The organism is Acidimicrobiia bacterium (assembly GCA_035948415.1).
Lineage (GTDB): Bacteria > Actinomycetota > Acidimicrobiia > IMCC26256 > PALSA-555 > PALSA-555.
Genome location: DASZJD010000086.1, coordinates 1 through 57,671, shown reverse-complemented (window position 1 = coordinate 57,671; position 57,671 = coordinate 1). Strand labels below are relative to the sequence as shown.

The following is a 57,671-nucleotide window of genomic DNA, read 5'->3' as shown; positions in this document are numbered from 1 at the left end:
CCAGGTGCGCGTGCGCCCGGACGGCACCGCGAACCCCGAGCTCGCCACCGGCGCCGTCGAGGTCGCGGCCGACGCCGTCGAGGTGCTGAACCGCGCCGACCCGCCGCCGATCCCGGTCGACGAGCGCGTCGAGGCCGACGAGGGGCTGCGGCTGAAGTACCGGTACCTCGACCTCCGCTCGGAGCGGCTCCAGCGGAACCTGCACCTGCGCGCGCGGGTGAACCACGCCCTCCGCGCCGCGCTCGACGGCTTCGGGTTCACCGAGATCGAGACGCCGATGCTCGTGGCGTCGACCCCGGAGGGGGCGCGCGACTTCGTCGTGCCGGCGCGACGGTCGCCGGGGTCCTTCTACGCCCTGCCCCAGAGCCCCCAGCTCCTGAAGCAGCTGCTGATGGTCGGCGGCCTCGACCGCTACTACCAGATCGCCCGCTGCCTCCGCGACGAGGACCCGCGGGCCGACCGGCAGCTCGAGTTCATGCAGCTCGACGCCGAGATGAGCTTCGCCGACGGCGCCGACGTCCGACGCGTGATCGAGTCGGCGGTGCGCGACGCGATCACCGCCGCCACCGGCGAGCCGGCGCCGACCGCGACCACGCTCACCTGGCACGAGGCCCGGGCCCGCTACGGCACCGACAAGCCCGACCTGCGCGTCGGGCTCGAGATCGTCGACCTCCGCGAGCCGCTGGCGGCCACGGAGTTCCGCGCCTTCCAGGCCGACGCGGTGCGAGGCCTCTGCGTCCCGGGCGGCGCCGAGCTGGGCCGGGGCCGCCGCGACGCCCTCGTCGAGCGGGCCCAGTCGCTCGGCGCCGCCGGGCTGGTGTGGATGGTCGTCGGCGACCACGGGGCGCTCGAGTCGCCGGTGCGGAAGTACCTCTCGGACGCCGAGGCGCTCGGCCTCGTCGACGTCTTCGGCGCCCGGCCGGGCGACCTGCTCCTCATCGTGGCCGGGCCCGAGCCGACGGTCGTGCGCGTCCTGGGGGCGCTCCGGGTCGAGGTGGCGCACCCCGTCGACGAGCGGGACCTCGTCCTGGTCTGGATCCTCGACTTCCCCCTCTTCGAGGGCCTCGACGACGCCGGCCGCCCCGTGCCCGCGCACCACCCGTTCACGGCCCCGCACCCCGACGACCGGCACCTGCTCGTGCCCGGCGCGGGGGAGCGGCTCCTCGCCGTGCGCTCGCTCTCCTACGACCTGGTGCTGAACGGCGTGGAGCTCGGGTCGGGCAGCGTCCGGATCCACGACCCGGAGCTCCAGGCCCTGGTCTTCACCGTCCTCGGCATCGACGAGGCGCGCGCCCGCGCCGGGTTCGGGTTCCTCCTCGACGCCTTCCGGTACGGGGCACCCCCGCACGCCGGGTTCGCGGTCGGCATCGACCGGCTCGTCGCCGTCCTCGCCGGCGAGGAGAACATCCGGGAGGTGATCGCGTTCCCGAAGACCCAGTCCGGCGCCGACCCGCTCATGGGGGCGCCGAGCCCGATCGACCCCGAGCAGCTGCGCGAGCTGGGCCTCAGCGTCACCCGGCGCCGCTGAGGCGCGGCACGGCCTCGACGCGGCGCCGCCGCGGCGGGTGGAACAATCGGTGGCCATGGAGCCGACGACGGCCGAGACGCGCCTCGTCGCCGCCCGAGCCGCGTTCGAGCGGCACGACTGGGAGGCGTCGTACGAGCTGCTGGCGGCCGAGGACGGGGAGCGCCCGCTCGACGCCGACGACCTGGTCCGCTTCGCCGACGCCGCGAAGTGGTCGGGCCGCGCCGGCGAGGTCGTGCCGCTGCTCGAGCGCGCCGTCGAGCGCTACGGCGCCAACGGGGACCGGCGCGGCGCCGCGCGCGTGACCCTGGACCTGGCGCGGGAGCACTGGCAGCGCGGCGACGGCGCCGTCGCCGTGGGCTGCGCCGCCCAGGCCGGCCGGCTGCTCGAGGACGTGCCCGAGTGCGCCGAGCACGGGCACCTGGCCGCGCTGGTCGCGCGCGGGGTCCTCGAGCTCGGCGACCTCGAGGAGGGCCTGGCGCAGGCCCAGGCCGCCGTCGACATCGGCCGGCGCACCGGGAGCCGGGACGTCGAGGCGATGGGGCGGCTCTGGCAGGGTCACGCCCTCCTCGCCTCCGGGCGCGTCGAGGAGGGTCGGGCCCGGGTCGACGAGGCGAACGCGGCCGCCGTCGGCGGCGAGCTCGGGCTCGTCGCCACCGGCACCATCTTCTGCGCCACGCTCTGGGCCTGCCGCAACCTCGGCGACTGGGGCCGCGCCGGCGAGTGGACCCAGGTGTCCCTGCGATGGTGCGAGCGCCAGCGCGTGAACGGCTTCCCCGGCCTCTGTCGCTTCCACCGGGCCGAGGTGATGCGCATCCACGGTGACTACGCCGACGCCGAGCTCGACGCCCGGACCGCGATCGACGAGCTGCTCGTCTCGGGGCCGCGGTACGCGGGCTGGGGGTTCATGGAGCTCGGCGAGATCCAGCGCCGGCGCGGGGACCTCGACGCCGCCGCCGAATCCTTCGGGCGGGCGCTCGAGCTCGGCACCGACCCCCAGCCGGGGCTGGCGCTCCTCGAGCTCGAGCGCGGCAACGTCGACGCGGCCCGGGCCTGCGTCCGCCGCGCCCTCGACCACCCGTCGGTGCTGGCCCAGGAGGAGCGCCCGACCGTGCTCCCGGCCGCGGTGACGATCGAGCTGGCGGCCGGCCACCTCGACGAGGCCCGCGAGGCGGCGGCCGAGCTCCGCGCCGTCGCCGAACGCTGCGCGACGCCGGCCACGACCGCGGCCGCCGTCCACGCCGACGGGGAGCTGGCCCTCGCCGCCGGTGACGTCGACGGCGGCCTGGCCCTCCTCGACCGCGCCTGCCGGCTCTGGTGCGAGGTGGACGCGCCGTACGAGGCGGCCCAGACCCGCACCCTGCTCGCCGAGGGCCACCGCCGCCGCGGCGACCAGGCCACCGCCACGCTCGAGCTCGACGCCGCCGCGCGCGCCTTCGAGCGCCTCGGCGCGCGGCGGGACGCCGAGCGGGTCCGCCGCCGGCTCGCCGCCGACGCGCCGGCGACCCGGACCGAGAAGGCCTTCATGTTCACCGACATCGTCGAGTCGACGCGGCTGCTCGAGGCGATGGGGGACGACGCCTGGCAGCGCCTCCTCGCCTGGCACGACCGCACCCTCCGGGCCTGCTTCGAGGTCCACGACGGCACCGAGGTCAAGCACGAGGGTGACGGCTTCTTCGTCGCCTTCGAGACGCCCGCCGCCGCGCTGGCGTGCGCGGTCGCGGTCCAGCGCCGGCTGGCCGAGCAGCGGCAGGAGCACGGCTTCGCGCCGCCGGTCCGCATCGGCGTCCACGCCGCCGAGGCCACCGAGCGGGACGGCGACTTCTTCGGCCGCGGCGTCCACGAGGCGGCCCGGGTGGCGGGGCTGGCGGCCGGCGACGAGATCCTGGCCTCGGCGGCGGCGCTGGCGACGGTCGGGGACCGCTTCGACGTGACCGAACCGCGCGCCCTGGCGGTGAAGGGGCTGGCCGACCCCGTGGCGGTCGCCACCGTCACCTGGCGGTAGGCCTCCCGGTCGCGCGCCCGCCCCGCCGTACGATCGGCGGGTGAGCGACCTCTTCAGCGCCTCGGTCGAGGAGCGCCTGGCCCGTCGGGCGCCGCTGGCCGCCCGGCTGCGGCCCCGCACCCTCGACGAGGTGGTCGGCCAGGGTCACCTCCTCGGGCCGGGGAAGCCGCTCCGCACCCTCATCGAGTCCGACCGGCTCTCGTCGGTGGTGCTGTGGGGGCCGCCCGGCACGGGCAAGACCACGATCGCCCGCACCGTCGCCGGCGCCACCCGGCAGGCCTTCGAGCCGCTGTCGGCGGTGAGCGCGGGCGTGAAGGAGGTCCGGGAGGTGGCGGCGAGGGCCCGCAGCCGCCTCGGCGAGCGGGGCCAGGGCACCATCCTCTTCCTCGACGAGGTGCACCGGTTCAGCCGCACCCAGCAGGACGCCCTGCTGCCCCACGTCGAGGAGGGCCTCCTCGTGCTGATCGGCGCCACCACCGAGAACCCCTACTTCTCGCTCACCGGCCCGCTGCTGTCCCGGTCGACGCTGTTCCGGCTCGAGCCGCTCGGGCCCGACGCCCTCCGCGAGCTCGTCGCGCGCGCCCTCCACGACCCGCGCGGCCTCGGCGACGCGGTCACGCTCGACGACGACGCCTTCGATCACCTCGTCGCGCGCGCCGACGGCGACGCCCGGCACGCGCTCACGTCCCTCGACGTCGCCGCGGCCCTCGCCGCCGAGGCGGGCCGGGACCGGGTCACCCTCGCCGACACCGAGGCGGCGATGGCGCTGCGGGCCCTCCGCTACGGCGACGACGAGCACTACGACGTGCTGTCGGCGTTCATCAAGAGCATCCGGGGCTCGGACCCCGACGCCGGCCTCTACTGGCTCGCGCACATGCTCGAGGCCGGGGAGGACGCCCGGCTCATCGCCCGCCGGCTCGTCATCCTCGCCTCCGAGGACGTCGGGCTCGCCGACCCCCGCGGGCTGCTCGTCGCCGACGCCGCCGCCCGCGCCGTCGAGTACGTCGGGCTGCCCGAGGCGCGCCTGAACCTGGCCCAGGCCGTCCTCTACCTGGCCCGGGCGCCGAAGTCGAACTCGGTGCTGACCGCGCTCGACGCCGCGACGCACGACATCCGGGACGGCGCCCCGGCGCGCGTGCCCGTGCACCTCCGCGACGCCTCCTACCCCGGCGCGGCGCGGCTCGGGCACGGCGACGGCTACCGGTACCCGCACCACGAGCCGTCGGGCTGGGTCGACCAGGACTACCGGCCGCCCGAGGCCGCCGACCACCGCTACTACCGCGCCAGCGGCCACGGCGAGGACGTCGACCCCGATCCCGGCGCCGCCGGCGCCCCGGCGCCCGAGCGCGACGGGCACCGCGGGGAGGCCGGGGCGTGAGCACGACGGCGTGGATCCTCGCCGGGCTCCTCGCCGCCGCGCTCGCCGCCGGCGCCGCGGGCGGGTGGCGCGCGGCGCGCCGCCTCCGCCGGTCCGAGGCCCGGGTGCACGCGCTCGAGCGGCGCCTCGCCGAGGTCGAGGAGTCCAGCGCGCGTGTGCTCGACGCCGCGCGTGACGCGGCGGCGCGCGCCCGACGAGCGGCGGGCGAGGAGCCGCCCCCACCCCGCGTGGTCCTCGAGCCGGTCACCGGACGGCTCGTGAAGGCGGTGGCGTTCGGCGCGGGGGCGCGGCGGGCCGTCGCCCGGCTGGCCCGCCCGCCGCGGGGCGCGCCCCGGTGATCCGCCGCTCGTTCTGGCTGACGGTCGGCTTCGGGCTCGGCGTCGCCGCCGCGAGGCAGGTCCGGCGGCACGCCACCACGGCGGCGGACGCGCCGGCGCGGCTCGCGGACCGGCTGCGGCGCGACGTCACCGGCGCGCTCCACGAGGGCCGCGACGAGATGCGCGCGCGCGAGACCCGCCTGCGCCGCGTGCTCGCGTCGTCGGCGAACCCCGGAGAGGCCGAGGACCCCGGGCAGTAGCCTGGCGACATGGCGCCCCGCACCGCTGGCGAGCTGCGCCTCGCGTTCCTCGACTTCTTCGCCGCCCGCGGGCACGTCATCGTCCCCTCGGCGGCGCTGATCCCGCACGACCCGACCGTGCTGTTCACGGTGGCGGGCATGGTGCCGTTCAAGCCCTACTTCGTCGGGGACGAGGCGCCGCCCTGGCCGCGGGCGGCGTCGATCCAGAAGTGCGTCCGGGCCGGCGGCAAGCACAACGACCTCGACGACATCGGGCGCACGAACCGGCACTTCAGCTTCTTCGAGATGCTCGGGAACTTCAGCTTCGGCGACTACTTCAAGGCCGAGACGATCCCGTGGGCCTGGGAGTTCCTCACCGAGGTCCTCGAGCTCGACCCCGAGCGGCTCTGGGTGACCGTCCACGTCTCCGACGACGACGCCGACGGCATCTGGCGGCGCGAGGTCGGGCTCCCGCCGGCGCGGATCCAGCGCCTCGACGAGGAGAACGTCTGGCGCATGGGCGACACCGGCCCCTGCGGGCTGTCGTCGGAGCTGTTCTGGGACCTCGGGGACGACTTCGGGCCCGGCGGCGGACCGGCGCAGTCGCCCGACCGCTACATCGAGCTCTGGAACCTGGTGTTCATGCAGTTCGACCAGCGCGTCGACGGCCAGGTCCCGCTGCCCCGACCGAGCATCGACACCGGCGCCGGGCTGGAGCGCAACCTCATGGCCCTCCAGGGCGTCGACTCGATCTTCGACATCGACGTCTTCGCCCCCCTCGTGCAGACCGCGGAGCGGGTCACGGGCGTCACGTACGGCCGCAAGCCCGACCTCGACGTGTCGCTCCGGATCCTCGCCGAGCACGCCCGGACCATGACCTTCCTCGTCGCCGACGGCGTGGTGCCCTCGAACGAGGAGCGCGGCTACGTGCTCCGGCGGATCATCCGGCGCGCGGTCCGGCACGCCTTCCTCCTCGGCGCCCAGCAGGTCGTGACCCCGACGCTGGCCGAGGCCACGATCGAGGTCATGGGCGACGCCTACCCGGAGATCGTCTCGCAGCGCGACCTGGTCACCCGCACGGTGGAGCGCGAGGAGGAGCGGTTCCGCCAGACCCTCGAGCGGGGCCTCGAGGTGCTCGATGACCTCCTCGCCAAGGGCGACGTCGGCGGCGGCGACGCCTTCTTCCTCCACGACACGCTCGGCTTCCCGATCGACCTGACCCGCGAGGTCGCCGGGGAGCGAGGCCGCACCGTCGACGGCGCCGGGTTCGAGGCCCGCATGGAGGAGCAGCGGTCACGGGCCGCGGCGGCGCGCAAGGCGACCGGGGGCGAGGTCGGCACCGCCGCCTACCGGGCGCTGCTCGAGGAGGTGGGCCCGACCGAGTTCACGGGCCGGGTCGAGTACGAGACACCCGACGCGGCGGTGCAGGCCCTCGTCGTGGGGGACCGGCGCGTCGACCGCGCCGCCGACGGCGAGGTCGACGTCGTGCTCGACCGGACCCCGTTCTACGCCGAGGCCGGCGGGCAGGTCGGCGACACCGGCGTCCTGCTCGGGCCGAACGGGCGGGTGCGCGTCGTCGACACCACGTACGCGCTGCCGGGCCTCGTCGCCCACCACGGCCGGCTCGAGGAGGGCGAGATCGCCGCCGGCGACCTCGTCACGGCCCGGATCGACGCCGACCGACGCGACCGCATCCGTCGGAACCACACTGCAACCCACATCCTGCACTGGGCCCTGCGCGAGGTGCTCGGCCCGCACGTCAAGCAGGCCGGCTCGCTCGTCGCCCCCGACCGGCTGCGCTTCGACTTCAGCCACGACCGCGCCGTGACCGTCGAGGAGCTCGACCGCGTCGAGGCGCTCGCCAACGCCGAGATCATCACCGACGCCCCCGTGCGGCACTACGAGACGACGAAGGAGCACGCCGAGGCGCTCGGCGCCATCGCCTTCTTCGGCGACAAGTACGGCGACCTCGTGCGCGTGCTCGAGGCCGGCGAGCACTCGCTCGAGCTGTGCGGCGGCACCCACGTGCACGCCCTCGGCTTCATCGGGCCGATCAAGATCGTGAGCGAGAGCTCGATCGGCGCCAACCTCCGACGGATCGAGGCCGTGACGGGCGCCGACGCGCTGGCCCGGATCCACGACGAGGAGCGGGCCCTGCGCGCCGCCGCCACCGCCCTGCGGGTGAAGCCCGAGGAGCTCCCGGGCCGGGTCGAGCGGCTCCGCGACGAGGTGCGGGCCCTCCAGGCCGAGCTCTCGGCCCAGCGGGCGCGCGGCGCGGTCGCGGAGGCGTCGGACCTCGCGGCGGCCGCCGTCGACGGCGTCGTCGTCGATCGGCGCGACGGGCGGGGCGCGGACGAGCTGCGGGCCCTGGCCGTGGCCGCGCGCGACGCGCTCGGCGGGGGCGTGGTCGGGCTCGTCGGCGCCGGCCCCGACGGCGCCAGCGCCACCGTCGTCGTGGCGGTGAGCGCGGACCTCGTCGGGCGCGGGGTCACGGCGAGCGAGATCGCCCGACCGGTCGCCGCCGTGCTCGGGGGCGGCACCGGCAAGGCGCCGGACGTCGCGGTGGGCGGCGGGCGCAACGTGGCCGCGCTCGACGAGGCGCGCGCCGTCCTCGAGCGCTCGGCCCGCGACGCCCGTGGGCCGGCCGACGCCTGAGCCGCGGCCGGGCCGGGTGCTCGGCGTCGACCTCGGGACGCGTCGCGTCGGCCTGGCCGTGTCGGACCCGAGCGGGACCCTCGCCACGCCGCACGGCGTGCTCGACCGGGGCGACGACCCGGACGCCGACCGCCGGGCGATCGTCGCCGCCGCGCGCGACCTCGGGGCCACCCGCATCGTGGTCGGCCTGCCCCGCTCCCTCTCCGGTCGCGAGGGGCCGGCCGCCCGGGCGGCCCGGGCCGAGGTGGCGGCCCTCCGCGCCGCCGCCGGCCCCGAGCTGCCCGTCGAGGTGCACGACGAGCGGTTCTCCACCGTCGTGGCCGAGCGGGCGCTGGCGGCCGGCGGCCGCCGACGGGCCCGGCGCCGGCCGGTCGACGCCGCCGCGGCCGCGGTGATCCTCCAGTCCTACCTAGAGTCACGTCGGTGACGGAGAAGGACGGGGGCTGGGTGCGCCCGAGCGCGCACCGGCCCGGGCAGGCACCCGACGGCGGCACCGACGGCGGCGAGTCGCCGCGGGAGCGACGCCCCGGTCGCGGCGGGGGCGGCCGCCCACGGGACCGGGCCGGCGGCGCCTCGACGGCGACCACGACGAGGCCGGCGGACGAGGCGCCCCCGTGGGCCGACGCGCCCACCGACCCGACCCCGGTCGTGAACGTCGGCGGCGGGACGGGCGGCGGCGGTGGGGGGACGGGCGGCGGTGGGGGCGGCGGCAACGGCGACGACCAGGCCGCCCGTCGCACGATGCTGGTGGCCATCACGATCGGGGTGCTCACCATCCCGCTGCTGCTCCTGGCCGTCATCACGATCGCGCCGAACATCTTCTCGAGCGGCGGCTCCTCGAAGCCGACGCCGAAGTCGGCGCCGTCCGGGCAGCTGCAGCTGCTGCTGCGCCCCGGGCTCACCGTGTCGCAGATCGGGGACGTGGTCGGCAACCTGCCCGGCCACGACAAGGCGTCCTTCACGTCGCTCGCGAGCTCCGGCACGATCCGCTCGAAGTACCTGCCGGCCTCCGTCAACTCCCTCGAGGGCGTGCTGTACCCGGACACGTACTTCGTGCTGCCGAACGAGGGCACGGCGTCGATCACGCGCCGCCTCGTGAGCCGGTTCGACCAGATCGGCGACCAGGTCGGGCTCGGCGCCGCCACCGCCGTCACCCCGTACCAGACCGTGATCGTGGCGTCGCTCGTGCAGCAAGAGGCGAAGCTCCCGAGCGACGCGCCGCTCGTCGCCAGCGTCATCTACAACCGCCTGAAGGCGAGGATGCCGCTCCAGATCGACGCCACGCTCTGCTACGCCAAGGGCGGCTGCCCGCCGGTGCCGACGGCCGCCGACAAGAAGCTGAGCTCCGCGTACAACACGTACCGGGTGGCGGGGCTGCCGCCGACGCCGATCGCCAGCGTCACCGCCACCGCCCTGCAGGCGGCGCTGCAGCCGCCGAACGTCCCGTACCTCTACTACGTCGTCGCCGACTCGAGCGGGAAGCTGGCGTTCGCGACGACCCTGCAGCAGCAGAACCACAACATCGCCGCGGCCCGCCAGAAGGGCATTTTGTGACGCTGGCCCCGAGCGGGCACACCACCGTCACCGGGATCATCGGCCTGCCGGTCGGCCACTCGCGGTCGCCCGCGATCCACAACGCCGCCTACCGGGCGCTCGGGCTCGACTGGGTGTACGTCGCCTTCCCGGTCGCGGTGGGCGCGGTGCGCGACGCCCTGGTCGGGCTGCGGGCCCTCGGCGCCGCCGGCTGCAACGTGACGATGCCCCACAAGGCGGAGGCGGCCCGGGCCTGCGACGAGCTCGACGCGACGGCCGGCGCGGTCGCGGTGGTGAACACGGTCGTCGTCCGCGACGGCGAGCTGCGCGGGGCCGTCACCGACGGCGACGGGTTCGTCGACGCGGCCCGGGAGGCCGGCGTCGAGCTCGACGGCGCCCGCGTGCTCCTGGTCGGTGCCGGCGGCTCCGCGCGCGCGGTCGCGCACGCGCTCGGCCGGGCCGGGGCCCGGGTCGCGGTGGCCGCCCGTCGGCCGGAGGCCGCGTGCGCGGTCGCGGCCCTCGCGCCGGGCGCCCGTCCGGTCCCGTGGGCCGACCTCGACGAGGCGGTCGGCGCCAGCGACGTGGTCGTGAACGCCACGCCGCTCGGCATGCGGCACGAAGCGCCCCCTTTCGACGCCGAGCGGCTCTCCGCCGAGCAGGTCGTCGTCGACACCGTGTACGAGCCCGAGGAGACGCCGCTCCTCGCGGCGGCGCGGGCCCGCGGGGCGCGGGCGCTGAACGGCCTCGGGATGCTCGTGCACCAGGCGGCCCGCTCGTTCACGCTCTTCACCGGGGAGCCGGCGCCGCTCGAGGTGATGCGGGCGGCGGCGCGCGGCGAGGCGTGAACGCGGCGCTCGTCGCCGGCTGCGGCGTGGCCGGCGCCGCCGCCGCGGTGTGGCTCCCGGTCGACGTGGTGGCGAGCGACGACGGCCGGACGGTCGCCGACGGCCCGCGGCCCATGCCCGGGACGGTGCTCCACCAATGGTGGGGGCGGGCGATGGTCGTCGGCACCGCCGCGCTCTGGGCCGGGCTGGCGGCGCGGGTGGGGACCTCCTGGGACCTCCCCCCGTACCTGGTCGTCGGCGCCGGCCTCGTGGCGCTCACGGTCGTGGACCTCCGCCAGCGGCTGCTGCCGCGCCGGATCGTGTGGCCGCTCGCGCTCGCCGCCCTGGCGCTGTTCGGGCTGGCGGCGGGCCTGAATCACGACGGTGACGCGCTCGTGCGCGCCGTGCTCTGCGCCGCCGGCGCGTACGCCGTCTTCTTCGTGCTGCGGCTCGTGAACCCGGCCGCGCTCGGGGGCGGCGACGTGACGCTGGCGGCGGTGCTCGGGCTGGCGCTCGGGTGGCGGTCGGTGGAGGCGGTCCTCAACGGGTTCGCGGTCGGGGTCCTCCTCGCGGCCGGCTTCGCGCTCGTCGCGCTCGCCGCTCGCCGCGTGCGGGCCGACACCGCGCTCTCCTACGGGCCCTTCCTCGCCGCCGGCGCCATGGTCGTCATCCTGGCCGCGCCGAGCGGCCGCCTGCTGGGCTGAACTGTCCCCGGGTCGGCCCGCTCCCGCCGGTATCCTGGGCTGACCGCTCGCCGCGAGCGCCGCGGTCGGCGCTCGTCCGAAGGAGTCCCGCGTGCTGCGCTTCCTGACCGCGGGGGAGTCCCACGGGCCTGCCCTCGTGGTCATCGTCGAGGGACTTCCCGCCGGTCTGCCGATCACGATCGAGGACGTCGCGGGCGAGCTGGCCCGCCGACGGCTGGGCTTCGGCCGGGGGCCCCGCATGCGGCTCGAGCGCGACGACGTCGAGTTCCTCGGCGGGGTCCGCCACGGCCGCACCCTCGGCTCCCCGGTCGCGGTCGTGATCCGCAACACCGAGTGGCCGAAGTGGGAGGACGAGATGTCGCCGGCGCCGGGCCGCACCGAGCGGCCCCTGCGCCAGCCCCGACCCGGCCACGCCGACCTGGTCGGCATGCAGAAGTACGGGTTCGACGACGCCCGGGACGTGCTCGAGCGGGCCAGCGCCCGGGAGACCGCGGCCCGCGTCGCCGCCGGCGCGCTGGCGAAGGCCCTGCTGGCGCGGCTCGGCACCCAGGTCCTGAGCCACGTGGTGGCGCTCGGCGGAGCGCGGGCGGCCGCCGAGCGGCGTCCGAAGCCGGCCGACCTCGAGGCGGTCGACGCCTCGCCGGTGCGGTGCTTCGACCCCGACGCCGAGGCGGCGATGGTCGCCGAGGTGGAGGCGGCCGCGGCGGCCGGCGATTCGGTCGGCGGGGTCGTCGAGGTGCTCGGCTACGGGGTGCCGGCCGGGCTCGGCTCGCACGTGCACTGGGACCGGCGGATCGACGGGCTGCTGGCGCAGGCGCTCATGAGCATCCAGGCCATGAAGGGCGTCGAGCTCGGGGACGGCTTCGCCACCGCGGCCCGCCGGGGCAGCGCCGCCCACGACGAGATCCTCTGGGACGAGGACGCCGCCGCCTACCAGCGGGGCTCGGCGCGCGCCGGCGGCACCGAGGGCGGCATGACGACCGGCGACCTGCTCGTCGCGCGCGTGGCGATGAAGCCGCTCGCCACCCTGAACCGGCCCGTGCTGCGCACCGTCGACGTCGAGACCAAGGAGCCCACGGTGTCGTTCAAGGAGCGCACGGACGTGACCGCGGTCCCGGCGTCCGGCGTGGTGGCGGAGACCATGGTCGCGCTCGTCCTGGCGGGGGAGGCGATCCGCAAGTTCGGCGGCGACTCGCTGCCCGAGCTGCTCCGCAACCACGAGGCGTTCGTCGCTGGGCTGCGGTGAGCGGCCTCGCCCGTCGCCACCTCGTCCTGGTCGGGCTCATGGGCGTCGGCAAGAGCACGGTCGGCGCCCGCTGCGGGATGCGGCTCGGGCGACCGTTCGTCGACACCGACGACCTCGTGGAGCTCCTCGCCGGCGCCCGAGTGGCCGAGCTCTTCGCCCGGGGCGAGGAGGAGTTCCGCGCCGTCGAGCGCGCCGCGGTCGCGGACGCGTGCGCGGCGCCGGCGTCGCTCGTGATCGCCTGCGGCGGCGGGGCCGTCCTCGACGCCGGCAACCGGGCCCTCCTCCACGCCTGCGGCTTCGTGGTGTGGCTGCGCGCCGAGCCGGCGGTCCTCGCCGAGCGGGTCGAGGCCGACGGCGTCGAGCGGCCGCTGCTGGCCGGCGACCACGCCCTCGCCGCGCTGACCGAGCTGGCGGCGCGCCGCGACGCCGTCTACCGCGCCGTCGCCGACGCCGCCGTGGCCACCGACCACCGGACGCCGGAGCAGGTCGCCGACGCCGTCCTGGAGGAGTTCGCCGGTTGCGCCGCGTGACGGTGGCGGTCGACCCGCCGTACGACGTCGTCGTCGGGGAGGGCGTGCTCGCTCGCCTCGGTGACGCGCTCGGCGGGCGGGACCGGGTCGCGCTCGTGAGCCAGGGCGTCGTGGCCGAGGCGCACGCGCCCGCGGCCGCCGAGGCGCTGCGGGACGGCCGGCGCGACGTGGCCTGCTTCACGATCGACGAGGGCGAGGCGGCGAAGCGGCTCGCGACGGTCGAGGTCCTCTGCCGCCAGCTGGCGACGTGGGGGCTGCGCCGGGGCGACGCCGTCGTCGCCCTCGGCGGGGGCGTCGTCGGCGACACCGTGGGGTTCGCGGCCGCGGTCTACCACCGGGGCGTCGCGGTGGTGCAGGCGCCGACGACGCTGCTGGCGATGGTCGACGCCGCCATCGGCGGCAAGACCGCGGTGAACCTCCCGGAGGGCAAGAACCTCGTGGGCGCCTTCCACCAGCCGGTCGCCGTGCTCGCCGACGTGGCCACGCTGGCGACCCTGCCCGACGCCGAGTACCGGTCGGGCCTCGGCGAGGTGGCGAAGTACGCGCTGCTGCCCGGCGGCGACGCCGTCGCCGCGCTCCTGGCTCGGCACGTCGACGGCGTGTGGGCCCGCGTCCCGTCGGTGCTGACCGACCTCGTCGCCGAGTCGGCGGCGGTGAAGGCGGCGGTCGTGGCCCGGGACCCCGAGGAGCGGACCGGGGCCCGGGCGGCGCTGAACTACGGCCACACGCTGGCCCACGCGCTCGAGACCACGAGCGGGTACGCGCTCGCCCACGGGGAGGCGGTCGCGGTCGGCCTCGTGTTCGCGGCGGAGCTGGCCCGGGCGCTCGAGCGGGTCGACGACGCCACGGTCGAGCGGGCCCGGGCGCTGCTCACGACGCTCGGCCTCCCGACGGCCGTGCCCGCCGACCGCGGCCCGGGCGAGCTGCTCGACGCCATGCGACGCGACAAGAAGGTGCGCCGGTCGCTCGCGTTCGTGCTGCCCGGCCCCGACGGGCTCGAGGTCGTCGACGACCCGCCGCCGGCGATGATCGAGCGCGCGCTCGCCGCGGTCGGCGTGGGAGGCTGAGGCGTGGCCACGATCCTCCTCCTGTCGGGCCCGAACCTGAACCTGCTCGGCGAGCGCGAGCCCGCCATCTACGGCACCGACCGCCTCGAGACGTGCGTGGACGACGCCCGCGCCGTCGTCGTCGCCGCCGGCCACGAGCTCGAGCACCTCCAGTCGAACCACGAGGGCGAGCTCGTCGACGCCGTCCAGGGCGCCCGGCACCGCTGCCCGGCCCTGATCCTCAACGCGGGCGCGCTCACCCACTACTCCTACGCGCTCGCCGACGCCGTCGCGACCTATGACGGGGTCGCGGTCGAGCTGCACCTGACGAACCCCGCGGCACGCGACAACTGGCGCCGGACGTCGGTCCTGGCCCCGGTCGTGACCGGCACGGTGTCGGGGTTCGGGCGCGCCGGCTACCGGCTGGCGGCCGAGGCCGCGCTGGCCGTCCTGGCGGCGCGGGGCGGCGCGCGGGCGTGAGCGCGGCCCTCCCCCCGATGGACGTCCGCGGCCGGGCGTCCCGGCTCCGGTCCCGGCTCGGCGACGCCGGCGTGGACGCGCTCCTCGTCACCCGGCTCCCGAACGTCCGCTACCTGACCGGGTTCACCGGCTCCGCCGCGACCCTGCTCGTCGCCCCCGAGGAGCTGCTGGTCGTGACCGACGGCCGGTACGAGACCCAGGTGCGCGAGCAGCTGGACGCCGCCGGCGTCGCGGCGCGGGTCGAGATCGGGCGCACCGAGGCGCGCCAGCAGGACGTGCTCGCCGGCGCCGTCGCCCCGTACCCGCGGCTCGGGCTCGAGGCGCACGGGATCACGTGGGCGGCGCAGCGCCGCCTGGCCGAGCGGCTCGCCGCCACCGAGCTCGTCCCGACCGAGAACCTGGTCGAGGACCTGCGCCTCGTCAAGGACCCCGGCGAGGTCGCCCGCATCCGCGCCGCCTGCGCGATCGGCGACGACGCCCTCGCCGAGCTGCTCCCGAGCCTGGCCGCCGGCCCTACCGAGGCGGACTTCGCGGTCGCGCTCGAGCACGCCATGCGCTCCCGCGGCGCCACCGGCATGAGCTTCGACCCGATCGTGGCCAGCGGCCCGAACGCGGCGAAGCCGCACGCCCGGCCCAGCACCCGGCCCATCGGACCCGGCGAGCTCGTCGTGCTCGACTTCGGCTGCGTCGTCGACGGCTACTGCTCCGACATCACGCGCACCGTGTCGGTCGGCGACCCCGGCCCCGAGGCGCGCCGGCTCTGGGAGCTCGTCGCCGCCAGCCAGCGGGCCGGGCGCGCCGCCGTGCACCCCGGCGCCGCGTGCGCCGACGTCGACCGCGCCAGCCGGGACGTCATCGACGCCGCCGGGCTCGGCGACGCCTTCGTCCACGGCACCGGCCACGGCGTCGGCCTCGAGATCCACGAGGCCCCCCGAGTCGCCCGCACGGCGCCTGGTACGTTGGACGCGAACACGGTCGTGACCGTCGAACCCGGGGTGTACCTCCCGGGCGTCGGCGGGGTCCGCATCGAGGACACCGTCGTGGTCACCGGCGACGGCGCCGTGCCCCTCACCGAGGCGCCGAAGGCCCTCGTCGTCGCGCCAAACTGAACGAGAAGGACCCGTGAGCGTCTCCACGAACGACCTGAAGAACGGCATGGCGCTGAACCTGCCCGAGGGCCTCATGACCGTGGTCGAGTTCCAGCACGTGAAGCCGGGCAAGGGCGGCGCCTTCGTGCGCACGAAGCTCAAGAACTTCCGGACCGGCGCCGTCCTCGAGCGGACGTTCCGCGCCGACGAGAAGGTCCCGCTCGCCGTCATCGACAAGCGCGAGATGCAGTACCTGTACCGGGAGGGCCCGGCCTACGTCTTCATGGACGAGGGCGACTACGAGCAGCTCCACGTGGACGGCTCGAGCCTCGGGTCCGCGGTCCAGTACCTGAAGGAAGGCGACCACGCCGTGCTGCCCGTCTACGACGGCCAGGTGCTCGGCGTCGAGCTCCCCGCCGCCGTCGAGCTCGTGGTCACCGAGACCGAGCCCGGCGTCCAGGGCGACCGGGTCTCCGGCGCCCGGAAGCCGGCCACGCTCGAGACCGGGCTCGTCGTGCAGGTGCCGCTGTTCGTCGGCCCCGGCGAGGCGGTGAAGGTGGACACGCGCACCGGGGAGTACCTCGCCCGGGCGTGAGGGCACCGAGCGGCCATGGCGACGCGACGCGAGGCACGGGAGCGGGCGCTGGCGCTCTGCTACGAGCTCGAGGCCAAGGGCGAGACCCCCGACGCGCTGCTGGCCGAGCTCCCGGCGCCGCCCGACGAGTACACGGTCACCCTGCTGCGCGGCGTCGGCGACCACCGGGCCGAGCTCGACCAGCTCCTGGGCCGGTTCTCGGAGCGGTGGGCGGTCGAGCGCATGCCCGCGGTCGACCGGGCCCTGCTGCGCATCGGGTCCTACGAGCTGGGGTGGCAGCCCGACCTGCCGGTCGGCGTGGTGATCGACGAGGCCGTCGAGCTCGCCCACCAGTACTCGACGCAGGACTCGGGTCGGTTCGTGCACGCGCTGCTCGCCCGCATCGCCGACCAGGTGCGGTCGTGAGCTCCACCGCGCCGCCGGCGCCGCCGGCGCCGCTCGAGGTCCAGGAGCCCGAGCTCGACGAGGTCGTCGAGGTCGACCGGCCCTGGCTCGTCATCGTGTGGAACGACCCCGTGAACCTCATGTCGTACGTCGTCTTCGTGTTCCAGAAGCTGTTCGGGTACTCGCGCCAGAAATCCACCCGGCTCATGCTCCAGGTCCACCACGAGGGCAAGGCCATCGTGTCCGACGGCAACCGGGAGAAGGCCGAGGCCGACGTCGCCCGCCTCCACGCCCACGGGCTCTGGGCCACGATGGAGCACTCGTCGTGATGATGCGTCGGTTCTCGCGCCGCCGCGACGGCAGCCTCGACGTGACGCTCGAGCCCGCCGAGCTCGAGCTGGTGCGCGACCTCCCCGCGCAGCTGCGCGCCCTCTACGACGGGGCGAGCGACGACCCCGCCCGGGAGCGGCTCTTCCCCCGCGCCTACCTCGACCCGACCGAGGAGCAGGCCGAGCAGGAGTGGCAGGAGCTCGTCCACCCCGGCCTCCTGGCGGGCCGGCTCGACGCGCTGACCCGGCTCGCGGCCACGCTCGAGGGCGCCCAGCCCGCCCGGCGCGACCGGGTCGTCGTGCACCTCGAGCCCGACGACGTGAACGCCTGGCTGTCGGTGCTGAACGACGCCCGCCTGGCCCTCGGGGCGCGCCTCGGCGTCACCGACGAGGTCGACCTCGGCGAGGTCGGCCCCGACGACCCGAACGCGGCCGTGATCGCCGCCTACACGTGGCTCACGTACCTCGAGGGGGAGCTGGTCGAGACGCTGCTCGGCGACGTGCCGAAGTAGTTTCGCCCGCCGACGAGGGAGGCACCGTGGGGTACCTGGACGGCCAGACGATCGCGGTCACCGGCGCCGGCCGCGGCATCGGGCGCGCCGTCGCGCTCGGCGTCGCCGCCGCCGGCGCCAACGTGGTCGTGAACGACTTCGGGGTGAGCATCGACGGCCAGGACCCGAACAGCGAGGTCGCCGACGCCGTCGTCGCCGAGATCACCGCCGCCGGTGGCCAGGCCGTCGCGGTGGCGGACACGGTGACGACGATGGCGGGCGGGGCCCGGATCGTCCAGACCGCGGTCGACACCTACGGGCGCATCGACGGGGTGGTCTGCGTGGCCGGGATCTTGCGGGAGCGGATGCTCTTCAACATGACCGAGGACGAGTGGGACCCGGTCGTGGAGACGCACCTGAAGGGCACCTTCACCGTGTTCCGAGCCGCGGCGCCGCTGATGCGGGCCCAGCGGTCGGGCACGCTCATCGGCTTCACCTCCGGCGCCTTCGCCGGCAGCGTCGCCCAGGCCAACTACAGCGCGGCGAAGGGCGGGATCGTCTCGCTCGTGCGGAGCGCGGCGCTCGGCCTCCACAAGTACGGGGTGACCGCGAACGTGATCGCGCCGGTCGCCAAGAGCCGCATGTCCGGCAACGTGCCCTTCGGCCTCGAGATGGGCGAGCCGGAGGACGTCGCCCCGATGGTCGTGTTCCTCCTCGGCGCCGACGCCCGGCGCGTCACCGGGCAGGTGTACACGGCCAACGACGGGATCATCGCGGTCTGGAACCAGCCCGCGGAGGTGCGGTCCATGCGGAAGGCGGGCCGCTGGACCCCCGAGGAGATCGCGGCCCGCTTCGACGAGGTCGGCCAGGAGCGCATGCCGATGCTCGACCGGCTCGAGGAGATGGCGAGGGCCGCCGCCGCCGGCGACCAGCCGAACCGGTAGCCGGCGGTCGCGGGCGCGGGGGTCCGCGCGCGTCGCGCCGCCGCGCTGCTATACAGGACCCAGCCCGTGAAGGGGGCTCCGTGAGGCCCCTACGGAGGACACGACATGAGCGCGCCCGGCGCCGCCCAACCTGAGCCCGAAGGCCCGGCCACCCGAGAGGGTGGCCGTTTCGTGTTCCGGGCCCGGGTGTTCTCGGCCGACGACCTGCGGCGGGCCCACACCCGGATCGCCCACGAGATCGTCGAGCGCAACCACGGCGCCGACGACCTCCTGCTCGTCGGCCTCTACACGCGGGGCGTCGCCATCGCCCGCCGGCTCGCCGCCGCCATCGAGGGCTTCGAGGGCGTGTCGGTGCCGGTCGGCGCGCTCGACGTGGCCTTCTACCGCGATGACATCGGCATCCGGCCCGTGCAGCCCCTCGGCCCCACCGAGGTGCCGATCGACGTGACCGGCCGCACCGTCGTCCTCGTCGACGACGTCCTCTTCACGGGGCGGACGGTCCGCGCCGCCCTCGACGCGCTCACCGAGCTCGGCCGGCCCCGAGCGGTGCAGGTGGCGGTCCTGGTCGACCGCGGCCACCGCGAGCTGCCGATCCGGGCCGACTTCGTCGGCAAGAACCTGCCGACGAAGCGGGCCGAGGACATCCGGGTGCGGCTGGCCGAGGTCGACGGCGACGAGGCCGGCATCGAGCTGTGGGGCCCCGCCGACCCGGGGCCCGAGGCCGGCGTGGAGAAGGAGGCCTGATGCGCCATCTGCTGTCCGTGGACGACCTGGGACGCGACGGGCTCGAGGAGCTCCTCGACCTCGGCGAGTCGTTCCTCGAGGTGACCCGGCGCGACATCCCGAAGGTCCCCGCGCTGCGCGGCAAGACGGTCGTCTCGCTCTTCTACGAGGACTCGACGCGCACCCGCCTCTCGTTCGAGACCGCGGCGAAGCGGCTGTCCGCCGACACGATGGCGTTCACCGTGAACGGGTCGTCGATCGCCAAGGGCGAGAGCCTGCGCGACACGGTGCAGACCATCGAGGCGATGGGCGTCGACGCCATCGTCGTCCGCCACCGCGCCGCCGGCGTGCCCCATCGGGTCGCCACCTGGGTCGACGCCGCGGTCGTGAACGCCGGCGACGGGCGGCACGAGCACCCGACGCAGGCGCTCCTCGACGCGCTGACGCTGCGCCGTCACCGCGGCACCGGCCTCGACGGGGCACGAGTCGCGATCGTCGGTGACGTCCGGCACTCGCGGGTGGCCCGCAGCACGGCCAAGGCCCTCGCCGCCCTCGGCGCCGAGGTGACCCTCGTGGCGCCGCCCACGCTGCTCCCGGAGTCGCTGGCGGGCTGGCCGGCCGAGACCAGCGACGACCTCGACGACCTGCTCCCGACCCTCGACGTCGTGTACCTGCTGCGCATCCAGCACGAGCGGCAAGACGCGGCGCTGCTCCCGTCGCTGCGCGAGTACACGACCCGCTACGGGCTCACCCGCGAGCGCGCGTCGCGCCTGAAGCCCGACACGCTGATCATGCACCCGGGCCCGATGAACCGGGGCGTGGAGATCGAGGCCGAGGTGGCCGAAGGCCCGGCGTCGGTGATCACCGAGCAGGTCGCGAACGGCGTCGCCGTGCGCATGGCGGTGCTGTACCGGCTCCTCGGCTCCGGAGCGCCGGTTGCCTGACTCGCTGGTGCTCCGAGGCGGCCGGGTCGTCGACGCCACCGGCGAGCGCGCCGCCGACGTGCTCGTCGAGGCCGGGCTCGTCCGCGCCGTCGGCGAGGGCCTCCGCGGGGACCGCACCCTCGACGCGTCGGGCTGCGTCGTCGCCCCCGGCCTCGTCGACCTCCACGCCCACCTGCGCGAGCCCGGCCACGAGGAGGCCGAGACCATCGAGACCGGCGCCCGGGCCGCCGCCCTCGGCGGGTTCACGGCCGTGGTGGCGATGCCGAACACCGAGCCGCCCCTGGACGACCCCGCGGTCGTCGCGGCCGTCCTCGCGGCTGGCGCCCGCTCCGTCTGCGACGTGCGCGCCGCGGGCTGCGTCACGAAGGGCCGGGCCGGCGTCGCGCTGGCGCCGATGGGCGAGCTGCACGCGCTCGGCGTGCGCGTCTTCACCGACGACGGGGCCTGCGTGGAGTCCGCCGCCGTCCTGCGTCACGCCCTCGAGTACTCGGCGTCCCTGCCCGGCGCGGTGATCGCCGAGCACGCCGAGGACCCGGCGCTCTGCGCCGGCGGGCACATGCACGAGGGGGAGTGGTCGAGCCGGCTCGGCATCCCGGGCCGGCCCGCGGTGGCGGAGTCGAGCATCGTCGCCCGGGACTGCATGCTCGCCGAGCTGACGGGGATGCCGGTGCACTTCCTGCACGTCTCGACCGCCGGCGCGGTCGGGATCATCGCCGAGGCCAAGCGCGCCGGCCTCCGGGTCACGGCCGAGGCCGCGCCCCACCACTTCACGCTCACCGACGCTGACTGCGCCGGCTTCGACCCGCTCTTCAAGGTGCACCCGCCGCTGCGGTCGCCGGCCGACGTCGCCGCGATCAAGCGCGGGCTCGCCGACGGGACCCTCGACGCCATCGCCACCGACCACGCGCCGCACGCCCCCGAGACGAAGGAGCGGCCGTTCGAGGAGGCCCCGCCGGGGATGCTCGGGCTCGAGACCGCGCTGGCGCTCACGATCACCGAGCTCGTCGGGCCCGGGACGCTGACCCTCGCCGACGCGCTCGCGCTCCTCTCGTGGCGACCGGCCGCCATCGCCGGGCTCGGGGACCACGGCGGGCCGGTCGCGCCCGGCCGGCCCGCGCACCTCTGCGTCGTCGACCCCGCCGCCACCTGGACCGTCGACCCGACCCGGCTCGCCAGCCGGGCCCGCAACACGCCGTACGCCGGGCGCACGCTCACGGGGCGGGTCCGCCACACCCTGCGCGGCGGCGAGCCGGTGGTCGTCGACGGGGAGGCCCAGCGGTGACGGTCGACGGCGCCCTCGTCCTCGCCGACGGCGCCACCTTCGAGGGCGAGCTGGTCGGTGCCGACCCGGCCGGCGGCGTCGCCGTCGGCGAGGTCGTGTTCAACACCGCCCTCTGCGGCTACCAGGAGATCATCACCGACCCGTCCTACGCCGGGCAGGTGATCACCTTCACGTACCCGCACATCGGCAACTACGGCGTGAACGGCGACGACACCGAGAGCCGCCGGCCGTTCTGCCGCGGGGTCGTGGTCCGGGAGCTCACCGACCGCCCGAGCAGCTGGCGGGCCGCCGGCGCCCTCGGGCCCTACCTCGCCGCGCGCGGCGTCCCCGGGATCGCCGGGATCGACACCCGCCGGCTCACCCGCCACCTCCGCCGGGCCGGGTCGCTGCCCGGCGCCTTCGGCGCCGACGAGCCCGCCGTGCGCGCGGCGGCGGCGCGGGCGCCGAGCACCGAGGGGATCGACCTCGTCGCCGACGTCACGACCGACCGCGCGTACACCGTGGGGGACGACGAGGCGCCCTTCCGCGTCGTCGCCTACGACTACGGCGTCAAGACCACGCTGCTCCGCCACCTCGTCGGCGCCGGCTGCCGCGTCGAGGTGGTCCCGGCGACGACGCCGGCCGACGACGTGCTCGCGCGCCACCCCGACGGCGTGTTCCTCTCGAACGGGCCCGGCGACCCCGAGGGGGTGCGCGGCGCCGTCGACACCGTGCGCGCCCTCCTGGACCGAGTGCCGGTCTTCGGGATCTGCCTCGGCCACCAGCTTCTCGGCCTCGCCTTCGGGGCCACGAAGCAGAAGCTGCACTTCGGGCACCACGGCGCCAACCACCCGGTGCGCCACGAGGCCAGCGGCCGGGTCGAGATCACGAGCCAGAACCACAACTACTCGGTGGAGGTCGACGGCGTCGCCGACGTGCAGCGCACCCACGTGAACCTCAACGACGGCGTGTGCGAGGGCCTCACCGCCCTCGGCGGCCGGGCCTTCTCGGTGCAGTACCACCCCGAGGCGGGCCCGGGGCCGCACGACGCCGCCTACCTCTTCGAGGAGTTCACCGCCGTGATGGCCGGGGCGCGCTAGCCGTGCCCCGCCGCGACGACCTGCACACGATCCTCCTGCTCGGCAGCGGCCCGATCGTCATCGGGCAGGCCTGCGAGTTCGACTACTCCGGCACCCAGGCCTGCCGGGTGCTGCGACGCGAGGGCTACCGGGTCGTGCTCGTGAACTCGAACCCGGCCACGATCATGACCGACCCCGAGTTCGCCGACGCCACCTACATCGAGCCGCTCGACGTCGAGACCGTGGCCCGGGTGATCGAGCGGGAGCGCCCCGACGCGCTGCTGCCCACCCTCGGCGGCCAGACCGCCCTGAACCTCGCCGTCGCCCTCTTCGACGCCGGCGTCCTCGACGAGTTCGACGTGTCGCTGATCGGGGCCAGCGTCGACGCCATCCACACCGCCGAGGACCGGTCCCGGTTCAAGGCCGCCATGCTGGAGATCGGGCTCGGCGTGCCGCGCTCGGGGCTCGCGTACGCGACCGACGAGGCGGTCACGGTCGCCGCCGACGTCGGCTACCCGGTCGTCGTGCGGCCGTCGTTCATCCTCGGCGGCGGCGGGACCGGCTTCGCGACCGACGACGAGACGCTGGCCGCCGTCGCCGAGCGGGGCCTGGCCCTCAGCCCGGTCGGCGAGATCCTCGTCGAGCGGTCCGTGCGGGGCTGGAAGGAGTACGAGCTCGAGGTCATGCGCGACCACGCCGACAACGCCGTGGTCGTCTGCTCGATCGAGAACCTCGACCCGATGGGCGTCCACACCGGGGACTCGATCACCGTCGCGCCGGCCCAGACCCTCACCGACGTCGAGTACCAGCGCATGCGCGACGCCGCCTTCGCCTGCATCCGGCGCATCGGCGTCGACACCGGCGGGTCGAACATCCAGTTCGCGGTCGACCCGGCCACCGGCGAGATGGTCGTGATCGAGATGAACCCCCGGGTGTCCCGGTCCAGCGCGCTCGCCAGCAAGGCCACCGGGTTCCCGATCGCCAAGATCGCGGCCTGCCTCGCCGTCGGCTACCGCCTCGACGAGATCCGCAACGACATCACCGGCGAGACGCCGGCGTCGTTCGAGCCCACGATCGACTACGTGGTCACGAAGGTGCCGCGGTGGGCGTTCGAGAAGCTGCCGGGGGCGGCGCCGGTGCTCACTACCCAGATGCAGTCGGTCGGCGAGGTGATGGCGATCGGCCGCACCTTCCCCGAGTCGCTCCAGAAGGCGATCCGCGGCCTCGAGACCGGCCGGAAGGGGCTGAACGCCGACGCCGGCGAGGCGCCGCTCGCCGACCTGGCGACCGACGAGCTCGTCCGCCGCGCCGCCACGCCCACCCCCGAGCGGGTCTTCCTCCTCGAGGCCGCGCTCCGGCGCGGCGTCCCCGCCGCCCGCCTCCACGAGGTGACGGGCATCGACCCGTGGTTCCTCGACCAGGTGGCGCGGGTCGCCGACGCCCGGGTCGCGCTGGCGGCGCGCACGCCCGGCGCGCTGAGCCGCCGCGAGTGGCGGGCGGCGAAGCGGCTGGGGTTCGCCGACGACCAGCTCGCGCACCTCTGGGGCGTCGGGGCGGCGACGGTCCGCCAGGCCCGGCTCGACGCCGGCGTCGCCGTCACCTACAAGACCGTCGACACCTGCGCGGCCGAGTTCGCCGCCGACACCCCCTACCACTACGGCACCTACGAGGACGAGGACGAGGTCGCGCCGCTGGCCCGGCCCGCGGTCGTGATCCTCGGCAGCGGCCCGAACCGGATCGGCCAGGGGGTCGAGTTCGACTACTGCTGCGTCCACGCCGCCTTCGCGCTCTCCGACGCCGGCTACGAGACCGTGATGGTGAACTGCAACCCCGAGACGGTCTCGACCGACTACGACACCAGCGACCGGCTGTTCTTCGAGCCCCTCTACCCCGAGGACGTGCGGAACCTCTGCGCCGCCCTCGGGCGCGCCGGCGAGCTCGCCGGCGTCGTCGTGAGCCTGGGCGGCCAGACGCCGCTGAAGCTGGCGCCCGAGCTCGAGGCCGCCGGCATCCCGGTGCTGGGCACCAGCGCCGCGTCCATCGACCTGGCCGAGGACCGGGAGCGGTTCAACGCCCTCTGCGCCGAGCTCGGCATCCCCCAGCCCGCCGGGGGCACCGCCGCCACCCCCGCCGCCGCCGCCGCCGTCGCCGCCGCGCTCGGCTACCCGGTGCTCGTCCGGCCCTCGTACGTGCTCGGGGGCCGGGCCATGCGGATCGTCTACGACGACGCCGAGCTGGCGGCGGCGATGGGCGAGCTGGCCGCGTCCGGGAGCCTCGGCCGCGAGGGCGGTCTCTCGGCCGAGCGGCCGGCGCTCATCGACCGGTTCCTCGAGGACGCGGTCGAGGTCGACGTCGACGCCCTCCGGGACGCCACCGGCGAGGTGCTCGTCGGCGGCATCCTCGAGCACATCGAGCAGGCCGGCGTGCACTCCGGCGACTCGGCGTGCGCCATCCCGCCGGCCACCCTCCCCGGGCCCGTGCTCGGCGTCATCGAGGCCCACACCCGGGCCCTCGCCGACGCCCTCGACGTCCTCGGCCTCCTGAACGTGCAGTACGCGGTGAAGGACGGCTCGGTGTACGTCCTGGAGGCGAACCCGCGGGCCAGCCGCACCGTCCCGTTCGTCAGCAAGGCCACCGGCGTCCCGCTGGCGAAGGCGGCGGCGCGGGTCATGGTCGGGGCCACGCTGGCCGAGCTGCGCGCCGAGGGGCTCGTGCAGGCGGTCGCCGGGCTCGGCCACGTGGCCGTGAAGGAGGCGGTGCTGCCGTTCGAGCGGTTCCCCGACGTCGACACCGTCCTCGGCCCCGAGATGCGCTCCACCGGCGAGGTCATGGGCATCGACCGCTCCTTCGGCCTCGCCTTCGCCAAGAGCCAGGCCGCGGCGGGCAACCGGCTGCCGGCCAGCGGCACCGTGTTCCTCTCGCTCGCCGACCGGGACAAGGCCGCGGCCCTGCCGGCGGCGCGCCGCTTCGCCGACCTCGGCTTCCGGCTCGCGGCCACCACCGGGACCGCCGCCGCGCTCGAGGCCGACGGCCTGCGCGTCGACACGGTCGTGGCGAAGGTGGGGGAGCAGACCGGCGTCGACGCCATCGACCTCATCGCCTCCCGGAAGGTGGACCTCGTCGTGAACACGCCCCAGGGCCGCGGCCCGCGCGCCGACGGGGACGAGATCCGGCGCGCCGCCACCCGGCACCGGGTGGCGTGCATCACGACCGTCGCCGGCGCCGTCGCCGCCGCGGCCGGGATCACCGAGCGGGCCGCCCACGACCCGCAGGTCCGACCCCTCCAGGAGCACCACCGGCAGGCGCAGCTGCGCCTCGACGTCTGACGTGACCGTCGACCTGCGGGTGCGGCTCGGCGCCCTCGAGCTGCCGAACCCGATCGTGGCCGCCTCGGGCACCTTCGGGCACGGCGACGAGGTGGCGGGCCGCTGCGACCCGTCCCGTCTCGGGGCGGTCACGGCCAAGTCGCAGGCCCCGTTCGCCTGGCCCGGCAACCCGCCGCCCCGCCTCGCCCCGACGAGCGTCGGGCTCCTGAACTCGGTCGGGCTCCAGGGACCCGGGATCGACCACTGGGTCGCCTACGACCTGCCCGCGCTCCGGGGTCACGGCGCGCGCGTCATCGCCTCCCTCTGGGGCCACGCCGTGGCCGACTTCGCCCGTGGCGCCGACGCGCTCCGACCCGTGGCCGCGGAGCTCGTGGCGGTGGAGGTCAACGTCAGCTGCCCGAACCTCGCCGAGCACGGCCGCCCGTTCGCCCACGACCCCGCCATGACCGCCGCCGCCGTCGGCGCGGTCGCCGCCGCCGGGCTCGGCCTCCCGGTCCTCGCCAAGCTGGCCCCCGACGTCGCCGACCTGCCCGCCATCGCCGCCGCCGCCCTCGACGCCGGCGCCGACGGGCTCACCCTCGTGAACACCGCGCGCGCGCTGGTCGTCGACGCCGACGCCCGGCGCCCGGCCCTCGGCGCCGGGCCCGGCGGCCTGTCGGGGCCGGCGCTGAAGCCGATCGCGCTGCGCGCCGTCTACGAGGTCGCCCGCGAGCACCCGGGGATCCCGATCGTCGGCACCGGCGGCGTGAGCACCGGGCTCGACGCCGCCGAGCTGCTCCTCGCCGGCGCGGCCGCGGTCGGTGTCGGCACGGCGACGTTCCTCGACCCGCGCGCGCCCGTCCACGTCCTCGACGAGCTCGAGGCCTGGTGCCGGCGCCGCGGCGTCGACCGCGTCGCCGACCTCACCGGCGCCCTGCGTCCACCCGACCGAGAGGAGAACCCGTGAGCGACGCCCGCGACCACCTGGCCCTCGTCCTCGACACCGACGACCTCGACGACGCGCTCGCTCGCGCCCGCCGGTTCGCGCCGTGGTTCGCGACCGCGAAGGTCGGCTACGAGCTGTTCGCCGCCGCCGGCCCCGCCGCGATCGACGCCCTCCACGACGAGGGCTACGCCGTCTTCGTCGACCTGAAGCTGCTCGACATCCCGACCACGGTCGGGCGGGCGGCGCGGGCCCTCGGCCGGCGCGGCGCCGAGCTCGTGAACCTCCACGCCGTCGGGGGCCTCGACATGCTGCGGGCCGGCGTCGCCGGCCTCGCCGAGGGGGCCCAGGCCGGCGGCCACCCGCCGCCGGTGGCGCTGGCCGTGACCGTCCTGACGAGCGAGCCCGACGCCAGCGCCGCCCCGGCCCGGCTCGAGCTCGCCCGCGCCGCCGGCTGCGGCGGCGTCGTGTGCGCGGCCGCCGAGGCCGGCGCGGCGCGCCGCCTCGGCCTGGCGCCGATGGTGCCGGGCATCCGGCTCGGCGCCGACCCGGTCCAGGACCAGGCGCGCGTCGCGACGCCGGGCGACGCCGTGCGCGCCGGTGCCGAGTGGATCCTCATCGGACGAGCGGTGAGCGCGGCCGCCGACCCCGAGCGCGCCGCGACGCTGGTGCTCGACGAGGTCGACGCGGCGCTGTCGGAGCGCGCGACCCCAGGCCGGCGCGGCGACCGCTAGCTATGCTCGCCGGCGCCGCCGGCCCCGCGGAGGTCACCGATGTCACTGCCACCCAGCCTCAGCCCCGACCAGCGCCGCGCCGCGCTCGAAAAGGCGGCCGAGGCCCGGCGGCAGCGGGCGGCGGTGAAGGAGGAGCTGAAGGCGAAGCGGCTCTCCCTGACCGAGCTGTTCCGGCGCAGCGAGCGGGACGAGGTGCTCGGCAAGCTGAAGGTCGTCAGCATGCTCGAGGCGATGCCCCACACCGGCAAGGTGAAGGCCCGCCGGCTCATGCAGGAGCTCGACATCAGCGAGAGCCGGCGGCTCCGGGGCCTCGGCCCCAACCAGAAGCGGAGGCTCATCGACCACTTCGACCGGGTCCACTGAGCGTCCTCTTCGTCATCACCGGCCCCTCCGGCGCCGGGAAGACCACGATCTACCGGGAGCTGCTCCGCCGCGAGCCCGACCTGTGGTTCTCGGTGTCGGCCACCGACCGGCCCCGCCGACCCGACGAGGTCGACGGCCGCGACTACCGGTTCCTGTCCCGGGCCGAGTTCGAGGCCCTGCGCGACGCCGGCGGGTTCCTCGAGTGGTTCGAGGTCTACGGCGACCTGAAGGGCACCCCCCGAGGCCCGATCGAGGAGCGCCTCGCCGCCGGTGACGACGTGCTCGTCGAGGCCGACGTCCAGGGCGCCCTCGCCATCCGCGAGCAGCTCCCCGACGCGTACGTCGTGTTCGTGCGGGCCCCGAGCCGGGCCGAGCAGCGGGAGCGGCTCCGACGGCGCGACCCGGGCGCGACCCCCGCGGCGCTCGAGCGGCGCCTTGAGGAGGCCGACGCCGAGGAGCGCCTCGCCGACCGCTTCGACGCCGTGGTCGTGAACGACGACCTCGCCACCGCCGTCGACGACGTCGTCCGCCGCTTCGAGGCTCGCCGCCGAGCCCGCTGACCCCTGCGCTACCATGGTGGGCCGCCGGGCCCCCACCCGGCCGGTTCCCCCCGCCCTTCCAGCGCGCTTGGAGTCCGCATGGCCGAACGACGGGCCTCGCTCATGGAGCCCCGCATGGAGTACCTCCTCGACCGGGTCGGCTCCAAGTTCACGCTCGTGACCCTGGCCGCCAAGCGCGCCCGGGAGATCAACGACTACTACAACCAGCTCGGTGAGGGCCTCGGCAAGATCGTCCCGCCCCAGGTGACCTCGGTGTCCCGCAAGCCGCTCACGATCTCGCTCGAGGAGATCGAGGCCGGCAAGATCGAGGCCGTCCCGCTCCCCCCCGAGGAGCCCGAGGGCGTCGAGGCGAGCGCCGAGCCCGAGCCCTCCGAGCCCACCGCGGAGTAGCGCCGCGCCCGGCCCCCGGCGCGCCCCCATGACCCCGCAACCGGACGCCCGCGCCGCCCTGGCCGGACGGTTCGTCGTCCTCGGCGTCACCGGGGGCATCGCCGCCTACAAGGCCGTCGACGTCTGCCGCCAGCTCGTCGACGCCGGCGCCCACGTCGCCCCCGTCCTCACCGCCGACGCCCGACGCTTCGTCGGGCCCCTCACCTTCACCGCCCTCGCCTCCGAGCCGGCCCGCCTCGACCTCTTCGACGCGCCCGAGCCGATGCCCCACACCCACCTCGGCCGCCGGGCCGACCTCGTCCTCGTGGCGCCCGCCACCGCCACCCTCCTGGCCAAGCACGCGGCCGGCGTCGGCGACGACCTGCTCACCGCCACCCTCCTCGCCACCCGAGCCCCGGTGCTGCTGGCGCCGGCCATGCACACCGAGATGTGGGAGCACCCGGCCGTGCGCGCCAACGTCGCCACGCTCGCCGGGCGCGGCGTCGAGCTCGTCGGGCCCGCGGTCGGGCCCCTCGCCGGCGGCGACGCGGGCCCGGGCCGGCTCGCCGACCCGGCCGACATCGTCGCCGCCGCGGCCCGGATCCTCGCCGGGCCCGCCGACCTGGTCGGGGTGCGCGTCCTCGTCACCGCCGGCGGCACCCGGGAGGCCATCGACCCGGTCCGGTACCTCGGGAACCGGTCCTCCGGGAAGATGGGCCACGCCGTCGCCGCCGCCGCCGCCCGCCGCGGCGCCCGGGTCACCCTCGTCACCACCAGCGACCGCGCCGCCGCCGCCGGCGTCGAGGTGGTCCCGGTCACGACCGCCGAGGAGATGGCCGAGGCCGTCCTCGGCCGCTACGACGACGTCGACGCCGTCGTCATGGCCGCCGCCGTCGCCGACTTCCGGCCGAAGGCCCCCGCGGCCGAGAAGCTGAAGAAGCAGGACGGCGTCCCCGAGCTGCTCCTCGAGCCCACCCCCGACATCCTCGCCGCCCTCGGCGCCGCCAAGCGGGGCCAGGTCCTCGTCGGCTTCGCGGCCGAGACCGAGCAGCTCCGGGCGCGCGCCGCCGAGAAGCTGGCGGCGAAGCGCCTCGACCTCGTGGTCGGGAACGACGTGTCCGCCGCCGACGCCGGGTTCGAGGTCGACACCAACCGGGCGATCCTGCTGGACTCGGACGGATCGGTCGAGGAGCTCCCGCTCCTGCCGAAGACGACGCTCGCGGCCACGGTCCTCGACCGCGTGCGGGACCTGCTCGAGCAGCGAGGGCCACGAGCGAGGAACCCGTGAGCGACCGCTTCACCTTCACGTCCGAGTCGGTGACGGAAGGCCACCCCGACAAGATGTGCGACCAGATCAGCGACGCGGTGCTGGACGCCGTGTTCGAGGACGACCCCCACGGCCGGGTCGCCTGCGAGAGCATGGCCACCACCGGGCTCGTCGTCGTCGCCGGGGAGATCAGCACCCACGCCTACGTCGACATCCCCCGCGTCGTGCGCGACACCGTCCGCAGCATCGGCTACGACCGCGACGCCTACGGGTTCGACGGCAACACGTGCGCCGTCATCACCTCGATCGACGAGCAGTCGCCCGACATCGCCATGGGCGTCGACAAGGCGGCGGAGCTGAAGGCGGGCGCCGGCGACCTCTACGACGAGATCGGCGCCGGCGACCAGGGGATGATGTTCGGGTACGCCTGCGACGAGACCGACGACCTCATGCCGATGCCGATCTGGCTCGCCCACCGGCTCGCGCACCGGCTCAGCGAGGTCCGCAAGGCCGGCACCCTGCCGTACCTGCGACCGGATGGGAAGACCCAGGTCACGGTCGAGTACGAGGGCGGCGAGCCGAAGCGGCTCTCGTGCGTGCTGATCTCCACGCAGACCGGGCCCGGCGTCGACATCGACACCACCCTGAAGCCGAACCTCCTCGAGCACGTGATCCGGCCGCTGCTGCCGCCCCGGTTCGCCGACGACGACTTCGAGGTGCTCGCCAACCCGACCGGCAACTTCGAGGTCGGCGGCCCGCACGCCGACTGCGGGCTGACCGGCCGCAAGATCATCGTCGACACCTACGGCGGCATGGCCCGGCACGGCGGCGGCGCCTTCAGCGGCAAGGACCCCACGAAGGTCGACCGCTCGGCCGCGTACGCGGTGCGCCACGCGGCGAAGAACATCGTCGCCGCCGGCATCGCCCGCCGCTGCGAGGTGCAGGTGGCCTACGCCATCGGCGTCGCCCGGCCCGTGTCGGTGATGGTCGAGACCTTCGGCACCGCCGAGATCGACCCCGCCAAGCTCCCGGCGCTCGTCCAGGAGCACTTCGACCTGCGGCCGGCCGCGATCATCGAGGCGCTGTCGCTGCGCCGCCCCATCTTCCGGCGCACCGCTGCCTACGGGCACTTCGGGCGGGCCGAGCCCACGTTCACGTGGGAGCGCACGGACCAGGCCGACGAGCTCCGCGCCGCCGCCAAAGCCCTCGCCTGAGCCGCGTCGCCCCGTGACCGGGGCCGTCTGGCGGGTCCTCCCCGACGTCGCCGCGGTCGACCGCGCCTTCGACTACTGGGCCCGGCCCGACGGCGACGGGCCGGTGCCGGTCGGGACGGTGCTGCGGGTCGACCTGCACGGCCGGCGGGTCCGGGGCTGGCTCCTCGGCGTCGCCGCCGAGCCCGAGGTGCCGCCCGAGCAGCTCCGCGCCGTGCGCGCGGTCGTGTCGGCCGGGCCGCCCCCCGAGCTCGTCGAGGTCTGCCAGTGGGCGGCCTGGCGCTGGGCGGGGCCACGCGCCGCGCTCCTGCGCGCCGCGTCGCCGCCGCGGGTCGTGGCCCTCGCCGAGGTCCCGGCGTCGCCGGACGTCGCCGTGCACCCGCCCGTCCCGACCCCGGTGCCCGTGCCCGACGAGCGCCGGCGCCTCATCGTCTGGCCGCCGGCCCGGCCCCGGGCCGAGCTCGTGGCCTCGCTCCTCGCCCTCGAGGGCTCGACGATCCTCGTCGCGCCCGACCGGGCCGAGCGCGCCGCGCTCGCCGCGGCCGTCACCGCCACCGGCCGGCCCGTCGTGGCGCTGCACGGCGACGCGCCCCCGGCCGCTCGGGCGGCGGCCTGGCGCGAGGCGCGCCGGGGCGCCTGCGTCGTCGTCGGCGGGCGGGTCGCCGCCTTCGCGCCGGTGCCCGACCTCGCCGGCGTGATCGTGCTCGACGACGCCGACGAGGCCCTGACCGACGAGCGGGCCCCGACGTGGCACGCCCGGGACGTGCTCCTCGAGCGGGCCGAGCGGGCCGGCGCGCGCGCGACGGTCGTGACGCCGGCGCCGACCGTCGAGGCGGTCGCGGCCAGCGCGCCGCCCACCCTCCCCGCGCTCGGCTCCCCGCGGCGGGGGTGGCCGATCCTCGACGTCGTCGACCGGCGCGCCGAGCCGCCCGGCCTCGGCCTGCTCGGCGAGCACCTCGCGGCCGCGCTGCGCCAGGCCCGGCAGGACGGCGGTCGCGCCGTGTGCGTCCTGAACCGCCGCGGCCGGGCCCGGCTCCTGGTCTGCCGGCAGTGCGGCGAGGTCGCCCGCTGCGAGGCCTGCGGCGCCGCTATGGCCGAGCGCGCCGCCGACCTCGTCTGCCCCCGCGACGACACCGCCCGGCCGGCGGTGTGCGCGGCCTGCGGCGCCGCCGACCTGCGGCCGGCCCGGCCGGGGGTGCGCCGACTCCGCGACGACCTCGCGGCGCTGCTCCCGCGGGCCCGGGTCAGCGTGGCCGAGGCGGGCACGACCCCCGACCCCGACGCCGACGTCGTGGTGGGCACCGAGGCCGCGCTCCGCCCCGGGGCCGGCGCGCCGCCGGTGCGCCTCGTCGCCTACCTCGACGCCGACCAGGAGCTGCTCGCCCCGCGGTTCCGCGCCGCCGAGCAGGCCCTGTGGCTCCTCGTGCGCGGCGCCCGCCGGCTCGGCGACCCCCGGTCGGGCGGCCGGCTCCTCGTCCAGACCCGGGTGCCGGACCACGAGGTCCTCGTCGCCGCGCGCACCGGCGACCCGATGCCGCTCGTGCGCGCCGAGGCCGCCCGCCGCCAGGCGCTCGGCCTGCCCCCGTTCGGGGGCCTCGCCGTCGTCGCGGGGTCCGCGGCCGCGGTCGAGGCCGCCGTCGACGCGCTGCGCGAGCGCGTCGAGGTGCGCGGCCCCGTCGACGGCCAGGCGCTCGTGCGCGCGCGGTCGAGCGCCGCGCTCGCGGACGCGCTCGCCGCGACCGACCTCGCGCCCGCGCGCGCGCTCGGTCGGCTGCGCGTCGACGTCGATCCGCAGCGGGTCTGATCCGCGAGGCGACTGGTAGCCTGACGTGGTGACGACGTTCCCCATCCGCACCTTCGGCGACCCGGTGCTCCGGCAGCGGGCGCGCGAGGTCACGGACCTGAACGGGGACCTCGCCCGGCTCGCGGCCACGATGCTCGCCACCATGCGCGAGGCGCGGGGCATCGGCCTCGCCGCCCCCCAGGTCGGCGTCCAGAAGCGCCTCTACACCTACGACGTCGAGGAGCTCTCGGCGCGCGGCGCCGACGCCGTCGGGTCGGGCGTCCTGGTGAACCCCGAGATCGTGGACGCCCAGGGCGAGTGGCTCTACGACGAGGGCTGCCTGTCCGTGCCCGGCCTGCAGTTCGAGCTCGTGCGGCCGAAGGTGGTGACGGTCCGGGGCCTCGACCTCGACGGCCGCGAGGTCGTCATCGAGGGCGACGAGCTGATGGGCCGGCTCATCCAGCACGAGATCGACCACCTCGACGGCGTCCTCGTCCTCGACCGGGTCGACCCCGACACCCGCAAGGCGGCGCTGCGCGAGCTGCGGACACGCGCGTTCGACGACGTCGCCCCCGTCGGGGGCGCCCACCGGCTCTGAGCGCCGCCGCGTGCGCGTCGCCTTCTTCGGCACGCCCGCGGCCGCGGTCCCGGTGTTGCGGGCCGTCCACGACGCCGGTCACGACGTCGTGCTCGTCGTCACCCAGCCCGAGCGTCGACGCGGCCGGGGCGGGGCCCGGGAGCCGAGCCCCGTCCACGCCGCCGCGCTCGAGCTCGGGCTCTCGGTCCGGACCCCGGGCCGGGCCCGCGAGGTCACCGACGAGCTGGCCGCCGCCGGCGTCGAGGCCGGGGTCGTCGCGGCCTTCGGGCAGCTGCTCCCGCCGCCGCTGCTCCTGGCCGTCCCGCTCGGCCTCCTGAACCTGCACCTCTCGGTGCTCCCGCGCTGGCGCGGCGCGGCGCCGGTGCCGCGGGCCATCCTCGCCGGTGACCGCGAGACCGGCGTCTCGGTGATGCGCATCGACGCCGGCCTCGACACCGGCCCCGTGTACCGCGTGGTGCGCACCGCGATCGGCGAGCACGAGACCGCCGGCGCGCTCACCGACCGCCTCGTGGCGCTCGGCACGCCCGTGCTCGTCGACGTGCTCGGCCGGCTGCCGGGCGTCGAGCCGACGCCGCAGCGCGGCGAGCCGACGTACGCCGAGAAGCTCACCGTCGAGGAGTTCCACCTCGACCCGGCGCGACCTCCCGAGGAGCTGGTCCGGGTCGTGCGCGCCGGCAACCCGCGGCCCGGGGCGTGGATGCTCGTGGACGGACGCCGCGTGAAGGTGCTCCGCGCCCACGCCGAGGCCGGCGGCGCCGCGCCCGGGCCGCCGTACGACGTGGTGTGGCCGGGCGCGGCGCTCCGCACGGCGTCGGGCCGCCTCGGGCTCGACGAGGTCCAGCCCGAGGGTCGCCGCCCGATCGGCGGCGACGCCTGGCTCGCCGGGTACCGGCGGCGGCGGCTCTCGCTCCCGGTGGCGTGACCACCGCCCGCGCCGTCGCGCGCGACGTGCTCGTGCGGGTCGACGGCGGCGCCTACTCGAACCTCGTGCTGCCGGCCGCGCTGCGGCGCACCGACCTCGACGCCCGCGACCGGGCCTTCGCCACCGACCTCGTCTACGGCACCTTGCGCGCGCGTCGCCGGGTCGACGCCGTCCTCGCGCCGCACACGCGTCGGCCGCTCGACGACGTCGACCCGCCGGTCCGGGCGCTCCTGCGGCTCGGCGCCTACCAGCTCCTGTCCGGCGTGGCGCCCCACGCCGCCGTCGGCGAGACCGTGGCCGCCGCGCCGGGCCGGGCCCGCGGCTACGTGAACGCGGTGCTCCGCGCCGTCGCCGCCGCGCCCCCGCCCGCGCCGGCCAGCTTCGCCGAGGCCCTCTCGTACCCGGACTGGATCGTGGCGCGCCTCACCGCCGACCTCGGCGAGCCGGACGCGCGCGCCGCGCTGGCGGCGCAGAACGAGGCGCCGCTCGTCTGGCTGCGCCCGAACCGCGCCCGCACCGACCCCGACGACCTCGCGGCCGAGCTCGCCGCCGGCGGGGCGACGGTCACCCGCGGCGGCCTCGTCCCCGACGCGGTCGCCGTGCGCGGCGCCGGCGACCCGGCCGCGCTCCCGGCCGTGCGCGAGGGGCGGGCGACCCCGCAGGACCAGGCCAGCCAGACCGTCGTCGCGATGGTCGAGGCCCAGCCGGGGGACCGGGTGCTCGACGTGGCCGCCGCCCCGGGCGGGAAGGCCACCGGGCTCGGCGAGCGGGTCGGGGCGGGCGTCGTGGTGGCCGTCGATCGCCACCCGGGGCGGCTGGGCCAGGTCGGGCCCGCCGCCCGCCGGCTCGGCCTCCCGGCCGTCCGGCCCGTCCTCGCCGACGGGCGGGCCCTGCCCGTCGCGCCGGCCACGATCGACCGGGCCCTCGTCGACGCGCCCTGCTCGGGGCTCGGCGTGCTCCGCCGCCGCCCCGAGGCCCGGTGGCGGACCGAGGCGCCGGCGGCGGCCCTCACCGAGCTCCAGGCCGCGCTCGTGCTCGCGGCCGCGGCCGCGGTCCGGCCCGGCGGGCGCCTCGTGTACTCGGTGTGCACCCTCACCGCGGCCGAGACCGTCGGCGTGGCGGCGCGGGTGCTCGACGCCCTCGGGGGCGCGGTGCGGGTCGTCGAGCCACCCGGCCCGCCGTGGCGACCGGCGGGACCCGGCGCCCTCCTCCTGCCCCAGGACGCCGACACCGACGGCATGTTCGTGCTCGTCGTCGAACGCGTCGACGCGCCGGTGCGGTGACCGCGCCCGCTCATGGGGGAGCGGCGAGGGCGGGCGATAGCGTCCCGGCCGTGAGCCGCAAGCTGGCGCCCTCGATCCTGTCGGCGGACTTCGCGCGGCTCGGCGAGGAGGTCACTCGCGTCACCCCCGAGGCCGACCTGCTCCACGTCGACGTGATGGACGGGCACTTCGTCCCGAACCTCACCATCGGGCCACCGGTGGTCGCGGCGCTGCGCCGACACACCGACCTCTTCCTCGACTGCCACCTGATGGTCGACAACCCGGGCGACCTGCTCGCCGACTTCGCCGACGCCGGCGCCGACCGGTGCATCGTGCACCTCGAGCTCGGCGACCCGCGCCCGCTGTTCGCGGAGCTGCGGCGCCGGTCGATGGGCGTCGGCCTCGTCATCAACCCCGAGACGCCGTTCGAGCTCGCCGCGCCGTACCTGCCCGAGGTCGACCTGCTCCTCGTGATGAGCGTCCACCCGGGCTTCGGCGGTCAGGACTTCATCCCGGCCGCGCTCGAGAAGGTGCGGGCGGCGCGGCGCGCCATCGACGACGCCGGGCTCCCGGTCGAGATCGAGATCGACGGCGGCATCCACGAGGCCACCGCGCCGCTCGCCGCCGCCGCCGGGGTCGACGTCCTCGTGGCCGGCAGCGCCATCTTCGGCGCCCCCGACCCGCTCGCGGCGGCGCGGGCGCTCCGCGCCGCGGCGTGGCCGAGCGCGGCGTGACGCTCGCGGCGAAGGTCCTCACCGTCTCCGACGGCGTCGCCGACGGCACCCGCGAGGACCGCTCCGGGGCGGCCCTGGCGGCGCGGCTGGCGCAGGCGGGCTTCACGGTCGTCGACCGGCGCGTCGTCCCCGACGGCGACGACGCCGTCGCCGCCGCGCTCACCGAGCTCACCGCCGGGTTCGCCGGCCTCGTCGTCACCACCGGCGGCACCGGGTTCGGCCCCCGCGACCGCACGCCCGAGGGCACCCGCCGGGTCCTGGACCGGGAGGCGCCCGGGCTCGCCGAGGCCATGCGCCGCGCCAGCGACGCCGACGACCGGGGGCTCGGGATGCTGGCCCGTGGCGTCTGCGGGACGGTGGGGGCGGCCCTGGTCTGCAACCTCCCCGGCTCGGCCGGCGGCGCGGTCGAGTGCCTCGAGGCCGTGCTCGGGGCGCTGCCCCACGCCCTCGAGCTGCTCGCCGGTGGCCACCCCCACTGAGACCTAGAACACGTTCCATTTTTGTCCGGAACCGGGTACGCTGCGGGGGACAGCCCTCGGGGTTTGGGTGCAAGTCCCGACCGGCGGTAGCCGACGGGCGGCACGGGCCGCCCGCCGGGAGCCCGCGAGCCCACGGCCGCCCGTCGTGGTGCCGATCCGGTGCGAAGCCGGGGCCGACGGTCACAGTCCGGATGGGAGAGGGCGCACGGTCGGCGCGCGCCGCCTCTCGCCCCCGCCCCGGGGACGGAAGGGACCAGCGGTGCACGAGGCCGACCTGATGGCCCGGGCGATCGCCCTCGGCGACGACGTGCGCCGCCGGACGTCCCCGAACCCGTGGGTGGGCTGCGTCCTCGTCGCCGACGGGGTCGTCGTCGGCGAGGGGGCCACCCGGCCGCCCGGCGGCGCCCACGCCGAGGCCGCCGCCGTCGCCGCCGCCGGCGACCGGGCCCGGGGCGCCACCGCCTACGTGACCCTCGAGCCGTGCGGCCACCACGGGCGCACCCCGCCGTGCACCGACGCGCTCCTCGGCGCCGGCGTCCGCCGGGTCGTCGTCGCCCTCGAGGACCCCGACCCGCAGGTGCAGGGCCGGGGCCTGGCGGCGCTGCGGCGCGCCGGCGTCGACGTCGAGCTCGGGCTCGGCGCCGCCGACGCCCGACGGTCGCTCGCCCCCTACCTCCACCACCGCCGCACCGGCCGCGCCTTCTGCGTGGCGAAGACCGCCCTCAGCGTCGACGGCCGCTCGGCCGCGCCCGACGGCAGCGCCCGCTGGATCACCGGCCCGGCGGCCCGGGCCGACGCCCACGAGCTGCGGGCCGACTCCCAGGCCGTGGTCGTCGGCGCCGGCACCGCCATCGCCGACGAGCCCCAGCTCACCGTCCGGGACGCCGCGGCCCCGCCCCGCCCGCCGCTGCGGGTCGTGCTCGACGCCCGGGGGCGCGTGCCCGCCCTCGGTCCCCTCTTCGACCCGGCGCTCGCCCCGACCCTCGTCGTGACGACGGCGGCGGCCCCGTCGCCGACCGTCGACGGCTGGCGCGCCGCCGGCGCGAAGGTCGAGGCGGTGGAGCCGGGCGACGGCGGGGTCGACCTCACCGAGACCCTGAGCCTCCTCGGCCGCCACGGCGTCCTCCAAGCCCTCGTCGAGGGCGGCGCCACCCTGCACGGCGCCCTCCTCGAGGCCGGCCTCGTCGACCGGCTCGTCGTCTACGTCGGCGCCACCCTCCTCGGCGCCGACGGCCGGCCGGCGCTGGCGTGGCCGGGCCCAGCCTCGATCGCGGCCGCGCCCCGCCTCGCCCTCACCGACGTGGTGCGCCTCGGCGACGACGTCCGGCTCCAGTACCAGCCCGCCGAGGCGAGCTGATGTTCACCGGCATCGTCGAGGAGCTCGGCCGGGTGCGCGGACTTCGCCGCGACGGGCCGGCCCGGCTCGAGGTCGAGGCCCGGGCCGTCGTCGCCGACGCCACCGTCGGCGCCTCGATCGCGGTGAACGGCTGCTGCCTCACCGTCGTCGAGGTCGACGACGCCGGCTTCGCCGTCGACCTGGCCCCCGAGACCCTCGACCGCAGCACCCTCGGCGGGCTCGAGCCCGGCGACCCCGTGAACCTCGAGCGGCCGGTCCGGCTGGCCGACCGGCTCGGCGGGCACCTCGTCCAGGGCCACGTCGACGGGGTCGGGACCGTGGCCGGCCGCGCCGCCGAGCGGGACGGCTCCGTCCGCCTCACGGTCGCGGCCACGCCGGGCCTCCTCCGCCACGTCGTCGAGAAGGGATCGGTGACCGTCGACGGCGTCAGCCTCACCGTCACCGCCGTCGCCGACGACCGCTTCGAGGTCGCGCTGATCCCGCACACGCTCGCGGTCACCACGCTCGGCGCCCGCCAGCCCGGCGACGGCGTGAACCTCGAGACCGATCTCGTCGCCAAGTACGTCGAGCGGCTGCTGGATCCGGCCGCGCTCGGGAGGTAGTCGTGCCCTTCACGAAGATCGAGAACGCGATCGCCGCCGTCGGCCGCGGGGAGCTCGTGGTGGTCGTCGACGACGCCGACCGCGAGAACGAGGGCGACCTCATCATGGCGGCCGAGCAGGTCACCCGCGAGTCGATGGCGTTCATGATCCGCCACACGAGCGGCGTGATCTGCATGCCGCTCGAGGGGCCGCGCCTCGACGAGCTGGCCCTGCCGCTCATGGTCGCCAACAACACCGAATCGCAGCGGACCGCGTTCACCGTGTCCGTCGACGCCGCCCACGGCACGACCACCGGCATCTCGGCCGGCGACCGCGCCACCACCGTGAAGGCCCTGCTCGACGCCCGCACCCGCGCCGAGGACCTCGCCCGCCCGGGGCACATCTTCCCGCTCCGCTACCGGGAGGGCGGGGTGCTGAAGCGCGCCGGGCACACCGAGGCCGCGGTCGACCTCGCCCGGCTAGCCGGCTGCTACCCGGCCGGGGTGCTCGCCGAGGTCGTGAACGACGACGGCACGATGGCGCGCCTGCCCCGACTCGAGGCCTTCGCCGCCGACCACGGGCTCCAGATCATCTCCATCGCCGACCTCATCCGCTACCGCCGCCACCGCGAGAAGCTGGTCCGGCGGGTCTCGGAGGCCCGGATCCCGACCCGCCACGGCGAGTTCACCGCCTACGTCTACGAGAGCCTCCTCGACGGGGTCGAGCACATGGCCTTCGTCCGCGGCGAGGTCGCGGGGGCGGCCGACGTGCTCGTGCGCGTCCACTCGGAGTGCCTCACCGGCGACGTGTTCGGGTCGCTGCGCTGCGACTGCGGCGTGCAGCTGGACCTCGCCCTCGAGCGGGTCGCGGTCGAGAACCAGGGCGTCGTCGTCTACCTGCGGGGCCACGAGGGACGCGGCATCGGGCTCGGCCACAAGCTGCGCGCCTACTCGCTGCAGGACCAGGGCCGGGACACGGTGGAGGCCAATGTCGAGCTCGGCTTCCCGGCCGACTCGCGCGAGTACGGCATCGGCTCGCAGATCCTCGTCGACCTCGGGATCACCACGATGCGGGTCATGACGAACAATCCGGCCAAGTACGGGGGCCTCGAGGGCTACGGTCTCGAGATCGTGGAGCGGGTCCCGCTGCGCACCGAGCCGAACGACGAGAACATCTCGTACCTGCGCGCCAAGCAGGACAAGCTCGGCCACTATCTCGAGATCGACGACAGCCGGAGCGGCGCCTGAGTGGGTGAGTACGCGCCACCACCCGAGCCCGTCGACGCGTCGGGCATGCGGATCGCGATCGTGGCCGGCCGGTTCAACGGTCAGGTCACCGCGCCGCTCCTCGACGGCGCCCTCACGACGCTCCGCGACCACGGCCTCGACCCGGGCTCGGTGCCGGTGAGCTGGGTACCGGGCGCCTTCGAGATCCCGCTCACGGCCAAGCGGCTCGCGCTCTCCGGCACCGTCGACGCCGTGATCTGCCTCGGCGCGGTCGTGCGCGGCGACACCGCCCACTTCGAGTACGTGGCCGGGCCGTGCGCGGCCGGCATCGCCCAGGCCGCGCTCGAGACCGGCGTCCCCATCGCCTTCGGCGTGCTCACGACGAACGACGAGCAGCAGGCCCTCGAGCGGGCCGGCGGCCCCGCCGGCAACAAGGGGGCCGAGGCGGCCGCGACCGCGGTGGAGATGGTGGCGCTGCTGCGGCGCCTCCCGAGCCCGGCGGCGCGGCGATGCTGAGCCTCGTCCTCCCGAAGGGGTCCCTCGAGCGGGCGACCCTCGAGCTGTTCGAGGACGCCGACCTGGCCGTGCAGCGGACCTCCGACGTGGACTACCGCGCCGTCATCGACGACCCGCGGGTCCGGGACGTGCGCATCCTCCGGCCCCAGGAGATCCCGCGCTACGTCGCCGACGGCCGCTTCGACCTCGGGGTCACCGGGCGCGACTGGGTCGAGGAGACCGCCGCCGACGTCGTGACCCTCGGCGAGCTCGCGTACTCGAAGAGCTCGCCCCGCCCGGTGCGGCTCGTGCTCGCCGTCGCCGCCGACGCCGACGCCCGCGCCGTCGAGGACCTCCCCGCCGGGGTGCGAGTGCACACCGAATACCCGGAGCTCACCCGCCGCTACCTCGCCGCCCACGGCGTCGACGCCGACGTCTCCCTCTCGTACGGGGCCACCGAGGCCAAGGTGCCGGACATCGCCGACGCCGTCGTCGAGCTGACCGAGACCGGCCGGGCGCTGCGCGCCGCGGGGCTGCGGATCCTCGACACCGTGCTCACCTCCGCCACCGAGCTGATCGCCAACCCGGCTGCGCACCGCGACCCCGAGCGGCGCAAGGCCATGGAGCAGCTCCACACGCTGCTGGGCGGCGTGCTCGAGGCCCGCGGCCGGGTGCTGCTGAAGCTGAACGTCGACGGGGCCGCGCTGGCCGGCGTCCTCGAGGTGCTGCCGGCGCTGAAGGCCCCGACGGTCTCGAAGCTGTCCGGCGGCGACGCCTACGCGGTCGAGACCGTGGTGGCGAAGGCCGAGATCAACGTGCTGATCCCGTCGCTGAAGGAGCGGGGCGCGACGGGCATCATCGAGCTGCCGATCGCCAAGATCGTGCACTGATGGGGGAGCGCCGCGGCCGCGTCGTCGCGTTCGACGCCAGACGCGGGCTCGGCACGGTGGAGGCCGACGACGGCCACCGGTTCGGCTTCCACTGCACCCGCCTCACCGACGGCCGCCGCGACGTCGGCCCGGGGACCGCGGTGTGGTTCCGCGTCACGCCCGGCCACCTCGGGGCGTGGGAGGCCGACGCCGTGCGCCCGGCGTCAGGCTGAGGGGCGAGGCGACACCAGCCCGCTGCGGCTCCGGGCCGGGCCGACCTTGCCGGTGAGGTTGGCGGCCGTGTTCACGAGCGCCACGTGGCTCATCGCCTGCGGGAAGTTCCCGAGCAGGCGCTGCTCGACCGGGTCGTACTCCTCGGACAGGAGCCCGACGTCGTTGCAGAGCCCGATCAGCCGCTCGTAGAGGGCCCGGGCCTCGTCGAGCCGGCCCATGAGGGCCAGGTTGTCCGCGTACCAGAACGAGCACGGCAGGAACGCGCCCTCACCCGGCGGGAGGCCGTCGATCCCCTGCTCGGTCTGGTAGCGGCGCACGAAGCCGTGCGGCATCAGCTCCCGCCCGATGGCGGCCACCGTCCCCTGGACCTTCGGGTCGTCGGGCGGCAGGAACCCGACCAGCGGGATCATCAGCAGGCTGGCGTCGAGCTCCTTCGACCCGAAGCACTGCACGAAGCTGTTGCGCTTCCGGTCGAAGCCCCGGGCCAGGACCTCGGCGTGGATCTCGTCGCGGCTGGCCCGGAGGCGGCCGACGTCGATGTCCACCTCGGCCGAGTACTTCTCGATGCTCTTGACCGCTCGGTCGAAGGCCACCCACGCCATCACCTTCGAGTGGGTGAAGTCGCGCCGGGGCCCCCGCACCTCCCAGATTCCGTCGTCGGGCTGGCGCCAGCCGTCCTCGAGGAACTCGAGGATGGCCTTCCCGATTCCCGCCACGGCGCGGGAGGGCGGGATGCCGAGCTTGCGCGTCACGTGGAGGGTGTCGGCGATCTCGCCGTACACGTCGAGCTGGAACTGGGCCGACGCCGCGTTCCCGGTCCGGACCGGCCGCGACCCCTCGTAGCCCGGCAGCCAGTCGAGCTCGAGCTCGGTCAGGCGCCGCTCGCCGGAGGGGCCGTACATGATCTGCATGTGAGCGGGCGAGCCCGCCACGGCGCGGACCAGCCACTCCCGCCACGCCCGCGCCTCGGCCTCGTAGCCGAGGGTCAGGAGCGCGTAGAGCGAGAACGTGGCGTCGCGGATCCAGCAGTACCGGTAGTCCCAGTTCCGCACCCCGCCGATCGCCTCCGGCAGCGACGTGGTGGGGGCGGCGATCAGCCCGCCGGTGGGGTGGTAGGTCAGCGCCTTCAGCGTGATCGCCGACCGCCGCACCAGGCCGGCCCAGTCGCCGTCGACCGTCCCGCGCTCGACCCAGCGGCGCCACCAGTCCGTGCAGCGGCGGAGCGCCGCCTCCGGGTCCACCGGTGGCGGCGACGGGTCCTCCGACGAGTGGTAGCTGAGCACGAACGGCACCCGGTCCTTCGCCGTCACGGTGAACTCGGCCTCGGTGCGGAGGTCGCGACCGACGGCGTGCACCGGGGTGCGCAGGACCAGCGAGTCGGGGCCGGCGATGGCGTGCAGGGCCCCGCCGGTGCGGAGGACCCACGGCACGACCGACCCGTAGTCGAAGCGGATCACGAGCTCCATCCGCATGTCCACCCGGCCCCGCATCCCCTCGACGATGCGGACCACGTCGACGCTGTGGTCGCTCACGGGCATGAAGTCGATGACCCGGACCCGGCCCTCGGGGGTCTCGAACTCGGTCTCGAGGATCAGCGTGTCGCGCCGGTACTGGCGGCACTCCGCCCGCCCGCCGGCCTTCGGGGCCAGCAGCCAGCGCCCGTGCGACTCGTCGCCCAGCAGCGCCGCGAAGCACGCGGCGGCGTCGAAGCGGGGGAGGCACAGCCAGTCGAGCGACCCGTCGTCGGCGACGAGCCCGGACGTGGACGTGTCGCCGATCAGCGCGTACTGCTCGATTCGGGAGGGCATGGACCGGCGATGCTACGGGGCGTCGGGCTCCGGTCCCCGACGCTGCACCTGCACGTACGCCAGGCGCAGCTGCGACAGCGCGTCCCGCAGCGGCTCGGCGTGGCGGCCGAGCCGGTCCCCGAGCGACTCGACGAGGCCGGCCAGCGCGTCGATCGCCAGGGCCGCCTCCGAGAGGCTCGGCTCCTCGTCGTCGTCCGGCATCAGGTGCAGCACCGCCAGCTGCCACAGGCCGATGGCGTGGTTGGCGACGAGCTCGACCACCGGCGTGGCCGCCAGCTCGGCGCGGACGCGCCGCAGCTCCTCGGCGACGGCGGCGTCGTCCGGCTCGTCGCCCGCGTCGTCGGCCGGCTCGGGCTCGTGCTCCCCGGAGGGTGTCCACAGCGTGCTCACACTGGTATCGTGGCCGGGCGACAACCGATGTGGGAAGCGGGACCGAACCACGCCGTCTCGGCACGGCCCCCACCCGGCCGGTGCCCGCCCCTGCGGGTCGAGCACCGAGCCCGGGTCCGTCCTCCGAGCCGGGGCGCCAGCCCCGGTCCCAGGTGATGGCGGGCGCCTCCTGCGTCCGCCATTCTTCGCGTCCGGCAACCAACGAGGTGATCACATAGCCACAGACGAGACCAGGACCAACGACCGGATCCGGGCCCGCGAGGTGCTGCTCATCGCCGACGACGGCGAGCAGCTCGGGATCAAGCCCCTGCCCGAGGCGCTCGCCATCGCCCGGTCCCGCGAGCTCGACCTGGTCGAGGTGGCGCCGAACGCCAACCCGCCGGTCGCCCGGCTCATGGACTACAAGCGCTTCGAGTACGAGCAGCAGCAGCGGCGCAAGGAGTCCCGACGGAAGGCGACCCAGGTCGTCATCAAGGAGATGAAGTTCCGACCCAAGATCGACGTGCACGACTACACGACGAAGATGCGCCACGTCGAGCGGTTCCTCGCCGAGGGCAACAAGGTGAAGCTGACCATCATGTTCCGCGGTCGGGAGATGGCCCACCCCGAGCTCGGGCTGCGGATCCTGGAGCGCATCGCCGATGAGGTCAGCGAGCTGGCGATGGTCGAGTCCGCGCCCCGACAGGACGGACGGAACATGACGATGGTGCTGCACCCGCTGAAGCGGGAGAGCCGCCGGGCCGCCCCGGCCAAGCCTCGGCCCGCGGCGCGCGGGGGCGCGCCCGCGCCGGCGCCCGCGCCGGCGGCGGCGATGCAGGCCAGCACGGCCGAGGAGCGCTGATGCCGAAGCAGAAGACCCACCGTGGCGCGGCCAAGCGCTTCCGCATCACCGGCCGCGGCAAGATCCGGCGGCGCAAGGCCTACCGTTCGCACCTGCTCGAGAAGAAGTCGAGCCGCCGCACCCGTCGCCTCGGGCGCGGCGCCGAGGTCACCGGGGCCGACAAGAAGCACGTGGAGCGCCTCCTCGGGCGCGCGTAGCGCGCCGGGAGGCCGACCGATCACCAACGGGAGCAGTCATGGCACGGGGCAAGCGTTCCGTCCACAGCAAGAAGCGGCGGCGTCGGGTCCTCGAGGCCGCCGAGGGGTACTCGGGGTCCCGGAGCCGGCACCGCCGGAAGGCCATCGAGCAGCTCCTGCACTCCGGCCAGTACGCGTACCGCGACCGGCGGGCCCGCAAGGGCCAGTTTCGACGGCTGTGGATCGTGCGCATCAACGCCGCCTGCCGCGACCACGACATCTCGTACTCGCGGTTCGTGGCCGGCCTGAAGGCCGCCGACATCACCGTGGACCGCAAGATCCTCGCCGACCTGGCCGTGCGCGACTCGGCGGCGTTCGGCACGCTCGTCGCCGAGGCCCGGGCGGCGCTCGAGGCCGCTTGACGGGCAAGGAGCTGGGGGCCCGCCACCCGCAGGTCCAGCGCCTCCGGGCGCTGAACCGCGACCGCCAGACCCGCGCCGCCGAGCGCGCCTTCGTCCTCGAGGGGCCCCGGATCGTCGCCGCCGCCCTCGACCGCGGCGTCGACCTCGAGGCCGTCTACCTGGGCTACCGGGCCCGGCCCGCCTTCGCGCCGCTCGTCGAGCGGCTCGAGGCCGCGGGGGTCCCCGTGCGCGAGCTGCGCGAGGGCGTCCTCGAGAAGGTCGGCGTCACCCGCACCCCGCAGCCGCTGCTCGGCGTGGCGCCGATCCATACCGCGTCGCCCGCCGACCTCCCCGGGCGCGGCGACCTCCTCGTCGTCGTCGACGTCGCCGACCCCGGGAACCTCGGCACCCTGATCCGCAGCGCCGAGGCCGCCGGCCTGGCCGCGGTCGTCGTGACCGGCGCCTCGGTGGACCCGCACAACCCGAAGGTCGTGCGCGCCTCGGCGGGGGCGGTGCTCGGGATCCCCCTCGTCGAGGTGCCCGAGCCCGGGGCCGCCCTCGACCGGGCGCGTGCGGGCGGCCGGCGTGCCGTCGGCACCGCGACCCGGGGCGGCGGGCCCGTCGGCGGGCTGGACGTCACGTCCGACCTGGCCGTCGTGGTGGGGAACGAGGCCCGCGGCCTCGACGGGGCGCTCGCCGAGCGGCTCGACGCCGTGGTCACGATCCCGATGCACGGCGCCGCCGAGTCGCTGAACGTGGCCATGGCCGCCACCGTCGTGCTCTTCGAGATCGACCGCCGCCGCGCCGCCCGAGCCTCGACCCGCCCGGGAGCGCCGGCGTGACCCTCGCCGAGACCCAGGGCCGGCTCGACGCCGCCCTCGAGGAGGCCCGCCGGGCGTTCCCGGCCGCGTCGTCGGCGGCCGACGTCGACGAGCTCGAGCGCCGCTTCACCGGTCGCCGCTCCCCGGCCGCGGCCGCCACCGAGGCCATCAAGACCCTCCCGCCCGCGGACCGACCCGCGGCGGGGCAGGCGGTGCAGGCCTACCGCGAGGCCGTGGCCGCCCTGGCGGCCGCCCGGCGGTCGGCGCGGGCCGCCGAGGAGGGCGCCGCCGGCCCGGGCGCGGAGCGGGTCGACCCGACCCTCGGCGGCCACGCCCGTCCCCGCGGCCACCTCCACCTCGTCACCCAGACCCGACGCGAGCTCGAGGACATCTTCGCCGGCCTCGGCTACCGGGTCGCCGAGGGACCCGAGGTCGAGGACGACTGGCACAACTTCGAGGCCCTGAACATCCCGCCCGCGCACCCGGCCCGCTCGATGCAGGACACGCTCTACGTGCAGCTCGGCGAGCCGGAACAGGTCGTGCTCCGCACCCACACCTCGCCGGTGCAGATCCGCACGATGGAGGCGCAGCCGCCGCCCATCTACATCGTGGCGCCGGGCCGCACCTACCGGAACGAGACCCTCGACGCCCGGCACTCGCCCGTGTTCCACCAGCTCGAGGGTCTCGCCGTCGACCGGGCCATCACCATGGCCGACCTGTTCGGCACCATCGAGACCTTCGCCCGCCAGCTCTTCGACGACGAGAGCGTGCGCACGCGGTTCCGCTCCGACTACTTCCCGTACACCGAGCCGTCGGCCGAGCTGGCGGTCAGCTGCGTCTTCTGTCACGGCGAGGGCTGCCGGGTGTGCTCGAGCACGGGCTGGATCGAGCTCGGCGGGTGCGGCATGGTCGACCCGAACGTGTTCCTCGCCGTCGGCATCGACCCCGAGGAGTGGCAGGGCTTCGCCTTCGGCTTCGGGCTCGAGCGGCTGGCCATGATCCGCTACGGGGTCGCCGAGATCCGCACCTTCGTCGACAACGACGTGCGCTTCCTCGAGCAGTACTGATGCGCGCGCCCCTGTCCTGGATCCGCGAGTTCACGCCCATCGACGTTTCCGTCGACGACATCGTCGCGGCGCTGAACCGGGTCGGGCTCGAGGTGGAGGGCGTCGAGGAGCCTGGGCGCGAGATCGTCGGCGTCCGAGCCGCGCGCGTCCTCGACGTGACCGCGCACCCGGGTGCCGACCGGGTTCGGCTGGCCGAGGTCGACTACGGCGACGGCACCACGCGCGTCGTGTGCGGGGCTCCGAACGTCCGGGTCGGCATGGTGGCACCGTTCGCGCCGGTCGGCGCCACGCTGCCGGGTGGCGTCATCGAGCGCCGCACCATCCGGGGCCAGGTCTCCGACGGGATGCTCCTCTCGCCACGCGAGCTCGGCCTCGGCGACGACCACGAGGGCATCATGGACCTCGACGCCACCGTCGCGCCGGGCACGGACGTGCGCGACGTGCTCGGCCTCGACGACGTCATCTTCGACCTGTCGATCACCCCGAACCGCCCCGACGCCATGTCCGTCATCGGCGTCGCCCGCGAGCTCGCGGCGCACTTCGGCCTGCCCCTCACGGTCCCGACCCCGGCCGCGCCGACCGGCGACTTCGACCGTCCCATCGGCGTGGTCATCGAGGCCCCCGACCGCTGCCCGCGCTACCTGGGCCGGGTGGCCGCGGTGACGGTCGGCCCGTCGCCGGCGTGGCTGGCCCAGCGGCTCGTGAAGGCGGGGATGCGCCCGATCAGCAACGTCGTCGACGTGACGAACTACGTGCTCCTCGAGCGCAACCAGCCCCTCCACGCCTTCGACCTCGACCGGCTGGCCGGTCCCGGCGTCGTCGTGCGCCTGGCGGCGGCGGGGGAGCGGCTGACGACGCTCGACGGGGTGACGCGGGCCCTCGAGCCCGAGGACCTGCTCATCTGCGACGCCGAGCGGACGCCGCAGGCCATCGCGGGGATCATGGGCGGCGGCGACTCCGAGGTCTCGGACCAGACCGGCGCCATCCTCCTCGAGTCCGCCTACTTCGAGCCCATGGGCATCGCGCGGAGCTCGAAGCGGCTGAAGCTGCGGTCCGAGTCGAGCGCGCGCTTCGAGCGGGGGACCGACCCCGAGGGGGTCGCCACCGCCGCCGAGCGGGCCATGGAGCTGCTCGCCGCGGTCGGGCAGGCCAACGTCGCGCCGACCGCCGTCGACCAGTACCCGCGCCCGGTCACGCGGCCCCGCATCGCCCTCCGCACCAGCCGCGTCAACCGCATCCTCGGCACCGCCCTCACCGACACCGAGGTGCTCGGCGCGCTCCGGCCTCTCGGCATCGACGTGAGCGGCCGCGGCGACGAGATCGTCGCCACGACCCCGACGTTCCGCCCCGACCTCGAGCGCGAGATCGACCTCATCGAGGAGGTCGCCCGCACGGTCGGGTTCGACGCCATCGGCCGCGGCACCGCCCGTCCCCGCGACCAGATCGGGGGCCTGAGCCGCAGCCAGCGCGAGCGCCGCGCCGTCGCCGACGCCCTCGTCGGCGCCGGCTGCACCGAGGCGGTCACGATGCCGCTCGTGGCCCCGGCCGCGCTCGCCGACTTCGGCGTCACCGACCCGGTCCCGCTCGCCAACCCGCTGCGCGCGGACGAGTCGGTGCTGCGCGCCTCGCTGCTCCCTGGCCTCCTCGCCGTCGCCGCCGCCAACGCCGCCCGCGGCCGCCCCGACCTGGCCCTCTTCGAGCTCGGCACGGCGTTCTTCGCGCCGCGGCCCGACCGGGTGCTGCCCACCGAGCGCACGCACGTCGCCGCGCTCCTCACCGGCACGGTCCACCGGCGCCCGCTCGAGCCCGACCGGCCGGTCGACGTCTACGACGCCACCGACCTGCTGCGCGCCGTCGCCGACACGCTCGACCTCGACGACTGGGCCATCGAGCCGGCGACCGTCCCCGGCTACCACCCCGCCCGCGCCGCCCGGCTGCGCGCCGGCGGGGAGGTCCTCGGCCACGCCGGCGAGCTCGGCCCCGAGCCGCAGGCCCGCGCCGGCCTGCCCGGCCCGGCGGTCGCGATCGAGGCCGACCTCGAGCACCTGCTGACGGCGCCCCGGCGCGACCGGACCTTCCGCCCGCTGTCCCCGTTCCCGCCCTCCACGATCGACCTCGACTTCGTCCTCGGCGACGACGTGCCCGCGGCCGCGATCGCCGACACCCTGCGCGCCGCTGTCGGCCCGACGCTCGAGGACGTCCGGCTCTTCGACGAGTTCCGCTCCGACCAGCTCGGCCCCGGGAAACGGAGCCTGGCGTTCACGCTCCGGCTCCGAGCGCCGGACCGGACCCTGACCCAGAACGACGTCGCCGAGCTCCGCCAGCGCAGCATCGACGCCGTCGCCCACCGCCACGGCGCCACCCTCCGCGGGTAGGAGCCGCACCGCCGGACCCCGCTCCCGTCCTGGCCCGCGTATTCATCCGCGTGTATGATATGCGGGATGGCGTATCAAGCCGCCGTGATCGGGGCCTCGGGCTACGCCGGCGCCGAGCTCCTGCGGCTCCTCGTCGGCCACCCCGACCTGGCCGTGGCCACGGCCGTGGCCGACACCCACGCCGGCGACGCCGTGGCCGGGCTCTACCCGTCGCTGGCCCGGGCCTACCCGGGCCTCACCCTCGAGCCGCTGGAGCCGGCCGCCCTCGACGGGCTCGACGCCGTCTTCGTCGCCCTCCCGCACGGCCAGTCCCAGCGGCTCGCCCCCCAGCTCGTGGGGCGGGTCGGGCACCTCGTCGACCTCGGCGCCGACTTCCGGCTGCCGGCGCCGCTCTACGAGCAGTGGTACGGCGAGCCCCACGAGGCCCCGCAGCTGCTCCCGAGCTTCGCCTTCGGGCTGCCGGAGCTGTTCCGCGACCGCATCACCCCCGAGATCTCGGTCGCGGCCCCCGGCTGCTACCCGACCGCGAGCGTGCTGGCGCTGGCGCCCCTGCTGGCGACCGGCCTCGCCGAGCCCGACGGGATCGTCGTCCACGCGGTGTCCGGCCTGTCCGGCCGCGGCCGCGGCCTGTCGACGGGCAGCCTCTTTTCCGAGGCCAACGAGACCGTCGCCCCGTACGGGCTGCTGAACCACCGGCACACGGGCGAGATCGAGTGGGCCCTCGGCGAGGTGCGCGGCGCCCCGGTGCAGGTGCTCTTCACGCCGCACCTGGCGCCGATGACGCGCGGCCTCCTCGCCAGCTGCTACGCCCGCCCCGCCACCGGGGGCCTGACCACCGCCCGCCTCCTCGACCTCTACCGCGAGTTCTACGCCCAGGAGCCGTTCGTGGTCGTGCTCGACGAGCCGCCGACCACGAAGGCGACGCTCGGCTCGAACACGGCCCACCTCACCGTGCGCCTCGACGACCGCACCGGTTCGATCCTCGCCTTCGGCGCCCTCGACAACCTGGGGAAGGGCGCCGCCGGCCAGGCCATCCAGGCCGCCAACCTCGTGCTCGGGCTGCCCGAGGCGACCGGCCTGCCCCTCGTTGGGCTCGAGCCGTGAGCGTGTCCGCCGCCGCGGGCTTCGAGGCCGCCGGGGTCGCGTCCGGCGTCAAGCCGGGCGGCGCCCCCGACCTCGCGCTCGTCGCCACCGCCGACCGCGGCCCGGTCGCCGCCGCCGGCGTCTTCACGACGAACCGGGTCGCGGCCGCGCCGGTGCAGGTGAGCCGGGCCCACCTCGCCGACCCGCACGCGGCCGCGGTGGTGCTGAATGCCGGGAACGCCAACGCCGCCACCGGCGCCCCCGGCCGCGCCGACGCCCGCCGCATGTGCGAGCGCACCGCGGCCGCCCTCGGCTGCCGGGCCGAGGACGTCCTTGTGGCCTCGACCGGCCTCATCGGCCGGCCGCTCCCCGTCGCCGCGGTCGAGGCCGGCATCGACGCCGCCGCGGCGCGGCTCGCCGACGACGCCGAGGCCGGCCACGCCGCCGCCGACGCCATCCGCACCACCGACACGGTTCCGAAGGAGGCCACGGCCCGGGTCGAGGCCGCCGGCTACCGCGTGGGCGGGATGGCGAAGGGCGCCGCGATGCTGGCGCCCGCCCTGGCCACCATGCTGGCGGTGCTGACCACCGACGCCGACGCCAGCCCGGACGCGCTCCGTCAGGCCCTGCGCGCCGGCGTGCGGGACACCTTCGACGCCCTGATCGTCGACGCCTGCACCAGCACGAACGACACCGTGCTCGTCCTCGCCAACGGGCGCGCCGGCAACCCCGCGATCGAGCCCGGCGGGCCCGCCTTCGCCGCCTTCGCCGACGCCGTGACCGAGGTGTGCGACGCGCTCGCGCGCGCGATGGCCGCCGACGCCGAGGGGGCCACGAAGCTGGCCCGGGTCGTCGTGCGCGGCGCCGCGACCGGCGACGACGCCCGCCGCGCCGCGCGCGCGGTGGCGAGCAGCCAGCTCGTCCAGTGCTCCCTCTACGGCGCCGACCCCTACTGGGGCCGGGTCCTCTCCGAGCTCGGCGCCAGCGGGGCCGAGCTCGACCCCGAGCGCGTCGACATCGCGTACAACGGCGTCACCGTCTGCCGCGACGGGGTGGCGGCGCCCCACGACGAGGCCGCCGTCGCCGCCGCGCTCCGGGGCCGGGAGGTCGAGCTGGCGTGCGAGCTCCACGCCGGTGGCGGCGAGGCCTCGGTGCTCTTCACCGACCTCACCCACGCCTACGTCGACGAGAACATGGGGACGTCGTGACCGACGAGCGCGCCCAAGACGCGCACGCCAAGGCCGCGGTCCTCGCCGAGGCGCTCCCGTACATCCGCGAGTTCGCCGGGCGCACCGTCGTCATCAAGTACGGCGGCCACGCGATGACGGACCCGGCGCTGGCCGAGCTGTTCGCCCAGGACGTCGTGCTCATGCGCCTGGTCGGGATGAGCCCGGTCGTGGTCCACGGCGGCGGACCCCAGATCAGCGACCTCATGCGCCGCCTCGGGAAGGAGCCCGAGTTCGTGGACGGGCTGCGGGTCACCGACGCCGAGACCGTCGACATCGTCCGGATGGCCCTCGTCGGCAAGGTGAACCGCGAGGTGGTCACGTCGCTGAACCGGCACGGCTCGTACGCGGTCGGGCTCTCGGGCGAGGACGCCGGGCTGATCACCGTCGACCAGCGCGACATCCGCCTGGGCTTCGTCGGCGACGTGCGCCGGATCGAGCCCGCCATCCTCCAGCGCGTCCTGCGGGAGGAGCTGATCCCGGTCGTGGCGACGGTGGGCGTGGACGACGAGGGGCAGGCCCACAACGTCAACGCCGACGCCGTCGCGGCCGCGATCGCCGAGGCGCTCGGGGCCGAGAAGCTCGTCTACCTCACCGACGTGGCCGGCATCTTCCGGGACACGCGCGACCCCCAGTCGCTCGTGTCACGCATCGACGTGGCCGGCCTCGAGGGCCTGCTCGACGCGGGCACGGTCGGGGACGGCATGCTCCCGAAGGTCCGGTCCTGCATCGACGCCGTCCGCGGCGGCGTCCGCCGCGCCCACGTCCTCGACGGGCGTCTTCCGCACGCGCTGCTGCTCGAGTTCTTCACCCGGGAGGGGATCGGCACGATGGTGCACCCATGAGCACGACGACCCGCTCGCTCGAGGAGCTGCAGGCGCTCGACGCCGACCACGTGATGCCCACGTACGCACGCCTGCCCGTGGCGTTCGTCCGCGGCGAGGGCAGCGTCCTCTTCGACACCGACGGCCGGCGGTACCTCGACTTCCTCTCCGGCCTGGCGACCACGTCGCTCGGCCACGCGCACCCTGCGGTCGCGGCCGCGGTCGCCGAGCAGGCCCGCACCCTGGTCCACGTGTCGAACCTCTACCTCAACGACGTCCAGCCCCGCTTGGCCGCGCGCCTCGATTCGCTCCTCGGTGGCGACGGTCGCGTCTTCTTCGCCAACTCGGGCGCCGAGGCCAACGAGTGCGCGATCAAGCTCGCCCGTCGCCACGGGCAGCGCCACGGCGGGCCCGAGCGCTACCACATCGTCAGCGCCTACGGCTCGTTCCACGGCCGGACCCTCACCACCCTGGCGGCGACGGGCCAGCCGCAGAAGCACGAGCCCTTCCAGCCGCTCCCGCCGGGGTTCCGCCACGTCGCGTTCGGCGACGTCGACGCCCTCGCCGCCGCGCTCGACGAGCGCGTCTGCGCCGTGCTCCTCGAGCCGGTCCAGGGGGAGGGGGGCGTGCAGCCGGCGCCACCCGGCTACCTGGCGGCCGTGCGGTCGCTCTGCGACGAGCGCGAGGCCCTGCTGATGCTCGACGAGGTCCAGACCGGCGTCGGCCGCACCGGCCGCTGGTTCGGCTTCCAGCACGCCCCCGGCGTGCGTCCCGACGTCGTCACCCTGGCCAAGGCCCTCGGGAACGGGGTCCCGATCGGCGCCTGCTGGGCCCGCGGCGAGGCCGGCACCGCCCTCGGGCCGGGTGAGCACGCCAGCACCTTCGGGGGCCAGCCCCTCGCCGCGAGCGCCGCGCTCGCCGTCCTCGACGTCATGGAGGCCGAGGACGTCCCGGCTCGCGCCGCCCGGGCGGGGGAGCGGCTCGCCGCCGCGCTGGCGGCGCTGCCCGGCGTGGCCACCGTCCGCGGGGTCGGCCTCCTGCTGGCGGCGGAGCTCGCCGCCGGGCTCGACGCCTCCGCGGTCGCCCGGGCCTGCCTGGACCACGGCCTGGTCGTGAACGCCGTCACCCCGAGCGCGCTGCGGTTCGCGCCGTCGCTGCTCGTCACCGACGCCGAGCTCGACGAGGCGGTCGCCGTCCTCCACGACGTCCTCGACGCGTCGAGGCCGGCGTGACGCGCGCCCGCGACTTCCTCGAGGTCGACGACCTCGACCCTCCCGCGCTCGAGGCGCTGCTCGCTCGCGCCGAGTCGTGGAAGCACGCCGCCGACGGCGTGCCGCCGCTCCTCGCCGGCCGGGGCGTGGCGATGGTGTTCGAGAAGCCGTCGGCCCGCACGCGCGCGTCGACCGAGATGGCGGCCGCGACCCTCGGCGCTCATCCCGTCTACCTGCGCGCCGAGGAGGTCGGGATCGGGACCCGGGAGACGGTCGAGGACGTGGCGCGGACCCTCGCCGCCTACTGCGCGATCCTCTGCGCCCGGGTCTTCGACCACGAGACCCTCGAGGCGATGGCGGCGGCGATCGACGTCCCCGTCGTCAACCTCCTGTCCGACCGGGCCCACCCGTGCCAGGCCCTCGCCGACCTGTTGACGCTCCGAGAGCTGTTCGGCACCCTCGACGGCCGGCGGGTCGCCTACGTCGGTGACGGCAACAACGTCGCCGCGTCGCTCGCCTTCGCGGCGGCGCTCTGCGGGCTCGAGCTCACTATCGCGTCGCCGCCGGGATACGCGCTCGACGACGACGTCGTGGAGCGGGCCCGCAACCTCGGCGGTGCCGTCGAGCTCACGGCCGACCCGTACGAGGCCGTGCGCGACGTCGACGCCATTTACACCGACGTCTGGACCTCGATGGGCCAGGAGGAGGAGCAGGAGCGCCGTCGGGCCGCGTTCGCGGGCTACACCGTCGACCGGGCCCTCATGGCCGCCGCCGGCGCCGGCGCCCGATTCCTGCACTGCCTGCCCGCCCACCGGGGCGAGGAGGTGACCGCGGACGTGATCGACGGCCCCCAGTCGGCGGTCTGGCTGCAGGCGGCCAACCGGATGCACGCCACCCGGGCGCTGCTCGCCGAGCTGGGAGGTGCGTGAGTGGCCACGCTCGGGAAGCCGCAGCGCCAGCACCGCGTGGCTCGGCTGCTCGAGGAGCAGCCGATCTCGAGCCAGGCCCAGATCGTCGAGCTCCTCGCCGCCGACGGGATCGTCGCCACCCAGGCCACGGTGAGCCGCGACCTCGAGGAGCTCGGAGCGGTGAAGGTCCGCATCCCCGGCGGGACGATGGCGTACGCCCTCCCGGAGCACGCCCGGGAGGCGGCCGCGCCCGACGACCACCTCCGGCGCGTGATGGGCGACTTCGTGGTCGAGGTCGCGCACAGCGGCAACCTCGTGGTGCTGCGCACGCCGCCGGGGTCGGCCCACGTCATCGGGTCGGCCCTCGACCGGGCTGGGCTCCCGGACGTCCTCGGGAACGTCGCCGGCGACGACACCCTCATCCTCGTGTGCTCGGAGCAGGCCGGCGGCGCCCGGGTCGCCGCGCAGCTCGCCGCCCTGGCCGGGCTGTAGCGACGATGGAGGCGGTGCGATGAGCGCGCGGGGTCGTCGGCGGGTCGTCCTCGCCTACTCCGGCGGGCTCGACACGTCGGTCGCCGTCCACTGGATGCGCGCCGAGTGGGACTGCGACGTGATCGCGCTCGCCGTCGACGTCGGGCAGCGGGCGGACGACAGCTGGGACACCATCCGGGCGCGCGCCCGCGCCGCCGGCGCCGTCGAGGCCGAGGTGGTCGACGCGCGCGCCGAGTTCGCCGACGACTACTGCCTGCCGGCGCTGCAGGCGAACGCCCTCTACGAGGGCAAGTACCCGCTCTCGTCGGCGCTCTCGCGCCCCGTCATCGCCCGCCACCTCGTCGAGTCGGCGCGCGCGCACGGCGCCGACGCCGTCGCCCACGGGTGCACCGGCAAAGGCAACGACCAGGTCCGCTTCGAGGTGTCGGTCCGGGCCCTGGCCCCGGACCTCGACGTGCTCGCGCCGGTGCGCGACTGGGGCCTGACGCGCGAGGACGCGATCGGGTACGCGGCCCGCCACGGCATCCCGGTGAAGGTCCGCCACGACAACCCGTACTCGATCGACGAGAACCTCTGGGGCCGCGCCATCGAGTGCGGCGCGCTCGAGGACCCGTGGGCGACCCCCCCGACCGAGCCGTACGCGCTGACGACCGACCCCGCCGCGGCCCCCCGCGACCCCTGGGAGCTCGTCCTGTCGTTCGAGGCCGGCGTGCCGGTCGCGCTCGACGGCACCGCCCTCCCGCTTCACGAGCTCGTCGAGTCGGTCAGCGAGGCGGTCGGACGCTACGGCTGGTGCCGCCTCGACATGGTCGAGAACCGGCGCGTCGGCATCAAGAGCCGCGAGGTCTACGAGTGCCCCGGCTCGCTGGCCCTGATCCTCGCCCACGCCGACCTGGAGTCGATCACGCTCGAGCGCGACCTGCTCCGGGAGAAGGCCCGGCTGGAGCCTCGGTACGCCGAGCTCGTGTACGACGGCTTGTGGTTCTCGCCGCTCCGGGCGGCGCTCGACGCCTTCGTCGCCGCCAGCCAGGCCCCGGTGACCGGCGAGGTGCGCCTCCGCCTCGAGCCCGGCCGCTGCTTCGTGGCCGGCCGACGCTCGCCGCACGGGCTCTACGACTACGAGCTGGCCACCTACGACGCCGCCGACCGGTTCCGGCACCAGGACGCGGCCGGGTTCGTCCGCCTCTGGGGCCTCGGCCTCGAGACCGTGGCCCGGCGCCACGGCCCGCCGAAGGCGGGCCGGTGAGCGAGCCCGATCCCGCCCGACCGCTGTGGCACGGCCGGCTCGACCAGCCGCCGGCGGACGAGCTCGTCGCCTTCACCGAGAGCCTCTCGGTGGACCGCCGGCTCGCGCCCGAGGACGTCGCCGGCTCCCGCGCCCACGTGCGGATGCTCGGGGCGACCGGGATCCTCACCCCCGAGGAGGTCGCGGCGATCCTCGCGGCCCTCGACGCGGTCGAGGCCGAGCTGACCGACGGCACGTTCGCGTTCGCCGCCAGCGACGAGGACATCCACACCGCGGTGGAGCGGCGCGTCACCGAGCTCGCCGGTAGCACCGGCGCCAAGCTCCACACCGGCCGCAGCCGCAACGACCAGGTCGCCACCGACCTGCGCCTCTACCTCCTCCGGGCGGGGAGGGGCGCTGCTCGCGCGATCCACGACCTGCAGACGACGCTCGCCGACCGCGCCACCGAGGCCGGAGACCTGTACCTGCCCGGCTACACCCACCTGCAGCGGGCCCAGCCGGTCTTGCTCGCCCACCACCTCCTGGCCCATTTCTGGGCCCTCGCCCGCGACGTCGATCGGTGGCGCGACGCGCTGGACCGGACCGCGGTGTCGCCCCTCGGAGCGGGCGCCCTGGCGGGATCCAGCCTGCCCCTCGACCCCGACGCGGCGGCGCGAGAGCTCGGGTTCCCGCGCCGGTTCGAGAACTCGATCGACGCCGTCTCCGACCGCGACTTCGCGGCCGAGGCCCTGTTCGTCTGCAGCCTGACGATGGTGCACCTCTCGCGCCTCGGTGAAGAGCTCGTCCTCTGGTGTGGCACCGAGTTCGGCTTCGCCCACCTCGCCGACGAGTACGCGACCGGCTCCTCGATGCTCCCCCAGAAGAAGAACCCGGACGTCGCCGAGCTCGTCCGGGGCAAGGCCGGACGCGTGATCGGCGACCTGACCGGGCTGCTCGCCACGCTCAAGGGCCTGCCCCTCGCCTACAACCGAGATCTGCAGGAGGACAAGCCGCCCCTCTTCGACGCGCTGGACACCTGCGAGCTCGCGCTCCGGGCCCTCCGCGGACTGGTGACGACCCTCACGTTCGACGCCGAGCGGATGCGCGTGGCCGCCGACGATCCGGAGGCCGCGGCGACCGACCTGGCGGAGCACCTCGTCGCAAAGGGCGTCCCGTTCCGGGACGCCCACGCCGCGGTGGGCGCGCTGGTG

60 protein-coding genes (1 of these 60 running past the window's edge) are annotated in these 57,671 nt (G+C 76.1%); 58 read left to right on the top strand and 2 right to left on the bottom strand.

Annotated elements, in window-relative coordinates; all coding sequences use genetic code 11:
* The 44 genes from aspS to VG869_11990 all read left to right on the top strand — a co-directional run.
* Positions 1–1,528 carry the 3' portion of an aspartate--tRNA ligase gene (gene aspS, locus VG869_12205; GenBank protein HEV3451956.1) on the top strand. It extends 230 nt beyond the left edge of the window, so 1,528 of the gene's 1,758 nt are visible here — the last part of the coding sequence; the start codon falls outside the window, past its left edge; its stop codon occupies positions 1,526–1,528.
* Between the two features lie 55 nt (positions 1,529–1,583).
* On the top strand, positions 1,584–3,530 hold the full coding sequence (locus tag VG869_12200) for an adenylate/guanylate cyclase domain-containing protein (protein HEV3451955.1): 1,947 nt from the start codon (positions 1,584–1,586) through the stop codon (positions 3,528–3,530).
* 40 nt (positions 3,531–3,570) lie between these two features.
* Entirely contained in the window at positions 3,571–4,908 is a 1,338-nt protein-coding gene (locus VG869_12195; GenBank protein HEV3451954.1) for a replication-associated recombination protein A, read from the top strand.
* The gene (locus tag VG869_12190; protein ID HEV3451953.1) at positions 4,905–5,246 is read left to right on the top strand and encodes a hypothetical protein; all 342 of its coding nucleotides are present in this window, start codon (positions 4,905–4,907) and stop codon (positions 5,244–5,246) included. The genes VG869_12195 and VG869_12190 overlap by 4 nt, the downstream gene beginning before the upstream one ends.
* Positions 5,243–5,485 (top strand): hypothetical protein, encoded by a 243-nt coding sequence (locus VG869_12185; GenBank protein HEV3451952.1) that lies wholly within the window; start codon positions 5,243–5,245, stop codon positions 5,483–5,485. Before VG869_12190 ends, VG869_12185 begins: the two co-directional genes overlap by 4 nt.
* Before the next feature lie 9 nt (positions 5,486–5,494).
* Complete coding sequence (gene alaS / locus VG869_12180; GenBank protein ID HEV3451951.1) at positions 5,495–8,119, top strand: alanine--tRNA ligase; 2,625 nt, start codon at positions 5,495–5,497, stop codon at positions 8,117–8,119.
* Between the two features lie 16 nt (positions 8,120–8,135).
* Positions 8,136–8,546: a Holliday junction resolvase RuvX gene (gene ruvX, locus VG869_12175; protein HEV3451950.1), complete on the top strand. Its 411-nt coding sequence runs from the start codon at positions 8,136–8,138 to the stop codon at positions 8,544–8,546.
* A complete protein-coding gene (gene mltG, locus VG869_12170) occupies positions 8,543–9,673 on the top strand; it encodes an endolytic transglycosylase MltG (GenBank protein HEV3451949.1) in 1,131 nt (376 codons plus the stop codon). Before ruvX ends, mltG begins: the two co-directional genes overlap by 4 nt.
* Entirely contained in the window at positions 9,670–10,497 is an 828-nt protein-coding gene (locus VG869_12165) for a shikimate dehydrogenase (protein ID HEV3451948.1), read from the top strand. The genes mltG and VG869_12165 overlap by 4 nt, the downstream gene beginning before the upstream one ends.
* Positions 10,494–11,180: an A24 family peptidase gene (locus tag VG869_12160; GenBank protein ID HEV3451947.1), complete on the top strand. Its 687-nt coding sequence runs from the start codon at positions 10,494–10,496 to the stop codon at positions 11,178–11,180. Before VG869_12165 ends, VG869_12160 begins: the two co-directional genes overlap by 4 nt.
* Positions 11,181–11,271: 91 nt before the next feature.
* Entirely contained in the window at positions 11,272–12,426 is a 1,155-nt protein-coding gene (gene aroC / locus VG869_12155) for a chorismate synthase (GenBank protein HEV3451946.1), read from the top strand.
* Positions 12,423–12,956 (top strand): shikimate kinase, encoded by a 534-nt coding sequence (locus VG869_12150; GenBank protein HEV3451945.1) that lies wholly within the window; start codon positions 12,423–12,425, stop codon positions 12,954–12,956. Before aroC ends, VG869_12150 begins: the two co-directional genes overlap by 4 nt.
* The gene (gene aroB / locus VG869_12145) at positions 12,953–14,023 is read left to right on the top strand and encodes a 3-dehydroquinate synthase (protein HEV3451944.1); all 1,071 of its coding nucleotides are present in this window, start codon (positions 12,953–12,955) and stop codon (positions 14,021–14,023) included. Before VG869_12150 ends, aroB begins: the two co-directional genes overlap by 4 nt.
* A gap of 3 nt (positions 14,024–14,026) precedes the next feature.
* Entirely contained in the window at positions 14,027–14,482 is a 456-nt protein-coding gene (locus tag VG869_12140) for a type II 3-dehydroquinate dehydratase (GenBank protein HEV3451943.1), read from the top strand.
* Positions 14,479–15,591 carry a Xaa-Pro peptidase family protein gene (locus tag VG869_12135; protein ID HEV3451942.1) on the top strand — a complete coding sequence of 371 codons (1,113 nt, stop codon included), beginning with the start codon at positions 14,479–14,481 and terminating at the stop codon, positions 15,589–15,591. The genes VG869_12140 and VG869_12135 overlap by 4 nt, the downstream gene beginning before the upstream one ends.
* A 13-nt stretch (positions 15,592–15,604) precedes the next feature.
* Entirely contained in the window at positions 15,605–16,165 is a 561-nt protein-coding gene (efp, locus tag VG869_12130; GenBank protein HEV3451941.1) for an elongation factor P, read from the top strand.
* 15 nt (positions 16,166–16,180) lie between these two features.
* Positions 16,181–16,570, top strand: a complete 390-nt coding sequence (gene nusB, locus VG869_12125; GenBank protein ID HEV3451940.1) for a transcription antitermination factor NusB — start codon at positions 16,181–16,183, stop codon at positions 16,568–16,570.
* Positions 16,567–16,878, top strand: a complete 312-nt coding sequence (gene clpS / locus VG869_12120) for an ATP-dependent Clp protease adapter ClpS (protein HEV3451939.1) — start codon at positions 16,567–16,569, stop codon at positions 16,876–16,878. Before nusB ends, clpS begins: the two co-directional genes overlap by 4 nt.
* Positions 16,878–17,390 (top strand): DUF2017 family protein, encoded by a 513-nt coding sequence (locus VG869_12115; GenBank protein HEV3451938.1) that lies wholly within the window; start codon positions 16,878–16,880, stop codon positions 17,388–17,390. The genes clpS and VG869_12115 overlap by 1 nt, the downstream gene beginning before the upstream one ends.
* 26 nt (positions 17,391–17,416) lie before the next feature.
* Positions 17,417–18,313, top strand: coding sequence for an SDR family NAD(P)-dependent oxidoreductase (locus VG869_12110; protein HEV3451937.1), 897 nt, complete (start codon positions 17,417–17,419; stop codon positions 18,311–18,313).
* Between the two features lie 105 nt (positions 18,314–18,418).
* Positions 18,419–19,057 (top strand): bifunctional pyr operon transcriptional regulator/uracil phosphoribosyltransferase PyrR, encoded by a 639-nt coding sequence (pyrR, locus tag VG869_12105; GenBank protein ID HEV3451936.1) that lies wholly within the window; start codon positions 18,419–18,421, stop codon positions 19,055–19,057.
* Positions 19,054–19,980, top strand: coding sequence for an aspartate carbamoyltransferase catalytic subunit (locus tag VG869_12100; GenBank protein ID HEV3451935.1), 927 nt, complete (start codon positions 19,054–19,056; stop codon positions 19,978–19,980). Before pyrR ends, VG869_12100 begins: the two co-directional genes overlap by 4 nt.
* A complete protein-coding gene (locus VG869_12095; protein HEV3451934.1) occupies positions 19,973–21,262 on the top strand; it encodes a dihydroorotase in 1,290 nt (429 codons plus the stop codon). The genes VG869_12100 and VG869_12095 overlap by 8 nt, the downstream gene beginning before the upstream one ends.
* Complete coding sequence (gene carA, locus VG869_12090; GenBank protein HEV3451933.1) at positions 21,259–22,341, top strand: glutamine-hydrolyzing carbamoyl-phosphate synthase small subunit; 1,083 nt, start codon at positions 21,259–21,261, stop codon at positions 22,339–22,341. The genes VG869_12095 and carA overlap by 4 nt, the downstream gene beginning before the upstream one ends.
* Before the next feature lie 2 nt (positions 22,342–22,343).
* Positions 22,344–25,646, top strand: a complete 3,303-nt coding sequence (carB, locus tag VG869_12085) for a carbamoyl-phosphate synthase large subunit (GenBank protein HEV3451932.1) — start codon at positions 22,344–22,346, stop codon at positions 25,644–25,646.
* Between the two features lies 1 nt (position 25,647).
* Positions 25,648–26,592, top strand: coding sequence for a dihydroorotate dehydrogenase (locus VG869_12080; protein ID HEV3451931.1), 945 nt, complete (start codon positions 25,648–25,650; stop codon positions 26,590–26,592).
* Positions 26,589–27,302 (top strand): orotidine-5'-phosphate decarboxylase, encoded by a 714-nt coding sequence (gene pyrF, locus VG869_12075; protein HEV3451930.1) that lies wholly within the window; start codon positions 26,589–26,591, stop codon positions 27,300–27,302. Before VG869_12080 ends, pyrF begins: the two co-directional genes overlap by 4 nt.
* 39 nt (positions 27,303–27,341) lie before the next feature.
* Positions 27,342–27,665 (top strand): integration host factor, actinobacterial type, encoded by a 324-nt coding sequence (gene mihF / locus VG869_12070; protein ID HEV3451929.1) that lies wholly within the window; start codon positions 27,342–27,344, stop codon positions 27,663–27,665.
* Positions 27,662–28,225 (top strand): guanylate kinase, encoded by a 564-nt coding sequence (gene gmk, locus VG869_12065; GenBank protein HEV3451928.1) that lies wholly within the window; start codon positions 27,662–27,664, stop codon positions 28,223–28,225. Before mihF ends, gmk begins: the two co-directional genes overlap by 4 nt.
* Positions 28,226–28,303: 78 nt before the next feature.
* Positions 28,304–28,615, top strand: a complete 312-nt coding sequence (gene rpoZ / locus VG869_12060) for a DNA-directed RNA polymerase subunit omega (protein HEV3451927.1) — start codon at positions 28,304–28,306, stop codon at positions 28,613–28,615.
* A 28-nt stretch (positions 28,616–28,643) separates the two neighbouring features.
* Positions 28,644–29,882: a bifunctional phosphopantothenoylcysteine decarboxylase/phosphopantothenate--cysteine ligase CoaBC gene (coaBC, locus tag VG869_12055; protein HEV3451926.1), complete on the top strand. Its 1,239-nt coding sequence runs from the start codon at positions 28,644–28,646 to the stop codon at positions 29,880–29,882.
* On the top strand, positions 29,879–31,075 hold the full coding sequence (metK, locus tag VG869_12050; GenBank protein ID HEV3451925.1) for a methionine adenosyltransferase: 1,197 nt from the start codon (positions 29,879–29,881) through the stop codon (positions 31,073–31,075). The genes coaBC and metK overlap by 4 nt, the downstream gene beginning before the upstream one ends.
* A gap of 13 nt (positions 31,076–31,088) precedes the next feature.
* Complete coding sequence (locus tag VG869_12045) at positions 31,089–32,876, top strand: hypothetical protein (protein HEV3451924.1); 1,788 nt, start codon at positions 31,089–31,091, stop codon at positions 32,874–32,876.
* A 28-nt stretch (positions 32,877–32,904) separates the two neighbouring features.
* On the top strand, positions 32,905–33,453 hold the full coding sequence (def, locus tag VG869_12040; protein HEV3451923.1) for a peptide deformylase: 549 nt from the start codon (positions 32,905–32,907) through the stop codon (positions 33,451–33,453).
* A 10-nt stretch (positions 33,454–33,463) separates the two neighbouring features.
* A complete protein-coding gene (locus tag VG869_12035) occupies positions 33,464–34,375 on the top strand; it encodes a methionyl-tRNA formyltransferase (GenBank protein ID HEV3451922.1) in 912 nt (303 codons plus the stop codon).
* Positions 34,372–35,658 carry a transcription antitermination factor NusB gene (locus VG869_12030; GenBank protein HEV3451921.1) on the top strand — a complete coding sequence of 429 codons (1,287 nt, stop codon included), beginning with the start codon at positions 34,372–34,374 and terminating at the stop codon, positions 35,656–35,658. The genes VG869_12035 and VG869_12030 overlap by 4 nt, the downstream gene beginning before the upstream one ends.
* A gap of 50 nt (positions 35,659–35,708) precedes the next feature.
* A complete protein-coding gene (gene rpe / locus VG869_12025) occupies positions 35,709–36,371 on the top strand; it encodes a ribulose-phosphate 3-epimerase (protein ID HEV3451920.1) in 663 nt (220 codons plus the stop codon).
* The gene (locus VG869_12020) at positions 36,368–36,850 is read left to right on the top strand and encodes a MogA/MoaB family molybdenum cofactor biosynthesis protein (GenBank protein HEV3451919.1); all 483 of its coding nucleotides are present in this window, start codon (positions 36,368–36,370) and stop codon (positions 36,848–36,850) included. Before rpe ends, VG869_12020 begins: the two co-directional genes overlap by 4 nt.
* Before the next feature lie 259 nt (positions 36,851–37,109).
* A complete protein-coding gene (gene ribD, locus VG869_12015; GenBank protein ID HEV3451918.1) occupies positions 37,110–38,207 on the top strand; it encodes a bifunctional diaminohydroxyphosphoribosylaminopyrimidine deaminase/5-amino-6-(5-phosphoribosylamino)uracil reductase RibD in 1,098 nt (365 codons plus the stop codon).
* Entirely contained in the window at positions 38,207–38,809 is a 603-nt protein-coding gene (locus VG869_12010) for a riboflavin synthase (GenBank protein HEV3451917.1), read from the top strand. The genes ribD and VG869_12010 overlap by 1 nt, the downstream gene beginning before the upstream one ends.
* 2 nt (positions 38,810–38,811) lie before the next feature.
* Positions 38,812–40,035: a bifunctional 3,4-dihydroxy-2-butanone-4-phosphate synthase/GTP cyclohydrolase II gene (locus VG869_12005; GenBank protein HEV3451916.1), complete on the top strand. Its 1,224-nt coding sequence runs from the start codon at positions 38,812–38,814 to the stop codon at positions 40,033–40,035.
* A gap of 45 nt (positions 40,036–40,080) precedes the next feature.
* A complete protein-coding gene (ribH, locus tag VG869_12000; GenBank protein HEV3451915.1) occupies positions 40,081–40,530 on the top strand; it encodes a 6,7-dimethyl-8-ribityllumazine synthase in 450 nt (149 codons plus the stop codon).
* The gene (gene hisG, locus VG869_11995) at positions 40,524–41,399 is read left to right on the top strand and encodes an ATP phosphoribosyltransferase (GenBank protein ID HEV3451914.1); all 876 of its coding nucleotides are present in this window, start codon (positions 40,524–40,526) and stop codon (positions 41,397–41,399) included. The genes ribH and hisG overlap by 7 nt, the downstream gene beginning before the upstream one ends.
* Complete coding sequence (locus VG869_11990; GenBank protein HEV3451913.1) at positions 41,399–41,611, top strand: hypothetical protein; 213 nt, start codon at positions 41,399–41,401, stop codon at positions 41,609–41,611. Before hisG ends, VG869_11990 begins: the two co-directional genes overlap by 1 nt.
* Here the strand turns inward: VG869_11990 and VG869_11985 are convergent.
* Positions 41,603–43,420, bottom strand: coding sequence for a glycoside hydrolase family 15 protein (locus tag VG869_11985; protein ID HEV3451912.1), 1,818 nt, complete (start codon positions 43,418–43,420; stop codon positions 41,603–41,605). The genes VG869_11990 and VG869_11985 overlap by 9 nt on opposite strands.
* Before the next feature lie 12 nt (positions 43,421–43,432).
* Complete coding sequence (locus VG869_11980; GenBank protein HEV3451911.1) at positions 43,433–43,810, bottom strand: hypothetical protein; 378 nt, start codon at positions 43,808–43,810, stop codon at positions 43,433–43,435.
* A gap of 169 nt (positions 43,811–43,979) precedes the next feature.
* Between VG869_11980 and infC the strand changes: the two genes are divergently transcribed.
* The 14 genes from infC to argH form a co-directional block, all read left to right on the top strand.
* On the top strand, positions 43,980–44,651 hold the full coding sequence (infC, locus tag VG869_11975) for a translation initiation factor IF-3 (GenBank protein HEV3451910.1): 672 nt from the start codon (positions 43,980–43,982) through the stop codon (positions 44,649–44,651).
* On the top strand, positions 44,651–44,848 hold the full coding sequence (gene rpmI, locus VG869_11970; GenBank protein ID HEV3451909.1) for a 50S ribosomal protein L35: 198 nt from the start codon (positions 44,651–44,653) through the stop codon (positions 44,846–44,848). The genes infC and rpmI overlap by 1 nt, the downstream gene beginning before the upstream one ends.
* 38 nt (positions 44,849–44,886) lie before the next feature.
* Positions 44,887–45,249 carry a 50S ribosomal protein L20 gene (gene rplT / locus VG869_11965; protein ID HEV3451908.1) on the top strand — a complete coding sequence of 121 codons (363 nt, stop codon included), beginning with the start codon at positions 44,887–44,889 and terminating at the stop codon, positions 45,247–45,249.
* On the top strand, positions 45,246–46,070 hold the full coding sequence (locus VG869_11960; protein ID HEV3451907.1) for an RNA methyltransferase: 825 nt from the start codon (positions 45,246–45,248) through the stop codon (positions 46,068–46,070). Before rplT ends, VG869_11960 begins: the two co-directional genes overlap by 4 nt.
* Positions 46,067–47,116, top strand: coding sequence for a phenylalanine--tRNA ligase subunit alpha (pheS, locus tag VG869_11955; protein ID HEV3451906.1), 1,050 nt, complete (start codon positions 46,067–46,069; stop codon positions 47,114–47,116). Before VG869_11960 ends, pheS begins: the two co-directional genes overlap by 4 nt.
* On the top strand, positions 47,116–49,491 hold the full coding sequence (gene pheT, locus VG869_11950) for a phenylalanine--tRNA ligase subunit beta (protein HEV3451905.1): 2,376 nt from the start codon (positions 47,116–47,118) through the stop codon (positions 49,489–49,491). The genes pheS and pheT overlap by 1 nt, the downstream gene beginning before the upstream one ends.
* A gap of 66 nt (positions 49,492–49,557) precedes the next feature.
* Positions 49,558–50,595, top strand: coding sequence for an N-acetyl-gamma-glutamyl-phosphate reductase (gene argC / locus VG869_11945; protein HEV3451904.1), 1,038 nt, complete (start codon positions 49,558–49,560; stop codon positions 50,593–50,595).
* The gene (gene argJ / locus VG869_11940) at positions 50,592–51,782 is read left to right on the top strand and encodes a bifunctional glutamate N-acetyltransferase/amino-acid acetyltransferase ArgJ (protein HEV3451903.1); all 1,191 of its coding nucleotides are present in this window, start codon (positions 50,592–50,594) and stop codon (positions 51,780–51,782) included. Before argC ends, argJ begins: the two co-directional genes overlap by 4 nt.
* Positions 51,779–52,645, top strand: a complete 867-nt coding sequence (argB, locus tag VG869_11935; GenBank protein ID HEV3451902.1) for an acetylglutamate kinase — start codon at positions 51,779–51,781, stop codon at positions 52,643–52,645. The genes argJ and argB overlap by 4 nt, the downstream gene beginning before the upstream one ends.
* Positions 52,642–53,856, top strand: a complete 1,215-nt coding sequence (locus VG869_11930) for an acetylornithine transaminase (GenBank protein ID HEV3451901.1) — start codon at positions 52,642–52,644, stop codon at positions 53,854–53,856. Before argB ends, VG869_11930 begins: the two co-directional genes overlap by 4 nt.
* Positions 53,853–54,764: an ornithine carbamoyltransferase gene (argF, locus tag VG869_11925; protein ID HEV3451900.1), complete on the top strand. Its 912-nt coding sequence runs from the start codon at positions 53,853–53,855 to the stop codon at positions 54,762–54,764. The genes VG869_11930 and argF overlap by 4 nt, the downstream gene beginning before the upstream one ends.
* Positions 54,765–55,235 (top strand): arginine repressor, encoded by a 471-nt coding sequence (gene argR, locus VG869_11920; protein ID HEV3451899.1) that lies wholly within the window; start codon positions 54,765–54,767, stop codon positions 55,233–55,235.
* Between the two features lie 19 nt (positions 55,236–55,254).
* Positions 55,255–56,481 carry an argininosuccinate synthase gene (locus VG869_11915; GenBank protein HEV3451898.1) on the top strand — a complete coding sequence of 409 codons (1,227 nt, stop codon included), beginning with the start codon at positions 55,255–55,257 and terminating at the stop codon, positions 56,479–56,481.
* On the top strand, positions 56,478–57,671 hold a 1,194-nt coding region (gene argH / locus VG869_11910; protein ID HEV3451897.1), incomplete at its 3' end, for an argininosuccinate lyase. The genes VG869_11915 and argH, both read left to right, overlap by 4 nt.

What these genes read in the sequence shown, in the direction of transcription:
- VG869_12200 (HEV3451955.1), top strand. Translation starts at nt 1,584, where the DNA reads ATGGAGCCGACGACGGCCGAGACGCGCCTCGTCGCCGCCCGAGCCGCG.
- alaS (HEV3451951.1), top strand. Translation starts at nt 5,495, where the DNA reads ATGGCGCCCCGCACCGCTGGCGAGCTGCGCCTCGCGTTCCTCGACTTC.
- nusB (HEV3451940.1), top strand. Translation starts at nt 16,181, where the DNA reads ATGGCGACGCGACGCGAGGCACGGGAGCGGGCGCTGGCGCTCTGCTAC.
- VG869_12115 (HEV3451938.1), top strand. Translation starts at nt 16,878, where the DNA reads ATGATGCGTCGGTTCTCGCGCCGCCGCGACGGCAGCCTCGACGTGACG.
- pyrR (HEV3451936.1), top strand. Translation starts at nt 18,419, where the DNA reads ATGAGCGCGCCCGGCGCCGCCCAACCTGAGCCCGAAGGCCCGGCCACC.
- mihF (HEV3451929.1), top strand. Translation starts at nt 27,342, where the DNA reads ATGTCACTGCCACCCAGCCTCAGCCCCGACCAGCGCCGCGCCGCGCTC.
- rpoZ (HEV3451927.1), top strand. Translation starts at nt 28,304, where the DNA reads ATGGCCGAACGACGGGCCTCGCTCATGGAGCCCCGCATGGAGTACCTC.
- coaBC (HEV3451926.1), top strand. Translation starts at nt 28,644, where the DNA reads ATGACCCCGCAACCGGACGCCCGCGCCGCCCTGGCCGGACGGTTCGTC.
- VG869_12010 (HEV3451917.1), top strand. Translation starts at nt 38,207, where the DNA reads ATGTTCACCGGCATCGTCGAGGAGCTCGGCCGGGTGCGCGGACTTCGC.
- ribH (HEV3451915.1), top strand. Translation starts at nt 40,081, where the DNA reads ATGCGGATCGCGATCGTGGCCGGCCGGTTCAACGGTCAGGTCACCGCG.
- hisG (HEV3451914.1), top strand. Translation starts at nt 40,524, where the DNA reads ATGCTGAGCCTCGTCCTCCCGAAGGGGTCCCTCGAGCGGGCGACCCTC.
- VG869_11990 (HEV3451913.1), top strand. Translation starts at nt 41,399, where the DNA reads ATGGGGGAGCGCCGCGGCCGCGTCGTCGCGTTCGACGCCAGACGCGGG.
- VG869_11985 (HEV3451912.1), bottom strand. Translation starts at nt 43,420, where the DNA reads ATGCCCTCCCGAATCGAGCAGTACGCGCTGATCGGCGACACGTCCACG.
- rpmI (HEV3451909.1), top strand. Translation starts at nt 44,651, where the DNA reads ATGCCGAAGCAGAAGACCCACCGTGGCGCGGCCAAGCGCTTCCGCATC.
- rplT (HEV3451908.1), top strand. Translation starts at nt 44,887, where the DNA reads ATGGCACGGGGCAAGCGTTCCGTCCACAGCAAGAAGCGGCGGCGTCGG.
- pheT (HEV3451905.1), top strand. Translation starts at nt 47,116, where the DNA reads ATGCGCGCGCCCCTGTCCTGGATCCGCGAGTTCACGCCCATCGACGTT.
- argC (HEV3451904.1), top strand. Translation starts at nt 49,558, where the DNA reads ATGGCGTATCAAGCCGCCGTGATCGGGGCCTCGGGCTACGCCGGCGCC.
- VG869_11930 (HEV3451901.1), top strand. Translation starts at nt 52,642, where the DNA reads ATGAGCACGACGACCCGCTCGCTCGAGGAGCTGCAGGCGCTCGACGCC.
- VG869_11915 (HEV3451898.1), top strand. Translation starts at nt 55,255, where the DNA reads ATGAGCGCGCGGGGTCGTCGGCGGGTCGTCCTCGCCTACTCCGGCGGG.